60 protein-coding genes and 1 tRNA gene (2 of these 61 only partly in view) are annotated in these 52336 nt (G+C 68.7%); 35 read left to right on the top strand and 26 right to left on the bottom strand.

The annotated features are described in order from the left end of the window. From L3V85_RS30325 to L3V85_RS30365, 9 genes are all read right to left on the bottom strand, one after another. Nucleotides 1-483: the 5' portion of a hypothetical protein gene (locus L3V85_RS30325; RefSeq protein WP_237676320.1), read on the bottom strand. It extends 249 nt beyond the left edge of the window; the window shows 483 of its 732 coding nt (coding positions 1-483); the start codon lies at nt 481-483; its stop codon lies beyond the left edge, outside the window. Further along, on the bottom strand, nt 473-1474 hold the full coding sequence (locus tag L3V85_RS30330; protein WP_237676321.1) for a stage II sporulation protein M: 1002 nt from the start codon (nt 1472-1474) through the stop codon (nt 473-475). The genes L3V85_RS30325 and L3V85_RS30330 overlap by 11 nt, the downstream gene beginning before the upstream one ends. Further along, nucleotides 1471-2202: an RDD family protein gene (locus tag L3V85_RS30335; protein ID WP_237676322.1), complete on the bottom strand. Its 732-nt coding sequence runs from the start codon at nt 2200-2202 to the stop codon at nt 1471-1473. The genes L3V85_RS30330 and L3V85_RS30335 overlap by 4 nt, the downstream gene beginning before the upstream one ends. 6 nt (nt 2203-2208) lie before the next feature. After that, complete coding sequence (locus tag L3V85_RS30340; RefSeq protein WP_237676323.1) at nt 2209-2727, bottom strand: RDD family protein; 519 nt, start codon at nt 2725-2727, stop codon at nt 2209-2211. Nucleotides 2728-2783: 56 nt separating this feature from the next. Further along, nucleotides 2784-3818 carry an FUSC family protein gene (locus L3V85_RS30345; RefSeq protein WP_237676324.1) on the bottom strand — a complete coding sequence of 345 codons (1035 nt, stop codon included), beginning with the start codon at nt 3816-3818 and terminating at the stop codon, nt 2784-2786. Continuing rightward, nucleotides 3815-4291 carry a MarR family winged helix-turn-helix transcriptional regulator gene (locus tag L3V85_RS30350; protein WP_237676325.1) on the bottom strand — a complete coding sequence of 159 codons (477 nt, stop codon included), beginning with the start codon at nt 4289-4291 and terminating at the stop codon, nt 3815-3817. The genes L3V85_RS30345 and L3V85_RS30350 overlap by 4 nt, the downstream gene beginning before the upstream one ends. 57 nt (nt 4292-4348) lie before the next feature. Beyond that, on the bottom strand, nt 4349-5029 hold the full coding sequence (locus L3V85_RS30355; protein ID WP_237676326.1) for a DUF2242 domain-containing protein: 681 nt from the start codon (nt 5027-5029) through the stop codon (nt 4349-4351). A gap of 110 nt (nt 5030-5139) precedes the next feature. Beyond that, a complete protein-coding gene (locus tag L3V85_RS30360) occupies nt 5140-5793 on the bottom strand; it encodes a nucleoside/nucleotide kinase family protein (RefSeq protein ID WP_237676327.1) in 654 nt (217 codons plus the stop codon). A 34-nt stretch (nt 5794-5827) separates the two neighbouring features. Further along, a complete protein-coding gene (locus tag L3V85_RS30365) occupies nt 5828-7102 on the bottom strand; it encodes a Glu/Leu/Phe/Val family dehydrogenase (RefSeq protein ID WP_237676328.1) in 1275 nt (424 codons plus the stop codon). Between the two features lie 231 nt (nt 7103-7333). Between L3V85_RS30365 and L3V85_RS30370 the strand changes: the two genes are divergently transcribed. The 13 genes from L3V85_RS30370 to L3V85_RS30430 all read left to right on the top strand — a co-directional run bounded on the left by L3V85_RS30370 (nt 7334) and on the right by L3V85_RS30430 (nt 17151). Beyond that, on the top strand, nt 7334-7756 hold the full coding sequence (locus L3V85_RS30370; RefSeq protein WP_237676329.1) for a hypothetical protein: 423 nt from the start codon (nt 7334-7336) through the stop codon (nt 7754-7756). 120 nt (nt 7757-7876) lie between these two features. Further along, complete coding sequence (locus L3V85_RS30375) at nt 7877-8344, top strand: Lrp/AsnC ligand binding domain-containing protein (protein WP_237676330.1); 468 nt, start codon at nt 7877-7879, stop codon at nt 8342-8344. Between the two features lie 91 nt (nt 8345-8435). Then, on the top strand, nt 8436-9122 hold the full coding sequence (locus L3V85_RS30380; protein WP_237676331.1) for a GntR family transcriptional regulator: 687 nt from the start codon (nt 8436-8438) through the stop codon (nt 9120-9122). Between the two features lie 249 nt (nt 9123-9371). After that, nucleotides 9372-10310, top strand: a complete 939-nt coding sequence (locus L3V85_RS30385; RefSeq protein WP_237676332.1) for a fumarylacetoacetate hydrolase family protein — start codon at nt 9372-9374, stop codon at nt 10308-10310. Nucleotides 10311-10381: 71 nt separating this feature from the next. Further along, nucleotides 10382-11401, top strand: a complete 1020-nt coding sequence (locus L3V85_RS30390) for an ABC transporter substrate-binding protein (protein ID WP_237676333.1) — start codon at nt 10382-10384, stop codon at nt 11399-11401. A gap of 17 nt (nt 11402-11418) precedes the next feature. Further along, a complete protein-coding gene (locus L3V85_RS30395) occupies nt 11419-11949 on the top strand; it encodes a VOC family protein (protein ID WP_237676334.1) in 531 nt (176 codons plus the stop codon). Between the two features lie 65 nt (nt 11950-12014). After that, nucleotides 12015-12782: an ABC transporter permease gene (locus tag L3V85_RS30400; protein ID WP_237676335.1), complete on the top strand. Its 768-nt coding sequence runs from the start codon at nt 12015-12017 to the stop codon at nt 12780-12782. A gap of 46 nt (nt 12783-12828) precedes the next feature. Continuing rightward, nucleotides 12829-13230, top strand: coding sequence for a VOC family protein (locus tag L3V85_RS30405; RefSeq protein WP_237676336.1), 402 nt, complete (start codon nt 12829-12831; stop codon nt 13228-13230). Beyond that, nucleotides 13227-14033, top strand: a complete 807-nt coding sequence (locus L3V85_RS30410; protein WP_237676337.1) for an ABC transporter ATP-binding protein — start codon at nt 13227-13229, stop codon at nt 14031-14033. Before L3V85_RS30405 ends, L3V85_RS30410 begins: the two co-directional genes overlap by 4 nt. Nucleotides 14034-14069: 36 nt before the next feature. Continuing rightward, nucleotides 14070-14963 carry a 4-hydroxy-tetrahydrodipicolinate synthase gene (gene dapA / locus L3V85_RS30415; protein WP_237676338.1) on the top strand — a complete coding sequence of 298 codons (894 nt, stop codon included), beginning with the start codon at nt 14070-14072 and terminating at the stop codon, nt 14961-14963. Between the two features lie 7 nt (nt 14964-14970). Beyond that, nucleotides 14971-15813 carry an alpha/beta hydrolase gene (locus L3V85_RS30420; protein ID WP_237676339.1) on the top strand — a complete coding sequence of 281 codons (843 nt, stop codon included), beginning with the start codon at nt 14971-14973 and terminating at the stop codon, nt 15811-15813. Continuing rightward, entirely contained in the window at nt 15810-16400 is a 591-nt protein-coding gene (locus L3V85_RS30425; RefSeq protein WP_237676340.1) for a malonic semialdehyde reductase, read from the top strand. The genes L3V85_RS30420 and L3V85_RS30425 overlap by 4 nt, the downstream gene beginning before the upstream one ends. 10 nt (nt 16401-16410) lie before the next feature. Further along, entirely contained in the window at nt 16411-17151 is a 741-nt protein-coding gene (locus tag L3V85_RS30430; RefSeq protein WP_237676341.1) for a sulfite exporter TauE/SafE family protein, read from the top strand. Between the two features lie 25 nt (nt 17152-17176). On the opposite strand, the gene L3V85_RS30435 is transcribed toward L3V85_RS30430, so the two are convergent. Further along, nucleotides 17177-17878 (bottom strand): YggS family pyridoxal phosphate-dependent enzyme, encoded by a 702-nt coding sequence (locus tag L3V85_RS30435; RefSeq protein ID WP_237676342.1) that lies wholly within the window; start codon nt 17876-17878, stop codon nt 17177-17179. A 51-nt stretch (nt 17879-17929) separates the two neighbouring features. Between L3V85_RS30435 and L3V85_RS30440 the strand changes: the two genes are divergently transcribed. Then, nucleotides 17930-18973: a type IV pilus twitching motility protein PilT gene (locus L3V85_RS30440; protein ID WP_237676343.1), complete on the top strand. Its 1044-nt coding sequence runs from the start codon at nt 17930-17932 to the stop codon at nt 18971-18973. A 32-nt stretch (nt 18974-19005) separates the two neighbouring features. Next, on the top strand, nt 19006-20142 hold the full coding sequence (locus tag L3V85_RS30445) for a PilT/PilU family type 4a pilus ATPase (protein WP_237676344.1): 1137 nt from the start codon (nt 19006-19008) through the stop codon (nt 20140-20142). Here L3V85_RS30445 and L3V85_RS30450 read toward each other — a convergent pair. Next, nucleotides 20139-21689, bottom strand: a complete 1551-nt coding sequence (locus L3V85_RS30450; protein ID WP_237676345.1) for an MFS transporter — start codon at nt 21687-21689, stop codon at nt 20139-20141. The genes L3V85_RS30445 and L3V85_RS30450 overlap by 4 nt on opposite strands. Then, nucleotides 21686-22168 (bottom strand): MerR family transcriptional regulator, encoded by a 483-nt coding sequence (locus L3V85_RS30455; RefSeq protein WP_237676346.1) that lies wholly within the window; start codon nt 22166-22168, stop codon nt 21686-21688. Before L3V85_RS30455 ends, L3V85_RS30450 begins: the two co-directional genes overlap by 4 nt. An 87-nt stretch (nt 22169-22255) precedes the next feature. Here L3V85_RS30455 and L3V85_RS30460 point away from each other — a divergent pair, with 87 nt between their 5' ends. Further along, nucleotides 22256-23164, top strand: a complete 909-nt coding sequence (locus L3V85_RS30460) for an NAD(P)-dependent oxidoreductase (RefSeq protein ID WP_237676347.1) — start codon at nt 22256-22258, stop codon at nt 23162-23164. 29 nt (nt 23165-23193) lie between these two features. Here the strand turns inward: L3V85_RS30460 and L3V85_RS30465 are convergent, their stop codons facing one another. The 3 genes from L3V85_RS30465 to L3V85_RS30475 all read right to left on the bottom strand — a co-directional run bounded on the left by L3V85_RS30465 (nt 23194) and on the right by L3V85_RS30475 (nt 25101). Next, nucleotides 23194-24006 carry a BON domain-containing protein gene (locus L3V85_RS30465; RefSeq protein ID WP_237676348.1) on the bottom strand — a complete coding sequence of 271 codons (813 nt, stop codon included), beginning with the start codon at nt 24004-24006 and terminating at the stop codon, nt 23194-23196. Then, entirely contained in the window at nt 24003-24647 is a 645-nt protein-coding gene (locus L3V85_RS30470) for an SIS domain-containing protein (protein WP_237676349.1), read from the bottom strand. Before L3V85_RS30470 ends, L3V85_RS30465 begins: the two co-directional genes overlap by 4 nt. Nucleotides 24648-24732: 85 nt before the next feature. Continuing rightward, a complete protein-coding gene (locus L3V85_RS30475) occupies nt 24733-25101 on the bottom strand; it encodes a YraN family protein (protein WP_237676350.1) in 369 nt (122 codons plus the stop codon). Nucleotides 25102-25147: 46 nt separating this feature from the next. Between L3V85_RS30475 and rsmI the strand changes: the two genes are divergently transcribed. Beyond that, nucleotides 25148-26095, top strand: coding sequence for a 16S rRNA (cytidine(1402)-2'-O)-methyltransferase (gene rsmI / locus L3V85_RS30480; RefSeq protein WP_237676351.1), 948 nt, complete (start codon nt 25148-25150; stop codon nt 26093-26095). Here rsmI and L3V85_RS30485 read toward each other — a convergent pair. Together L3V85_RS30485 and L3V85_RS30490 are read right to left on the bottom strand one after the other, a co-directional pair. Further along, nucleotides 26092-26628: an RNA 2'-phosphotransferase gene (locus tag L3V85_RS30485; protein ID WP_237676352.1), complete on the bottom strand. Its 537-nt coding sequence runs from the start codon at nt 26626-26628 to the stop codon at nt 26092-26094. The genes rsmI and L3V85_RS30485 overlap by 4 nt on opposite strands. Beyond that, nucleotides 26625-27521 carry a LysR family transcriptional regulator gene (locus L3V85_RS30490; protein ID WP_237676353.1) on the bottom strand — a complete coding sequence of 299 codons (897 nt, stop codon included), beginning with the start codon at nt 27519-27521 and terminating at the stop codon, nt 26625-26627. Before L3V85_RS30490 ends, L3V85_RS30485 begins: the two co-directional genes overlap by 4 nt. Nucleotides 27522-27619: 98 nt before the next feature. Here L3V85_RS30490 and L3V85_RS30495 point away from each other — a divergent pair, with 98 nt between their 5' ends. Next, nucleotides 27620-28117 (top strand): hypothetical protein, encoded by a 498-nt coding sequence (locus tag L3V85_RS30495; RefSeq protein WP_237676354.1) that lies wholly within the window; start codon nt 27620-27622, stop codon nt 28115-28117. An 11-nt stretch (nt 28118-28128) separates the two neighbouring features. Here L3V85_RS30495 and L3V85_RS30500 read toward each other — a convergent pair whose 3' ends face one another. Together L3V85_RS30500 and L3V85_RS30505 are read right to left on the bottom strand one after the other, a co-directional pair. Next, entirely contained in the window at nt 28129-28857 is a 729-nt protein-coding gene (locus L3V85_RS30500; RefSeq protein ID WP_237676355.1) for a glutathione S-transferase, read from the bottom strand. Between the two features lie 76 nt (nt 28858-28933). Then, nucleotides 28934-29800, bottom strand: a complete 867-nt coding sequence (locus L3V85_RS30505) for a sulfite exporter TauE/SafE family protein (RefSeq protein ID WP_237676356.1) — start codon at nt 29798-29800, stop codon at nt 28934-28936. A gap of 71 nt (nt 29801-29871) precedes the next feature. Here L3V85_RS30505 and L3V85_RS30510 point away from each other — a divergent pair, with 71 nt between their 5' ends. After that, nucleotides 29872-30639 (top strand): AraC family transcriptional regulator, encoded by a 768-nt coding sequence (locus L3V85_RS30510; RefSeq protein WP_237676357.1) that lies wholly within the window; start codon nt 29872-29874, stop codon nt 30637-30639. 27 nt (nt 30640-30666) lie between these two features. Here the strand turns inward: L3V85_RS30510 and L3V85_RS30515 are convergent, their stop codons facing one another. The 3 genes from L3V85_RS30515 to L3V85_RS30525 form a co-directional block, all read right to left on the bottom strand. After that, nucleotides 30667-30894, bottom strand: a complete 228-nt coding sequence (locus L3V85_RS30515) for a hypothetical protein (protein ID WP_237676358.1) — start codon at nt 30892-30894, stop codon at nt 30667-30669. Nucleotides 30895-30946: 52 nt separating this feature from the next. Further along, nucleotides 30947-31021, bottom strand: a tRNA-Arg gene (locus L3V85_RS30520). A gap of 41 nt (nt 31022-31062) precedes the next feature. After that, nucleotides 31063-31704, bottom strand: coding sequence for a TetR family transcriptional regulator (locus L3V85_RS30525; RefSeq protein WP_237676359.1), 642 nt, complete (start codon nt 31702-31704; stop codon nt 31063-31065). A gap of 206 nt (nt 31705-31910) precedes the next feature. Between L3V85_RS30525 and L3V85_RS30530 the strand changes: the two genes are divergently transcribed. From L3V85_RS30530 to L3V85_RS30545, 4 genes are all read left to right on the top strand, one after another. Beyond that, a complete protein-coding gene (locus L3V85_RS30530) occupies nt 31911-33176 on the top strand; it encodes an efflux RND transporter periplasmic adaptor subunit (RefSeq protein ID WP_237676360.1) in 1266 nt (421 codons plus the stop codon). 18 nt (nt 33177-33194) lie between these two features. Beyond that, a complete protein-coding gene (locus L3V85_RS30535) occupies nt 33195-36359 on the top strand; it encodes an efflux RND transporter permease subunit (protein ID WP_237676361.1) in 3165 nt (1054 codons plus the stop codon). After that, nucleotides 36352-37779, top strand: coding sequence for an efflux transporter outer membrane subunit (locus L3V85_RS30540; protein ID WP_237676362.1), 1428 nt, complete (start codon nt 36352-36354; stop codon nt 37777-37779). Before L3V85_RS30535 ends, L3V85_RS30540 begins: the two co-directional genes overlap by 8 nt. Before the next feature lie 124 nt (nt 37780-37903). Continuing rightward, nucleotides 37904-38593, top strand: coding sequence for a c-type cytochrome (locus L3V85_RS30545; RefSeq protein WP_237676363.1), 690 nt, complete (start codon nt 37904-37906; stop codon nt 38591-38593). Between the two features lie 48 nt (nt 38594-38641). Here the strand turns inward: L3V85_RS30545 and L3V85_RS30550 are convergent, their stop codons facing one another. The 3 genes from L3V85_RS30550 to L3V85_RS30560 all read right to left on the bottom strand — a co-directional run bounded on the left by L3V85_RS30550 (nt 38642) and on the right by L3V85_RS30560 (nt 40718). Continuing rightward, nucleotides 38642-39202 carry a DUF2946 family protein gene (locus L3V85_RS30550; protein WP_237676364.1) on the bottom strand — a complete coding sequence of 187 codons (561 nt, stop codon included), beginning with the start codon at nt 39200-39202 and terminating at the stop codon, nt 38642-38644. Between the two features lie 19 nt (nt 39203-39221). Further along, complete coding sequence (locus L3V85_RS30555; protein WP_237676365.1) at nt 39222-40199, bottom strand: YheT family hydrolase; 978 nt, start codon at nt 40197-40199, stop codon at nt 39222-39224. A gap of 66 nt (nt 40200-40265) precedes the next feature. Beyond that, the gene (locus tag L3V85_RS30560) at nt 40266-40718 is read right to left on the bottom strand and encodes a YybH family protein (protein WP_081266065.1); all 453 of its coding nucleotides are present in this window, start codon (nt 40716-40718) and stop codon (nt 40266-40268) included. Between the two features lie 217 nt (nt 40719-40935). On the opposite strand from L3V85_RS30560, the gene rutA reads away from it, so the two are divergent. Genes rutA through rutF form a run of 6 tightly spaced genes read left to right on the top strand, consistent with a single transcriptional unit; the run spans nt 40936 to nt 45241 of the window. After that, on the top strand, nt 40936-42048 hold the full coding sequence (rutA, locus tag L3V85_RS30565) for a pyrimidine utilization protein A (RefSeq protein ID WP_237676366.1): 1113 nt from the start codon (nt 40936-40938) through the stop codon (nt 42046-42048). Nucleotides 42049-42062: 14 nt separating this feature from the next. Continuing rightward, complete coding sequence (rutB, locus tag L3V85_RS30570; RefSeq protein WP_272934304.1) at nt 42063-42854, top strand: pyrimidine utilization protein B; 792 nt, start codon at nt 42063-42065, stop codon at nt 42852-42854. A gap of 20 nt (nt 42855-42874) precedes the next feature. Then, nucleotides 42875-43267: a pyrimidine utilization protein C gene (gene rutC / locus L3V85_RS30575; RefSeq protein WP_237676367.1), complete on the top strand. Its 393-nt coding sequence runs from the start codon at nt 42875-42877 to the stop codon at nt 43265-43267. An 8-nt stretch (nt 43268-43275) separates the two neighbouring features. Beyond that, nucleotides 43276-44082 (top strand): pyrimidine utilization protein D, encoded by an 807-nt coding sequence (rutD, locus tag L3V85_RS30580; RefSeq protein WP_237676368.1) that lies wholly within the window; start codon nt 43276-43278, stop codon nt 44080-44082. Then, nucleotides 44079-44678 (top strand): malonic semialdehyde reductase, encoded by a 600-nt coding sequence (locus L3V85_RS30585; protein ID WP_237676369.1) that lies wholly within the window; start codon nt 44079-44081, stop codon nt 44676-44678. Before rutD ends, L3V85_RS30585 begins: the two co-directional genes overlap by 4 nt. 14 nt (nt 44679-44692) lie before the next feature. Then, nucleotides 44693-45241 carry an NADH-dependent FMN reductase RutF gene (gene rutF, locus L3V85_RS30590; protein ID WP_237676370.1) on the top strand — a complete coding sequence of 183 codons (549 nt, stop codon included), beginning with the start codon at nt 44693-44695 and terminating at the stop codon, nt 45239-45241. Between the two features lie 116 nt (nt 45242-45357). Here the strand turns inward: rutF and rutR are convergent, their stop codons facing one another. Then, nucleotides 45358-46065: an HTH-type transcriptional regulator RutR gene (gene rutR, locus L3V85_RS30595; protein ID WP_237676371.1), complete on the bottom strand. Its 708-nt coding sequence runs from the start codon at nt 46063-46065 to the stop codon at nt 45358-45360. A gap of 226 nt (nt 46066-46291) precedes the next feature. On the opposite strand from rutR, the gene L3V85_RS30600 reads away from it, so the two are divergent. From L3V85_RS30600 to L3V85_RS30625, 6 genes are all read left to right on the top strand, one after another. Next, nucleotides 46292-47293, top strand: a complete 1002-nt coding sequence (locus tag L3V85_RS30600) for an isopenicillin N synthase family dioxygenase (RefSeq protein ID WP_237676372.1) — start codon at nt 46292-46294, stop codon at nt 47291-47293. 14 nt (nt 47294-47307) lie between these two features. Next, on the top strand, nt 47308-47694 hold the full coding sequence (locus L3V85_RS30605) for a VOC family protein (RefSeq protein WP_237676373.1): 387 nt from the start codon (nt 47308-47310) through the stop codon (nt 47692-47694). A gap of 100 nt (nt 47695-47794) precedes the next feature. Continuing rightward, the gene (locus tag L3V85_RS30610; protein WP_237676374.1) at nt 47795-48862 is read left to right on the top strand and encodes a BMP family ABC transporter substrate-binding protein; all 1068 of its coding nucleotides are present in this window, start codon (nt 47795-47797) and stop codon (nt 48860-48862) included. An 8-nt stretch (nt 48863-48870) separates the two neighbouring features. Continuing rightward, the gene (locus tag L3V85_RS30615; RefSeq protein ID WP_237676375.1) at nt 48871-50397 is read left to right on the top strand and encodes an ABC transporter ATP-binding protein; all 1527 of its coding nucleotides are present in this window, start codon (nt 48871-48873) and stop codon (nt 50395-50397) included. Continuing rightward, nucleotides 50390-51538 (top strand): ABC transporter permease, encoded by a 1149-nt coding sequence (locus L3V85_RS30620; RefSeq protein ID WP_337250098.1) that lies wholly within the window; start codon nt 50390-50392, stop codon nt 51536-51538. Before L3V85_RS30615 ends, L3V85_RS30620 begins: the two co-directional genes overlap by 8 nt. Next, nucleotides 51535-52336: the 5' portion of an ABC transporter permease gene (locus tag L3V85_RS30625; RefSeq protein ID WP_237676377.1), read on the top strand. 131 nt of this gene lie beyond the right edge of the window; only the first 802 of its 933 coding nucleotides appear in the window; the start codon lies at nt 51535-51537; its stop codon lies beyond the right edge, outside the window. Before L3V85_RS30620 ends, L3V85_RS30625 begins: the two co-directional genes overlap by 4 nt.

The following is a 52336-nucleotide window of genomic DNA, read 5'->3' on the forward strand; positions in this document are numbered from 1 at the left end:
CATCTCCACGTTCGCGAACACCAGTTGCATGCCCGTGGCCGCGCCACGGCGCCCGCGCAGCAACTGCGCGCGCCGCTTGCCTCGCGCGCCGCCGCGCTGGCCTTCGAGCTGGTCGATGGCCTGGGTGAACGAGCGCCAGGGCGACAGCCGCCGCCACAGCAGCGTGCGCAGCAGTTGCCCGCCCCACACGGCGCGGCGGTTCTGCCACAGGTCGGCCCAGCGTGTTTCCTGCCCGAACACGGCGCGCGAATGCACGAAGAGCAGGCTGCGGTCGAGCCAGGGCTTGAGCCAGAAGATCAGCAGGCTGGGCAGCCAACCCGCGATCTCGACGGTGCAGAAGGCCAGCAGCACGGTGACCACGTACACCGGCAGGAAGGTGCGCCAGACCGAGCGCGCATGGCTGCGCACGAGCTGCGCGCCCAGGTCCGCGGCCTCGGCCATGGGGCGTGGCCGCAGCGCGATGGCCAGGCCGTCAACCTGCATGGCCGGACTCCTTTGGCGCAGCCGCTTCGGCACCGCCGCGCGGCCGCCCCTGCCAGCCCAGATACGCCAGCACCAGCACCCAGCAGGCACCGCCCACGCCGTACTTCACGGCCGGCGCGATCCAGCGCGCCGAAGACCAGAAGGCCTCTACCGCGGCGGCGATCAGCAGCAGCCCGATGACGCCGTAGACGATCACCACCGCATGGCGCGCGGCCAGCCGCAGGGCTTCGAGCCGGGTGTGGCGCCCGGGCGCGATCCACGCGTAGCCCAGCCGCAGCCCGGCCGCGCCGGCCAGCACGATGGCCGTGAGTTCGAAGGCCGAGTGCGTGACGACGAAGGAAAGAAAGTTCTGCGCATGCCCCGCGCTGATCAGGTAGCCGCCGACCGCGCCGATCTGGATGCCGTTGAACACCACCAGCGCAGCACTGCCCACGCCCGCGAAGATGCCGGCCGCGAAGCAGCGAAAGCCGATGCCGATGTTGTGCATCACGTAGAAGCCGAACATCTGCCAGTCGTCGCCGGCGCTGCGGGTGCGGCCGAAGGCATCGGCGTCGTCGCTGTACATCGCGTCGAACTGCTGCACGTTGTCGGCGTCGAGCAGGTGCAGGATGAAGCCCGGGTCGCGCCAGGCGGCCCAGCCGGCCACCAGCAGCGGCACCACGAACATCAGCGCCGACACCCACAGGTACACGCGGTGCGCCCGCACCGCTTCGGGAAAGTCGATCAGCGCCAGCCGGGCGAAGCGCCCCAGGCCGTAGTCGTGCTGGCGGTAGATCAGCCGGTGCGCGCTCTGGGTCAGGCTTTCGAGCCGCTGCGTGAGGTGGATCGGATAGGCCCTGGCCTGCGCCAGCGCAAGGTGCTCGCACACGCGGCGGTACAGCGTGGCGAGGCGGGCGCCGTCGAACTTGCGCTTGGTCTCGGCCGCGCCGATGACGGCTTCGAGTTCGGTCCACAGGGGCGCGTAGGCGGCTTCGAAATCCAGCGGCGTCATCGCGTCGTGCTCCCTCGTGCATCCGCTGCGCCGCGCCGGCCCAGCACCCATTGCGCCACGCCCAGCAGGCGCTGCGACGCGGAAGCGCCGCCGCCCGCGGAAGTGTCGGGGCCCAGCACCGGCTGCGCGATGCGGGCGAGTTCGTCGAAGCGCTCGGGCGTCAGGCGCGTCGCGCGGCCGGCCCATGAGACGACGGCCATCTGCTCGCGCGCGGACAGCGGCCGTGCGGGCGCCTGCGGCTCGGCGGCGGGCACGCCGCCGTGCAGGCTCACCTGGTCGCTGAACACCACCAGCGTGCCGGCGGCCAGATCGCCCAGCCGCTTGCTGTCGCGCCGCCACAGCATCGAGACGATGCCCGCGCCGTAGAAAGAAGGCACGAAATCGGCCGCGCGCAGCAGGTTGCGGGTGAGCGAGGCGGCGGGCGTCACCGGCAGGCCGGAGTCCATCACCACGCGCAGGCCCATCACGCGCTTGCCGGGCGTGGCCGCAGCGCGCGTGAGCTCGAAGACCACGGGGTAGAACCACTCCAGGCAGAAGTACGCGACCAGCAGGATGCCGAAGCCCATCTTGCCCAGCATGCCGACCGCGATGGAGATGCCGACGAAGATGCCGAGCCGGATCGCGAAGTCGATCAGGTACGCCAGCCCGCGCGCGACCAGCCCGGCCGGGCGCAGCGAGAGCGCGATGCCTTCCGGGGTCTCGGCGGTGTAGAGGGTGTCGAGGCGCACGAACGCTCAGGCCTGCAGCACGACCGTATCGGCGATCTGGTCGTGCAGGCAGCGGCGTGACGCACGGAAGATGAACAGGCTGTCGACCAGCACGAAGACCTGCCCGATCATCGGCACGATGTTCAGCAGGAACAGCAGGCTCTCGCGCAGGCCGAGGATGCGGCCGATGGACGGCTTGGAGCCGTCGGGCCGAGCGATGCGGATCTTGAGCAGCGCCTTGCCGATGGTCTGGCCGCGCGTGGCCAGCAGATAGCCGTGCAGCACGAGGTAGACCAGGATGCCGACGGCGGTGTCGGCGAGGCGCGGCGTCCAGAGGCTGCGGCCGTCGTCGCTCCAGACGTCGTAGGGCGTGAACATCGACAGCAGCCACAGCACGCCGATTGCGATGCCGCCGTCGAGCATGGCCGCCAGGAAGCGCCTGCCGCGCGTCGCGAGCTCGCCCGGCTGCGGCTGGCCGGTCTGCTGCACGTCTTCCACATGGGATTGCGGCGGCGCATAGCGCGCGTCCTGCGACTGGTCTTCCATGCCCGTCCCTCTCCGAAACGATTGATTTCCGGAAGATTCTAGGGTCAATCGAAGTCTCAGCCGGGGCCGGGCGGGCCCTGGCGGGCGGGTTCGAGCGTGCGCTGCAGATGCCGCAGGTCGTCGAGCAGCAGGTTCAGCGGCGCGGCGAGCATTGCATTCGGCAAGGTGCCGTGCGCGGCTTGCGCGCAGCGGTCGAGTTCGGCGAGGTCCGGCGAAACGACCGTGCCCGCGAGCGCGTCGGCCATGCCGGCGATGGCTTTGCCGGCCGCCCGCGCCGCATCTTGTCGGAACGGGTCGGCTGCCTCATCGCCCTTCGCCAGCCGCAGCACGCGGTCCAGCACGACCGCATCCTGGAAGATGCGCGCCGCCAGCCGCGCCCTGTTGCGGTAGGTGCGGCTCGTGCCCGCCGTCGCACCGCGCCGCCACCATCGCGCCTCCAGGTCGGCGCTGCCCGCCAGCAGGGCCAGCCGTCCCAGCGCCGCGCGCGTGCCGGCGTCGATGCGTTCCTTTTCTGCATCGGCGGGCCGGGGCGTGCCCGCCATGCGCTTGGCGATGCCGCGCAGCAAGGCGGCGCAGCCTTCGTCGAAGCGCGCGCCCGCGTGGTACTCGGACATGACCGTCGAGACCGCCAGCGCCACCCCCACGCCGATGCCGATCTGCACCATGCGCAGCACCGCCACCTGCAATGCCGAGTGGCCGGGAATGCCGCCGGCCGACAGGATGATCAGCGCCGCCACGGGCGCGCTGCGCAGGCCCGGTACCGCCGCGCCGGCAAAGGCCAGCAGCATGACGACGGCCAGCGTGACCGGCAGCACCGGCACGCCGTGGTGCTGCAGGTAGACGCCCGCCAGGCCGCACAGCGCGCCGGCCGCGGTGCCGCGCACGCGGTCCCAGCCGGCGTCGAGCGTGGAGCCGGCGCTCGGCCGCATGACGATCAGCACGCTCATCACGGCCCAGAAGCTCTCCGGCAGGTGCAGCGCGACGGAAACGATCCAGGCAAGCGCCACCGCGCCCGCCAGTTGCACGCCGGGACGCCAGCGGCCGTGGCGCCAGAGTCCCGTGAAGTGTTGCAGCGCGGGCGCGGCGTTCATGGCTTCGTCGCTCCGGAAGCATCGAGGAGCGCCAGCGTGGCGCTGAGGCCGTCGATCAGTTCGCAGGCCTGCAGCAGCACGGCACGCTGCTCCGCGTCCAGCGTGGCGCCGATCGCCTCGGTCAGCGCCGATTCACGCGACCGCATGATCGCCTTCAGCCGCTTCGTGCCTTCGGGCGTGAGCGACAGCACCGACTGGCGGCCGTCGCTGGGATGCGGCGCGCGCGCGATCCAGTCTTCGGCTTCGAGTTCGGCCAGCAGCCGCGTCAGCGACTGCGGCTTGACGCGCTCCAGCGCCGCCAGCGCGGTCGAGGTGTTGGGGCCGTGCCGGTGCAACTGGCCCAGCACGCTGAGCTTGGCCACGCTCGGCCCCTCGGGCGTGGCGCTGCCGCTGCGCAGTTGCCGCGACAGCAGCGCGACGGAGTTGCGAAGACGCGTGGCGCATTGCGCCGGATCCGGGGAGGTCGAAGCCATGCCCGGATTGTAAGACTCATCTTATTATTTGGCGACCGATGCCGGCCCGGCCCTGGCTCAGCCCCGGTTCGGCGACGAGTTCACGGGGTAGGTGGTGGCAGGCCCTTCGGCGGGCAACGGGGCCGCGGCCGGTTTCTCGGGCTTTTCTTCCTGGGGCGCATCGGCCTCGTCTTCCGGGCCTTCGAGGAAGCGATCGAGCAGCGCGAAGAAGCGGTCGTAGAAGCGCTCGTCGGTCAGCGTCTGGCTCGCGACCTTGACCATCGCGTCGTCGCTGCCGGCGAACGGCAGCGAGAGCGAGCCGATCGCGCCCACGCCAAGGCTCGCCGAGTTGTTGACCTTCTTGATGCCGTAGCGGTCCTGCAGCGCCGTCGCGAAGGCCACGGTGTTCTTGCTGGCCTTGCCGCCGCCGCGGGTGCTCTCGCGCGCGCAGACCACGCGGAACTCGACCTCCACATGCACCTCTGCCGCCGGCTGGAAGCTCTTGCGGCCGGTCACGAGGTCGGCGTTGGCCGCCGTGATCATGTAGCCCTGGCTCAGCAGTGCGCGGCGCGCGGCCTCGCAGGTCTCGGCCTCGGTCGCCTGGTAGTCGCGGGTGTGGGTGGTGGTCGAGCCGAAGGCCTCGGGCTCGTAGTTGACGCCGCGTGAACCGGTGCTGCCGCAGCCGGCCAACAGGAGAGCGGACGACAGGCCCAGCCAGAGGGCCGGCGCGCGAAGAAAACGGAAGTGATTGGGGTGCATGAACGGCATGGAGCGGCGAATGCTAACCGGCGCCCGTGCCGGCAAGGCTTCGAGCGCGGCGGCGCGCCGGCGTTCCCTGCCCGGCACGAAAGTTTTCACCGCGGGCCCGGTCAGGCCCAGGGCAGCACGTGGTGGGCGCGCACCCGCGTCGCCGCGATCAGCCGGGCATTGGGCGCATCGGTACTGGCGACCCAGGCCCGCGCTTCCTCAGCGCTGCGGCCGAACTGCTGGTGGCGCCGCACCAGCCGCTCTTCACGCAGCGCGTCGTCGATGTCCACGTACCAGACCTCGTCGAGCATCGCCGCCGCGCCGGCCCAGGGGCCGGCGTCGTGCAGCAGGTAGTTGCCTTCGGTGATGACCAGTTGCGTCGTCGGCAGCACCGCGATGGCGCCAGCCACCGGCTCCTCGATCTCGCGGCGGAATTCGGGCGCGTAGACGATGTCGCTGTCGGGCCGCTGCTCGCGCAGGCGCTGCAGCAGCGCGACATAGCCTGCGCTGTCGAAGGTGTCGGGCGCGCCCTTGCGGTCGGCGCGGCCGAGGCGCTGCAGCTCGACGTTGGCGAGGTGGAAGCCGTCCATGGGGACGACCTGGGCGCGGTCGGCGCCCGCCAGCGCGAGCAACGCCGCCGCGAGCGTGGACTTGCCCGCGCCGGGCGCGCCGACGAGGCCCAGCAGCTTGCGCTGGCCGCTGGACATGAGGGCCTGCAGGCGGGCGGCGCTGTCCGCAGGAAGTGGAGGGAGTTTCTGCGCGGGGGTGGTGCTCATCCCCCGAGCGTAGCGCCGCCGGGCGCAAAAAAGATCAGGGATACAGACCGCGTTCCTGACGAGCCATCAGGATGCGCTCGCAAGCCACCGCGTACGTCGCGGTGCGCAGCGGGATCTTGTGCTTGTCCGCCGTGTCCCAGATCTGGTTGAGCGCGTTCATCATGATGCGGTCGAGGCGCACGTTGATCTCGTCCTCGTCCCAGAAGAAGGACGAGAAGTCCTGCACCCATTCGAAGTAGCTCACGGTCACGCCGCCGGCATTGCAGATCACGTCGGGCACCACCAGCACGCCGCGCTCGGCGAGGATGTCGTCGGCCTGCGGCACGGTGGGGCCGTTGGCGCCTTCGAGCACCAGCTTGGCGGTGGTCTTCTGCGCGCGCTCGGCGGTGAGCTGGCCTTCGAGGGCGGCCGGGATCAGGATGTCGCAGGGCGTGTTCCAGAAGTCTTCGTTCGGCACGATGTCGCCGCCGGCCTTGAAGGCGACCACGCCTTCCTTGTTGGCCACGGGGATCAGCTTGGCCAGGTCGAGGCCGTTGCTGTTGACGATGGTGCCGGTGTGGTCCTGCACCGCCACGACCTTGGCGCCCGCCTCGACGAAGAGCTCGGCCGCGACCGAGCCCACGTTGCCGAAGCCCTGCACCGCGATGCGCGCGCCGCGCAGGTCCATGCCCAGGCGTCGCGCGGCTTCGCGGCCGGTGACGAACACGCCGCGGCCGGTGGCCTTCACGCGGCCGAGCGATCCGCCCAGGTGCAGCGGCTTGCCGGTGACGACGCCGGTGGCGGTGCCGCCGACGTTCATCGAGTAGGTGTCCATCATCCACGCCATGATCTGCGCGTTGGTGTTGACGTCAGGCGCGGGAATGTCGGTGTGCGGGCCGATGATGATGCCGATCTCACTGGTGTAGCGGCGAGTGACCTTCTCCAACTCCTGCAGCGACAGCTTCTTGGGGTCGACGCGGATGCCGCCCTTGGCACCGCCGTACGGCAGGTTGACGGCGGCGGTCTTGATGGTCATCCAGGCCGACAGGGCCATCACTTCTTCGAGCGTGACGTCGGGGTGGAAGCGCACGCCGCCCTTGCCCGGGCCGCGGCTCATGTTGTGCTGCACGCGATAGCCCTCGAAGTGGGCGATGGTGCCGTCGTCCATTTCGATCGGCACGTCGACGATGAGCGCGCGCTTGGGGCGCTTGAGGGTTTCGACCCAGCGGGCCAGCGGGCCGAGGTACGGCACGACGCGGTCGACCTGCGAAAGATAGGTGCCCCACGGGCTGTTGGCGGTCGGGCTGACGAAGGAGAGTTTTTCGCTCATGAGAGATCCCTTGGTTGAACGGGTGCCCGCAACGATAGACCTGTGCCGCGCGTTGCGCCATGGCTTATGCGCGCCGCGCTGGCGGTTATGCAAGAGACGTTAGGCCGCCTCGCGCGAGGGCGCGGGCGTACATGACAAAACCGTCATCGACGGGTTATCGATCCGGCGGATGCGCTTCGTAGAGTTGACCTCGCTGATCAACACGCAAGCAACCACTTCAAGGAGTTACGAATGAAGAAGCCATCGTCCACCGCCCGCCTGCTGGCCACCACCGCCGTTGCCGCCCTGCTGGGCGCCGCCGCCGCACCCAGCTTTGCCGGCAACTACGCCGAGGGCGATCCGCGTCCGGTGCCGCTGGCCTCTTCCACCACCCGCGCCGCGGTGACCGCCGACGCGCAGCAATGGCTGAAGGCCGCGCCGACGCAGGGCTACACCGACGCCATCGCGCAGGCACCCGCCGCGGTCTCGACGAACACGCGCGCCGCCGTGGCGGCCGACACGCGCCTGTGGCTGCAGTCGGGCCTGGCGGCCAAGCAGAACGGCGAGGCCGGGGCCGATGCCGCGCAGCCGGGCTACCGCCAGGCCGCCGCCGACTACAGCAGCCGCAAGGCGGCGGCGCAGGCCCAGGCGCAGCCGGGCACCACGCTGCGCTGATCCGGACAAGGGTAGGCATTGGGTAGGCCAAGGACATTTCCTTGGATCTATCTCCTATAGCCGGCTCTCACAGGCCGCATCTTTCGCGAGAAATCGATGCGGGAGCCGGATAATCCTCCGATGCTCGACCTTGACCGCATCGATCTGCGCCTGCTGAAGATCCTCCAGGAAGACGGCCGCATCACCAACCTCAAGCTGGCGGAGGCGGTGGCGCTGTCGCCCACCGCGGTGCTGGCGCGCGTGCAGCGGCTCACGCGCGACGGCTTCATCCTCGGCTACGAGGCGCGGCTCGATCCGCACAAGCTGGGCCGGGGCTTCACGGTGTTCGTCGAAGTGCTGCTCGACCGCACCACGGCCAACGTGTTCGAGCAGTTCAAGGCGGCGGTTCAGGTGCGCGACGAGATCATGGAATGCCACATGGTCGCGGGCGGCTTCGACTACCTGCTCAAGACCCGCATGGCCGACATGGCCGCCTACCGCGACTTCGCCGGCACCGTCCTCTGGCAGCTGCCCGGCGTGCGGGAGACGCGAACCTACGCCGTGATGGAAGAAGTGAAGAGCAGCGCGCGGCTGCCGCTGGGGCTGTAACAACGGGCGAAAGTTGTATGCGACAATAAAATATTGTCGACAATTCGGCAGGAATCCCGACGATGCCTGTCGCGCCAGAGAAGCAGCCCCCATGGAAAACGAGCCCGGAAAAACGCTGTCCCAGACGATTTCGGACCGCCTTGCAGAAGAAATCGTGCTTCACCGCTTCCAGCCCGGCGAGCGGCTGGACGAACAATCGATCGCCACGCGCTTCGGCGTCTCGCGCAGCCCCGTACGCGATGCGCTGCGCCAGTTGGCGTCGACCCGGCTGGTCGAGCACCTGCCGCGGCGCGGCTTCTCGGTCGCGGCCATGGCACCGGCCGACCTGGACGGCCTGTTCGAGGCTTCCGGCGAGATCGAGGCGCTGTGCGCCAAGCTGTGCGCGTTGCGCGCCGCGCCCTCGGAGCGCAAGCGCATCGAGTTCGTCCACCAGCAGGCCGCCAAGGCCGCCGCCGGCGGCGACGCCAAGGCCTACGCCGAGCTGAACGAGGAATTCCACGCGCTCATCTACGCCGGCGCCCGCAACAAGACGCTGCAGGACCTCGCGCTCGGCCTGCGCCAGCGCCTGGCACCGTTCCGCTCGCGCGGCTTCTTCGTGGCGGAAAACCGCCTGCAACATTCGCACGTGGAACACGAGGCGCTGGTCGCCGCCCTGCTCGCCCATGACGGCGACGCCGCCGCCGCGGCCATGCACAGCCACGCGGCAAACTCGGCCATGAACGTGCTGCAGCACTTCGGCAACGGCGGCCGAAGCACGCCCTCCGGCGCAGCCGCCTGACATCTGCCGGCGCATGCCCGGCTCCCTCGCACACGCGCACGCGCCCCTCGGGCGCCCTGTCCTCCCTTTCTTCATCGCCGGCTTGCCCGGCGATGCGTCCTTGCGCCCTCGCCGCACCCGCTTTGCCCCTTCCACCACAAATTCTTGACCTCTTTGAACACGAGAACATAAAATTGCACACAATTTGCAGATACTGAATGCAAAATACAGTTCACGGATTTCGTTCAATCAAAAAATAGGAGTCATCGAATGTCCTGGATCGCACTTGCCACCTACCGCCGCGCCGACCGGCTCGCCCCCTCCCTGGTGATCGACAGCCAGCTCTACGACCTGGAGGCCGCGTTGGCCGCGGGCTTGCCGCCTGCATCGCCGGACTGGCTTTCGGGCGGCGTGGAAGCCATGCTCCGGGACTGGAGCACCGCCCAGGGCTGGCTGCGCGACGCCACGCCGGTGGCCGCGTCGCTCGCGGCGTCCGGCGCGATTCGGCCGGTGCAAGGCGGCGCCTCGGCCGTGGCCGCGCCCTACGTGCCCAACCGCATCTTCTGCGCGGCCTCCAACTACGCCTCGCACGCCAACGAAATGGGCACGGTGCTGGCGGCCAAGTCGCAGAGCAAGCCCTACATGTTCCTGAAGCTGTCAAACACCGTCATCGGCGACGGCGAGACCATCCAGATGCCGCCCGAGACCAGCAAGCTCGACTGGGAAGTCGAACTGGCCGCGGTCATCGGCAAGCGCTGCCGCCGCGTGTCCGTGGAAGACGCGCTCGACGCGGTGGCCTGCTACACCATCGTCAACGACATCTCGGCGCGCGACCTCAACATCCGCGGCGACTACCCGTTCAAGCACGACTGGTTCCAGGGCAAGTGCCACGACACCTTCGCGCCCATCGGCCCCTGGCTGGTGCCGGCATGGCAGATCCCCGATCCGCAGGCGGTGAACATGCGCCTGGACGTCAACGGCGAGCCGATGCAGCAGGACAGCACCGCCAACATGATCTGGACCGTGCGCGAGCAGATCGCCTACCTGTCGACCATCGTCACGCTCGAACCTGGCGACGTGATCGCCACCGGCACGCCCACGGGCGTGGGCATGGGCCGCGGCGTCTACCTGAATGCGGGCGACAAGCTGGTCGCGAGCATCGAAGGCATCGGCCGGCTGTCCAACCAGGTGCAGGCAGAGCGCGTCTGAGCGCAGGCACCGGAGCCGGGACCACCCGGCCCGTGCCTTGAGAGACAACGACAACAACGTATGGAGACAACATGCATTCACCTCGCAGAGGATTCGCCGCCGCTTTCGCGCGCGCCCTGACGGGCATTGCCGCGGCGGCGCTGTTCGGCGCCGCGGGCCCCGCCGCCGCGCAGGAAAAGATCACCTACAACATGGCCTGGCTGCCGCAGGGCAGCTCGGTGGGCGTGATCGTCGCGAAGGAGCAGGGCTTCTTCCGCGAACTGGGCCTGGACGCCACCATCGTGCGCGGCTACGGCGGCAACCGCACGGCCAACGAGCTCGACCAAGGGCAGTTCGAGTTCGGCTACGTCGACCCGATCAGCCTCGTGCTCAACCGCGCCAACGGCGGAAAGATCCGCATGGTCGGCGCGCTCAACACGCGCTGGCCGGCCGGCATCTGCTTCGACACCAAACGCCACCAGCCGAAGACGCCGGCCGACATGAAAGGGCTGGTGCTCGGCGGCGGCTCGGCATCGCCGGTGCACAACGTGGTGCCGGCCTGGCTCGAGCAGAACGGCCAGCCCAAGGACAGCATCCGGCTGCTGCGCATGGACCCGGCGGTGGTCGACGCCTCGCTCATCGAAGGCCGCATCGACCTGGCCGAATGCTGGCGCGCGAGCAACCGCGCCGTCACGCAGAAGCAGGCCAACGCCGCCGGCGTGAAGCTCGGCTGGATCGAATACAGCGACTTCGGCCTCGACGCCTACGGCAGCGGCTTCGCCACCAGCGAGGACGTGATCGGCAAGCGGCCCGACGTGGTGAAGAAGTTCCTGCGCGCGTCGTACCGCGGTTATGCCTACGCGCTCGCCAACCCTGAAAAAGCGGCCGACCTCATGGTCAAGGCCTTCCCCACCACCGACCGCGCCGTGGCACTGGCCCAGATCAGGGACATGGCCGACCTGCTGGTCGATCCGCAGGCCAAGGCCAACGGCATGGGCTACCTGCGCGAAGACCGCATGCGCAACACCGTGCAGTTCGTCGACAAGGCCTTCGGCCTGAACGGCAAGGTGAAGCCGCAGGACACCTACACCAACGAAATGCTGACGCCATGAACATGAAGGAATCCGCGATGGCCCGACGCCCCCGCCCCCAACGCCTCGGCCACGTCGTGCTCAACGTGCGCGACCTGCAGGCCTCGGTGCGCTTCTACACGGAGATCGTCGGCCTCGAGGTGTCCGACCACATCGAGGACCAGATGGCGTTCCTGCGCTGCGGCCACGACCATCACGACCTCGCGCTCGCGCAGATCCCGCCGGGCGATCCGCAGCACGGCGCCACCTACACGCCGGGCCGCCCCGGGCTGGAGCACTTCTCCTACCAGCTCGGCTCGCTCGCCGAGATCGAGGAGGCCGCGCGCTACCTGCAGGAAAAAGGCGTGGACATCGTGCGCGGCATCGGCAAGCACGGCCCCGGCGAAAACCTGTTCCTGGTGTTCAAGGACCCCGACGGCAACTACTGCGAGTTCTACGCCGAGATGGTGCAGGTCACGCCCGAAGAGCCCTACACGCCGCGCGTGTGGAAGAACGACCTGGCGGCCTTCGACCAGTGGCACTTCGACAAGTTCGTGGTGCCGCCGCCCGACTGGGGCCCCAGGCGCTGAGCGCCGCGCGGCAACACAAGAAAAGAAGACGACGACAAGAAAACAGAGATCCGGAGACAAGACAAATGAACCAACCCGTGCCGCGTTCCGAAGCTTGGCGGCGCTTCATCGACCCCGCGCTGCTCTTCATCGTGCTGGCCGTACTTTGGGAGAAGTCGGTCGACGTGTTCGGCATCAAGCGCTACCTGCTGCCGCCGCTGTCGCAGGTGCTCGACAGCCTGTGGAGCAACCGCATGGCGCTGCTCGCGCAGTCGTGGGTCACGACGCAGGAAGTGCTGGCCGGCTTCGCGCTGGCCGCGATCGGCGGCGTGCTGCTGGGGCTGGCCATCCACGCGGTGCCGGTGGTGCGGCGCATGCTGTATCCGCTGATCGTCGTGTTCCAGGGCCTGCCCAAGATCGCGCTGGCGCCATTGATGGTGATCTGGTTCGGCTACGGCGACACCTCCAAGATCCTGATGGCCTTCCTGTTCGCCTTCTTCCCGGTGGTGATCGCCACCATGGGCGGGCTGGCCGGCACGCCGGCGCATCTGGTCGAGCACTTCCGCGCCATCCGCGCGCCGGCGTGGACCACGTTCCGCCGCCTGTACGTGCCCTCGGCGCTGCCGTCGATCATGGACGGCTGCAAGTCGGCGATGCCGCTGGCCGTCATCGGCGCCATCGTGGGCGAGTTCGTGGGCTCGGAGCGCGGGCTCGGCCATCTCATCCTCGAGGCCAACGCCAATGCGCGCACCGACTACCTGTTCGCGGCGCTGGTGGTGATCTCCGCCGTTGCCGGGCTGCTCTACGTGCTGGTCGAGCTGGCCGCCAAGCGCGTCTGGTGGCGCGGGCTCTGAACCTTCTCTTTTTCTCTTTCTTATTTCAACTCCAGGAGACATTCCCATGGCCAAACTACGCCACATCGCCGTCGCGGTTCCCGATCCGCACAAGGCCGCCAAGTTCTACAGCGAGGTCTTCGGGCTCACCATCGTCGAGCCCACGCACTCGCCCATCGCCGACGGCGTGTACCTCTCGGACGGCACCATCTGCCTGGCGCTGCTGAACTACAAGACCGACGAAGCGGCAGGCCTGGAGCGCGGCAAGGACTGGATCGGCACGCACCACTTCGGCTTCTGGTGCGACGACCTCGACGCGCAGCGCAAGACCATCGAGGACAACGGAGGCACCTTCTTCATGGACCTGCCGCACGACAAGAAAAGCCTCTACTACGAGATGAAGTTCCGCGACCTCGACGGCGTGGTCTTCGACATCTCCGAAGGCGGATGGGTCGGAGCGAAGAAGTGAAGCCTGGCGCCGTCGCAACCGGCGAGGCCGCGGCCGGCGCCATGGCCGCGGCCATCAGCGTGCGCGGGGTTGCCAAGACCTTCGACGCGCGCCAGGGCGTGCGGGCGCTGGAGCAGGTGGACTTCAGCGTGCCGCGCGGCGAGTTCGTCTCGATCCTCGGGCCGAGCGGCTGCGGCAAGAGCACGCTGCTGCGCATGGTGGCCGGGCTGATCCAGCCCGACGCGGGCGGCGACGTGCGCGTGCTGGGCCACTCGCAGACGCAGATGTCCGACGACGTGGGCGTGGTCTTCCAGACGCACAACATGCTGCCCTGGGAAACCGTGGAGGCCAACATCCGCCTCGCGGCCGAGGTGCGCAAGCTGCCGAAGAAGGACATCGACGAGCGCGTCGAGGCGCTGCTGCCGATCCTGAAGCTCGAGAAGTTCCGCCGCAACTATCCGCACGAGCTTTCCGGCGGCATGCGCCAGCGCGCGGCGCTCGGGCAGATCCTGGTGATGCGCCCCAAGGTGCTGCTGCTGGACGAGCCCTTCGGCGCGCTGGACGCGCTCACGCGAGACCAGCTCAACGTCGAGCTGCTGCGCCTGTGGCAGGAGATGCGGCAGACGGTGATCCTCATCACGCACAGCATCTCGGAGGCGGTGTTCCTGTCGGACCGCGTGCTGGTGATGTCCGAGCGGCCGGGCCGCGTGATCGAGGACATCCGCATCGACCTGCCGCGCCCGCGCGATCCGCGCACCACCAAGGAGGCGGCCGCCTTCGGCCACTACGTGGTGCAGCTGGGCCACCTGATGGGCGTGGACTGACGCGCCCGACGACTTCAATTTTCCGGAGCCATTTTCTTGAACACATCGAAATTCCACGGGGTCGTGCCGGCCATGGCCACCCCCTTCACCGCGGACCACCGGCTCGACGAGGGCCGCGTGGGCGAGCTGATCGAGAGCTACATCAAGGCCGGCGTGCACGGCATCTCGGTGGCCGGCAGCCAGGGCGAGTTCTTCGCGCTCGAGCGCGACGAGCACATCCGCCTGCTGGAGCTGTCGATGCGCGCCATCGACGGCCGTGTGCCGCTGTACGCGGGCACCGGCGGCGCCACCACGCGCGACGCCATCGCGCTCACACAGGCGGCCGAAGCCATGGGCGCCGACCTGGCGCTGGTGATCACGCCCTACTTCGTGCAGCCCACGCAGGACGAGCTGGTCGCGCACTACACCGCCGTGGCGCGCGCGACAAAGCTGCCGGTGATGCTCTACAACAACCCGCCGCGCACCAGCGTCAACGTGCTGCCGGCCACGCTCGCTCGCTGCATGCGGGCAGCCGACAACATCGTGGGCATGAAGGACTCGGGCGGCGACCTCACGCAGTCGATCGAATACCTGCTGACTGCGCCGCGCCCCGCGCTGCTGTTCTCGGGCCGCGACACCATCGCGCTGTCGATGATGTTCCACGGCGCGCAGGGCACCATCTCGCCGGCCGCCAACGTCTTTCCGGAGCTCATGGTGCGCATGTACGACGCGCTGCGCGCCGGCAACCACGAAGAGGCGCTGCGTTTGTCGAACGTGTTCGCGCCGCTGCGCGCGGCCTGGGCCTGGGGTTCGTTCCCGGTGGTCATCAAGGAGGCCATGACCCTCGCGGGCCGCGGCGCCGGACCGACGCGCCCGCCGGTCGCAGCGCTGCCCGAGAAGCTGCGCGCCGACCTCGAGGCCGTGGTCAAGCGCATCGCAGCCACCGCCTGACGCCGGCATGACCACCGACGGCATGCCGCTGCCGGAAGGCGAGCGGCTGTACAACGCGCGCCTTGCCATACCGCACTACCAGCGCATCTTCGACGGCTGGGCGCACGCGTCGGCCGCGGTGCGTGCATCGGCGGCCTGCCGGCTCGACATCGCGTACGGCCCGCATGCGATGGAGAAACTCGACCTGTTCCTGCCGCAGGGGCGCCCGCGCGGCACCTTGATGTACATCCACGGCGGCTATTGGCGCTCGCTCGACAAGTCCGACGCATCCATCGTCGCGCCGCCGTTCACGTCGGCCGGCTATGCGGTGGCGGTCGTCAACTATGCGCTGTGCCCGGCCGTGGACGTGGAGACCATCGTCGCGCAAGTGCGCCGCGCGGCCCGCTGGCTCGCAAGGCACCACGCCGAATGGAACGCGCCCGCCGGCCGGCTGTTCGCCTGCGGGCATTCCGCCGGCGGACACCTTGCCGCGATGCTGCTCGCGACCGAACCGGAGGTTGCCGCCGCGGTGTGCGTGAGCGCGCTCTACGACCTGCGCCCGCTGCTGCATGTGACGTCGGTGGTGGAGGCCACGGGCTTCACGCCGCGCAGCGTGCCGGCATTGAGCCCCGCGTTGTTGAAGCCGCTCACCGGCGCGCCGCTGCTCACCGCGCTCGGCGACGACGAGAACCCGGGCTTCCATGCGCAGTACGAGGCCATTCGCGAAAGCTGGCGGCACGTGCACGCGGGCCATGTCTCATGCCCTGGCCTCCACCACTTCACGATCCTGGACGCACTGACGCAGCCCGGCGGCGCCATCGCCACGGCCGCGCTGCGCCTGATGCAGACCTTCGACACGACGACCCCATGATTTCCGACAGCGCCCTCGACACCCTCTTCCGGCAGGCCCGGTCCCACAACGGCTGGCTGCCGCGCCCGGTCAGCGAAGCGCAGCTGCGCCAGGTCTACGAGCTGGTGAAGTGGGGCCCGACCTCCGCCAACTGCTCGCCGATGCGCGTGCTTTTCGTGCGCACCGACGAAGGCCGCGAACGGCTGCGGCCATTGCTGTCGCCCGGCAATGTCGAGAAGACGATGACCGCGCCCGTCACCGCCATCATCGGTTTCGACACGGAGTTCCACCGCGAGCTGCCGCGCCTCTTTCCGCACAACCCCACGATGCGCGAGCACTTCACCGCGCCCGGCAAGGAGGCGCACGCGGCGCTCACCGCGTTCCGCAACGCGAGCCTGCAGGCCGGCTACTTCATCCTCGCGGCGCGCGCGGTCGGGCTCGATTGCGGGCCGATGTCGGGCTTCGACACGGAAGCGGTCGACCGGGTCTTCTGGGGCGGCACCACGGTGAAGACCAACTTCCTGTGCAACCTCGGCCACGGCGACGCAGCCCTGCTGTTCGGGCGGCATCCGCGGCTCGCGTTCGACGAAGCCTGCGGCTTCGCCTGAGGTCCGCGCCATGCTCTTCGACACGACGCTGCTGGTCGTCGCGGCCTTCGTCGCCGGTGCGCTGAACGCGGTGGCCGGCGGCGGCAGCTTCCTGACCCTGCCGGCGCTGGTGCTGACCGGCATCCCGGCGGTCAGTGCCAACGCCACGGGCACGCTGGCGCTTCTGCCGGGCTACATCGCGGGTGCCTGGGGCTTCCGCTCCGACACGCAACCGCCGCCCGGACTCTCTGCCCTGACGCTCGCGCTGCTGTGCCTGCTCGGCGGCAGCACCGGCGCCGTGCTGCTGTTGCTGACACCGGACGCCACCTTCCGCCGCGTGGTGCCGTGGCTGTTGCTTCTGGCGACCTTCCTGTTCATGGCTGGGCCGCGCCTTGCGCTGTCGAAGAAGCCGGAAGCCGCGCGGCCCGCGCCGGCCATGCTCGGCGTGTTCGCGGTCACGGCGTACGGCGGCTATTTCAACGGCGGGCTCGGCATCCTGCTGCTGGCGTTGTTCGGCCTGCTGGGACAGAAGAACCTGCATGCGATGAACGGGCTGAAGAACCAGGTGTCGGCGCTGCTCACGCTGATCGCGGTGTCGCTTTATGCCTGGGGCGGGCTCATCGCATGGCGCGAGGCCTCGGTCATGATGGGCGCCGCGCTGCTCGGCGGCTATGCGGGCGCGCGCGTGGCGCGGCGGGTGCCGGTCGTGTGGCTGCGGCGCGGCATCGCCGCCACCGGGCTGACGATGAGCGTGCTGTTCTTCCTGCGCTGATCGGCGTGGTGCGGTGCGGCGCGGCTCAGCCGGCCTTGCGCGCCCGCCCGCCGAAGATCGCGGTGCCCACGCGCACCATCGTGCTGCCGGCGCTGATGGCGGCCTCGAGGTCGGCGCTCATGCCGAGCGAGAGCGTGTCGAACGCGATGCCCGCGCGGCGGATCGACTCGTAGAGCGCATGCGCGCGAAGGAACAACTCGCGCTGCGCGGCGAAGTCGGGCGCCGGTTCGGGGATCGCCATGAGCCCGCGCAGCCGAAGCTGTGGCAGCGCCGCCACAGCCTGCGCGAGCGGCAATGCCTCGTCAGGCGTCACGCCGGACTTGTTCGCGCCGCCGTCCACATTAACCTGAAGGCATACATTCAGCGGCGCCAGATGCGCAGGCCGCTGGGCCGACAGACGCTCGGCAATCTTGAGCCGGTCGATGCTGTGGACCCAGTCGAAATGCTCGGCCACGGGCCGCGTCTTGTTGCTTTGCAGAGGGCCGATGCAGTGCCACTCGAGGCTGGCGCGCAGGTCGGCCAATGCCTCGATCTTGTCCAGCCCTTCCTGCACGTAGTTCTCGCCGAAGGCCGACTGGCCCGCCGCATGCGCCTCGCGCACCGCCTCCGGCCCGAAGGTCTTGGACACCGCCAGCAACCGCACCCCGGCGGGGTCGCGGCCGGCCGTTACACACGCCTTCGCGATCCGGTTGTTTACTTGCTGGAGGTCGTCGCCAATCATCGTCATAATCGTCCAAAATCGTATCAAAACGTCACCGAACTCGATTCGAGGAGCCCCGTGGACATCACCCAACTGCTGGCATTCAGCGTCAAGAACAAAGCCTCCGACCTGCATCTTTCCGCGGGCCTGCCGCCCATGATCCGCGTAAACGGCGACGTGCGCCGCATCAACGTCGACGCGCTCGACCACAAGGGCGTGCATGCGATGGTGTACGACATCATGAGCGACACGCACCGCAAGCACTACGAAGAGTTCCTGGAGGTCGACTTCTCGTTCGAGATCGACGGCCTCGCGCGCTTCCGCGTGAACGCCTTCAACCAGGCGCGCGGCGCCGCCGCGGTGTTCCGGACCATTCCCTCGAAGATCCTCACGCTGGAGCAGCTGAACGCGCCCAAGATTTTCGGCGAACTGGCGCTCAAGCCGCGCGGGCTGGTTCTGGTGACGGGCCCCACGGGCTCTGGCAAGTCGACCACGCTGGCCGCGATGGTCAACTATCTCAACGAAAACGAATACGGCCACATCCTCACGGTGGAAGACCCGATCGAATTCGTGCACGAGTCGAAGAAGTGCCTGATCAACCAGCGCGAAGTGGGCCCGATGACGCTGTCGTTCTCGAACGCGCTGCGCTCCGCCCTGCGCGAAGACCCGGACGCCATCCTGGTGGGCGAGTTGCGCGACCTAGAAACCATCCGCCTGGCCATGACCGCGGCCGAAACGGGCCACCTGGTGTTCGGCACGCTGCATACCTCGTCGGCCGCCAAGACCATCGACCGGATCATCGACGTGTTCCCGGGCGAAGAAAAGGAAATGATCCGCGCGATGCTGTCGGAGTCGCTGCAGGCGGTGATCTCGCAGACGCTGTGCAAGACCAAGGACGGCCAGAGCCGCGTGGCGGCGCACGAGATCATGCTGGGCACGCCGGCCATCCGCAACCTGATCCGCGAGGCCAAGGTGGCGCAGATGTACTCCACCATCCAGACCGGCCAGGGCCAGGGCATGCAGACGCTCGACCAGAACCTGACGGAACTGGTGCGGCGCAATACCATCTCGGCTGCGGAGGCCAGAGGCAAGGCCAAGATCCCCGAAAACTTCCCCGGCTGATCGAACAGCAGCCCTCCCGGAGCAAAGACATCATGGAACGCGATCAAGCCAGCCAGTTCATCAACGACCTCCTGAAGCTCATGGTGAGCCGCGCCGGCAGCGACCTGTTCATCACCGCCGACTTCCCGCCGGCCATCAAGGTCGACGGCAAGGTGACCAAGGTGTCGCAGCAGGCGCTGGGCGCGCAGCACACGCTGGCGCTCACGCGCTCGATCATGAACGACCGCCAGACGGCGGAATTCGAGCGCACCAAGGAGTGCAACTTCGCGATCTCGCCGACCGGCATCGGCCGCTTCCGCGTGAACGCGTTCGTGCAGCAGGGCAAGGTCGGCATGGTGCTGCGGACCATTCCCGCCAAGCTGCCGACCATCGACGACCTGGGCATGCCGCAGGTGCTCAAGGAAGTGACGATGAGCAAGCGCGGCCTGTGCATCCTGGTGGGTGCCACCGGCTCGGGCAAGTCGACCACGCTGGCCGCGATGATCGACTGGCGCAACGAAAATTCGTTCGGCCACATCGTGACGGTGGAAGACCCGGTGGAGTTCGTGCACCCGCACAAGAACTGCGTGGTGACGCAGCGCGAAGTGGGCATCGACACCGACAGCTGGGAAGCCGCGCTGAAGAACACGCTGCGCCAGGCACCCGACGTGATCCTGATGGGCGAAATCCGCGACCGCGAGACCATGGAGCACGCCGTGGCCTTCGCCGAGACCGGCCACCTGTGCATGGCCACGCTGCACGCCAACAGCGCCAACCAGGCACTGGACCGCATCATCAACTTCTTCCCCGAAGAGCGCCGCGCGCAGCTGCTGATGGACCTGTCGCTGAACCTGCGCTCGCTGGTGTCGCAGCGGCTGGTGCCAACCGAAGACGGCCTGGGCCGCGTGGCGGCTTTCGAAGTGCTGCTGAACACGCCGCTGATTTCCGACCTGATCTTCAAGGGCGAGGTGGGCGAGATCAAGGAAATCATGAAGAAGAGCCGCAACCTGGGCATGCAGACCTTCGACCAGGCGCTGTTCGACCTGTTCGAGAGCCACTCGATCACTTTCGAGGACGCGATCCGCAACGCCGATTCGGCCAACGACCTGCGGCTGCAGATCAAGCTCAACAGCCAGCGCGCGCGCAGCAGCGACCTCGCTGCCGGCACCGAGCACTTCGCGATCGTCTAGTCGATCGTCTTCTGCCACGCCGCGAACACGCCCGCGGCCAGCGCAATCACCGCCATCGCGGTGAAACCGTCGAGCGAGGCCATGAACGTGGCCTGCTGCTCGAGCGTTCGGTAGAGCGTGCCCAACGCCATCGCATGCGCCTCGCCCGCCGCATGGCCGGCTGCCGCGAAACCGTGGGTCAGCGACTCCAGCGCCTGCATGAAGCTGGCGTTCGCGGGGTTGGCCGATTCGCCGAGGCGCACTTCGTGCAGCGCCAGCCGGTGCTGCTGCAGCGCGATCACGCTCGACGTGGCGAATGAAATCGCCAGCTGGCGCACCAGGTTCTTGAGCCGGTAGCCGTGCGCGAACTCTTCCGCCGCGAAGGGCCTGAAGGTGAGGTTGGCGACGGGCAGCACCACGAACAGCATCAGCAGGCCGCGCAACAGCAGCGGCCCCAGCAGGGCCTCGCGCCCCGCCTGCGGCGTGACGCGCGACAACCACCAGGCCGCCAGCGCCGCGATGCCGAAGCCCGCGACGATGAGCCACTTCTTGCGCGTCAGCCGCGCCGAGTACTTCAGGTAGACGAACACCAGCAGCCCCGTCGCGAGCGAGGCGGCGCCGGTGAAGTAGCCCGTGTTGCCCACCGTGAAGCCGAGCCCGCCTTCCATCATGCGCGGCAGCAGGTAGCTGAAGCCCGTGGAGAGGTAGTAATAGACGACGTAGAGCGCGAGCCCCACGCGAAACGACGCGTTGCGCAGCGCATGCAGCCGCACCAGCGGCGCCGGGTGCCGCCACTGCTGCCAGCCGAACCATGCGAGCCCCGCCACGCCGGCGAGCGTGAGCCCGATCAGCGCGGGCGAGCCGGTGAACAGCTCGAAGTGCGAGCGCGTCAGCACCACCTGCAGCGCGGCCTGCGCGAGCGCGAACACCACGTAGGCGATGTAGTGCGGCTCGGTGCGCTCGTGCGGCGCGACATCGCCGATATCGGGCAGCGTCCAGAGCACCAGCAGGCCGATCAGCGCGGCGGCCGGTGCGGTGCAGGCGAACAGCCAGCGCCAGTCGAAGTTGGTGACCAGGAAGGCGCCGGCAATGGGCGCCAGCGCGCCGCCGAACACGATCAGCACCATGAAGGCCTTCAGCGCCTGGGCACGGCGCGCGGGCGCGATGCCGATCTGGATCAGGATGCGGCAGGCGCCGAGCATCGGCCCGACGAAATAGCCTTGCACCGCGCGCGCGGCCGTCAGCTGCATGGAGCTGTCGCAGAGCGCGGCGCCCACGCCGCCCAGCGCGAAGGCGAACATGCAGACCGCGAGGTAGCGCCGATAGCCCAGCCGCTCGACCCACGCATGCTGGTGCAGGATGCCGAGCACCGCGCCCAGCGCATAGGCGCTGGAGGCCCACACGAGTTCGTCGGGCGAGGCGTTGACGCCGCCGGCGATGTAGCTCGCGAAGAAGGCGAACAGCGCGTTGTCGAAGTAGTCGATGGCCGTGACGAGGCCGATGGCCCAGGGCAGCAGCGCGACCGCGGCATTGCCGCGCGAAGGCCACGCCAGGGCCGGGGAGCTCATGACACCGGCCGCTCCTTGCGGCGTTGCTCCAGCGCCTCTTCCACAGGCTCGCCGGCGAGGCGGCGCTCCACGTAGTCGAGGTCGCGCCGCAACTGCGCCTGCAGCGAGGCGGCCTCCTTGAGCTCGCGGCGCACCTGGGCCACGCGCGCGTCGAGCGTGGAGAGCTGCCCGGTGAGGGTTTCGCGCAGGGTCTTGAGCGACGCGTTCGACAGGCGCGGACGGCCGCCTTCGGCCGGCGCCTCCATGGGCTGCTGCAGCATGGTGGTGATGGCCGTGAGCGAGAAGCCCAGCGAGCGCATGCGCAGCACGCGCGCCAGCTTGTCGAGGTCGGCCTGCTCGTAGAGGCGGTAGCCGCCTTCGCTGCGCACCGGCACCACGATGCCCCGTTCTTCGTAGTACTTGAGCGTGCGCGGCGTGACCTCGAGCCGGGCCGCGGCATCGCGCACGGTGATGGTCCTGGCGGAGTTCGGCGTGGTCATGATGAGACCATTCTACCCAAACCTGTACGTTCACGTACAGGTTTGAGCCATCGCATCGGTCGCGGAATGGCTTTAAGCTGTCGCCCCATGAGCAGCATCAACACCCGCACCTACGAATCCGTCCCTGCGCAGACCGTCGCCTTCCTGGGCCTCGGCGTCATGGGCGGCCCCATGGCCGGCCACCTGGCCAAGGCCGGCCACGCCGTCACGGTCTACAACCGCACGCCCGCCAAGTCGCAGGCCTGGGCCGCCGAATTCGGCGCGCCCGGCCGCCATGCCCCCACGCCGCGCGAAGCGGCCGCCGGCGCCGACATCGTGTTCTGCTGCGTCGGCAACGACGACGACCTGCGCTCGGTGGTGCTGGGCGACGACGGCGCCTTCGCGGGCATGAAGAAGGGCGCGGCCTTCGTCGACCACACCACGGCCTCGGCCGACGTGGCGCGCGAACTGTCGAAAGCGGCGCAGGCGCTGGGCCTGCACTTCATCGACGCGCCCGTCTCGGGCGGCCAGGCCGGCGCGCAGAACGGCGCGCTCACCGTCATGTGCGGCGGCGACGCGGCCGTGTTCGAGCGCATCAAGCCGGTGGCCATGGCGTTCTCGCGCGCGGTCACGCTGCTGGGCGAAAGCGGCGCCGGCCAGCTCGCGAAGATGGTCAACCAGATCGCCATCGCGGGGCTGGTGCAGGGCCTGTCCGAAGCCATTGCCTTCGGCCAGCGCGCCGGGCTCGACATGGAAGCCGTGCTGGGCGTCATCAGCAAGGGCGCGGCCCAGAGCTGGCAGATGGAAAACCGCGGCAAGACCATGATCGACGGCAAGTTCGACTACGGCTTCGCGGTCGACTGGATGCGCAAGGACCTGGGCCTGGTGCTGGACGAAGCCAAGCGCAACGGTGCGCGCGTGCCGGTGACGGCGCTGGTCGACCAGTTCTACGCCGACGTGCAGCAGGCCGGCGGGCGGCGCTGGGACACCTCGAGCCTCATCACTCGCCTCAAATAAGAAAAGCCCGCTGAGCGGGCTTTTTTCATTCAGCGGATCGGCGCGGTCGTCGCGCCGCTGGCGGGCAGCGGGTCCATCGGCGGCAGCGGCACGCGCGACGAGGACGACGAAGAAGAAGCCGGCACCACGGTCGACGAAGGCGTCGACGGCGTGGCCGACGTCACCGGCGCGGGGCCCTGGCCGCCGCGCTGGGCCGCGGCCTGGTTCGCAGCCTGGCTGGCGGCCAAGTCGGCTTCGGACACGACTTCGACCACGCGCACCACCTTCACCACACCCGTCACGCCACGCGTGATTTCGGTGGCGCGGTCGGTCTCGCGGCGGGTGGCGATGCCCATCAGGTAGACCACGCCGCGCTCCGTCACCACCTTGAACGAATTGGCGAAGATGTCCTTGGCGTCGAGCAGCGAGGCCTTCACCTTGCCGGTGATGTACAGGTCGTTCGAGCGGTCCTGGAAGGTGCTCGAGCTGCCCACGGTCAGCTCGTTGACCACCGAGCGCACGTTGACGACGCGGCTCACCTCGTCCTCGACGCGGCGGCGGTCGGCGTCGCTGCCCACGGCGCCGGTCAGCAGCACCTGGCGGTTGTAGCTGGTGACGCTCACGTACATCTGGTCGTTGGCGATGTCGCGCACGCGGGCCGCGGCGCGAAGCTCGATGCCCTGGTCGTCCAGTTGCGCGCCGGAGCTGCGGCGGTCGGTCGCCACCATGCCCACGCCCACCACGGCAGCGCCGCCCACCACCAGCGGCACACAGGCGGAAAGCCCCGCGACCAGCGCGGCCCCCAGAGTGAGTGCGATGGCGAAACGTCGGGTCGGTGTCGTTTTCATGGTTGCGAGGGTCATGGGGAAACTTCCTGTTCTCCGAGTAACTGGGCATCCACACCGTCGCACAGGCAATGCAGCGCGAGCAGGTGGACTTCGTGGATGCGCGCCGCACGCTCGTGCGGCACGCTGATCTGGACGTCGGTTTCGCGCAGCGCTCGGCCGATGACACCGCCGGTGCCGCTGCCGCCCGCGCCCGGCGCCGAAGGCGCACCCGACACGGCATTGCCCAGCAGCGCGACCACGGTCATGTCGCGCTCGTGCGCCGCCGTCACGGCCGCGAGCACCGCCGCCGACTGGCCGCTGGCGCTCAGCGCGAGCAGCACGTCGCCGGCCTGGCCGAGCGCGCGCACCTGGCGCGCGAAGCGGTCGGCGTCGATGGCACTGGCGCTGTCGGCATTCGGGTCGGTGGTGTCGCCGGGCAGCGCGATGGCACCGAGCTCGGGCCGCTCGCGTTCGAAGCGGCCCACGAACTGCGCGGCGAACTGGGCCGCCAGCAGCCCCGACACACCGGCGCCGCAGGCAAGCACCTTGCCGCCGCTGGTCACGCAGGCCAGGATGGCCTGCATCGCCTGCGAGATGGGTTTGCTGAGGACCGGTCCGGTCTGATATTTGAGGTCGGCACTGTCAATGAAGTGCTGCTGAATCCGTTGCTCGAGCATGAGGCGGGATGATAACTGGGGGCTGTGAAACAAGACGTGTGAGTTGTGGAGCCTTCAGGAGGGCTTCAGTTCCCGCGGAGGTGCTTCAGGCGGCATCGAAGGCGGCCTGAAGCCAGGTGATTTTCTCCTCGACCAGCACCACGTCGAAACGGCACGGCGGCAGCGTGCGCAATTGGTTCAGGTAGTGCCGCGCGGCGAACACGATGCGCCGCTGCTTCAGGCCCGTGATGCTGCCGCCCGCGCCGCCGTGCGCGCCGGTGCTGCGCTGTCGGACTTCGACGAACACCAGCGTCTGGTCGCGCGGATCGCGCATGATCAGGTCGATCTCGCCGCCGCCGCGCCCGGGCGTCCGATAATTGCGCGCGACCAGCACCAGGCCGGCGTCCTGCAGATGGTCGAGCGCGGCGTCTTCCGCCGCATCGCCGCGATGCTTCGTTGTGGTGTCGGTCTTCATGGCTCCCTGCCTGCAATCTTCTTGTTCGATCTGACGGAGAAACTCTTTGGCTTCACTCGCCCCTGCTTCTTTCGGCGCCGCCCTCGCGGCCGCGCACGACGCCGCGGGTGCGCAGCATTATCCGCAAGGCACCCTTTACGTGGTCGCCACGCCGATCGGCAACCTGGCCGACATCACCTTGCGCGCTCTGCATGTGCTGCAGCTGGTCGACGCGATCGCCTGCGAAGACACGCGCCACACCCAGAGCCTGCTGCGCGCCTACGGCATCGACCGCCCCGGCGCACGGCTGCTCGCGGTGCACCAGCACAACGAGGCCGAGGCCGCGCAGACAGTGGTCGCGCGGCTTGCGCAAGGTGAGCGCATCGCCTACGTCAGCGACGCCGGCACGCCCGGCGTGAGCGACCCCGGCGCCCGGCTCGCCGCCGCCGTGCGCGCGGCAGGCCAACGCGTGCTGCCGCTGCCCGGTGCCAGCAGCGTGACCACGCTGGTCGGCGCGGCGGGCCTGGTGGCCGACGGCGGCGACGGCAATGCCAGCAGCGCCTTCGTGTTCGCCGGCTTCCTGCCGAGCAAGGCCGGCGAACGCGACACGGCCGTGCAGGCGCTGTCGCAGGAGCCGCGCGCCGTGGTGCTGCTGGAGGCGCCGCACCGCATCGAGAGCCTGGCGCGCGCGCTCGCGACGCTGGGCGAGCGCCGTATCACCGTGGGCCGCGAACTGACCAAGCAGTTCGAGGAAATCGCAACCGTGGCCGCCAGCGCCCTGCCCGACTGGTTCGGCGCCGACCGCGACCGCACGCGCGGCGAGTTCGCGCTGGTGCTGCATCCTGTGGCGGTGAGCGGCGACGGCGGAGCCGAGGGCGAGCGGGTCCTGAGGCTGCTGCTGGAAGAACTGCCTGTGAAGACGGCGGTGAAGCTGGCCGCCGAGATAAGCGGTTCGCCGCGCAACACCTTGTATGAATTGGCGCTGCGGATTCGCAACGGGGCGGAAGAAACCTAGCCCGACAGGAACTCCGGCGGCACGCTGGCCGTCAGCCAGACACCATTCTCTGCGCAGTGAAAGGCATGCCCCAGCGCATGCATTCCACCGGCGTCGACCACGAGCACATGCACCTTGCCATGCCGTCGTCCGACCTGCACCGCCGTGGCCTCGTCGGCCGACAGATGCACGTGCTGCCGGGTGCCCGGCAAGAGCCCTTGCGCGCGGATCGCGTCCAGAAAGCGCGTGGCCGTGCCGTGAAAGAGCAATGCCGGCGGCACCACTGCCTCGAAGCTGCGGCTGACTTGCGGTGTCGAGTGGCCCTGCAGGGCACGGATGCGCCGCCCGTCGGCAGACAGCTCGTAGCGCTTCTTGGCGCCCGAATCGATGGCATTCAAGACCTCGGCGCGCGAGAGGTCGCGCCCGCCGGCCACCGCGCCCGCCACCAGTGCATCGATATCGGCCCAGCCTTCCGCATCGAGCCGCAGGCCAACCGATTCGGGCGCGTGGCGCAGCACGTAGGCGATGAACTTGCTCGCGCCCTCGGGCGTCATGGCGCGGACTTCCAGTGGTCGCGGTGGGCCAGCAGAGCATCCATGAGCCGCCGCACGTGCGGTGCCGGCGGCCGGTCGGCGGTGTGGAACACATGGTATTCGAGCGCCGGATAGCCCTGCAGCGGGATCGCCACCAGCCCTTTGGGAATCCGGCAGCAGGCATTGACCACGGCGAGGCCGAAGCCCAATTGGGCGAACCGGAGCATCAGTTCCCAGCCGTTGGCCTCGAGCGAGGGCTGCCACGGCACCGATTCGGCCTGCAGCAGCCGGCCGAGCAGCTCTCGGTGCGGCCGCCCCGCCGGCGGCACGATGAGCTGGGCGTCCTTCAAGTCCCTCAGCCGTACCGATTTGCGCGAAGCCAGGGCGTGCGTACGCGGCACGACCAGCACCTGTCCCACGACCGTAAGACGCACCGCCGTGAGGTCCGCCGGCACGGTGCCCAGCGGCGCAATGCCGAGTTGCGCCTGTCCGGCCCGTACCGCCTGGATGGCTTCGTCCCGGTTGCGCGTGAGCAGCTGCAGATGCGGTGAGGCGCCGGGCCCCGAGAACTGCGACAGCGCCTTGCCCAGCAGATAGAGGTAAGCGCCCTCTCCCGCGGCCAGCGTGGCGACCGGCTGGTCACGCCCTTCGGCCAGGCCCTTCACGAAGCGCTGGTTGAGCGTGAGCAGCTCCCGCGCATGCCGCGCCACTTGCTCGCCCACGCTGGTGAGTTCGAGCGCGCCGCCGACCCGCATGTAGAGCTTCGTGTCGAGTTGCTCGGCCAGCTTGCGCACTTTCGCATGCAGGGCCGGCTGGCTGATGTGCAGCAGGCGCGCCGCCTCGCTGAAGTTCAGCGTGTCGGCGAACACCGCGAACGACTGCAGCGCGTCGAGATTGGTGCGGGGAATTTCCATCTATCCATTTTATGGATAGCACATCCAACATCAGTAGTTCCTGGTGATTGGCTTCGTTTCTACGATCCGCCTGCTTCAAACACGAAAAAGGAAAAGAAATGAAAGACACCAATCATCTTCCCCGGCTCGGCATCGACATCGGCCGCGTGCTCATCGCGGCCGAAGGCGCCGGCGGCGCGGACACGTCGTTCATCGGCGGCTCGCTGCAGGACGCCCTGGCGACGCCGCCGTACGAAGGCATGTTCGATGCCGTCGCGCCGCTGGTGGAAAAATTCGAAGGCCGCGTCTGGCTGGTCTCGAAGTGCGGGCCCAGCGTGCAGGCAAAGAGCCGCGCATGGCTGCAGCACCACCGCTTCTTCGAACGCACGGGCATCGCGCGCGCCAACCTGCGCTTCTGCCTCCAGAGGCCGCAGAAAGCCGATCACTGCCGGGAACTGCGCATCACGCACTTCATCGACGACCGTACCGACGTGCTCCGGCATCTGGAGGGCATCGTGCCAAAGCGGTATCTCTTCGGCCCGCAAGACAAGCCTGTGACGGTCGCCGGGCTGGTGCTGCTGCCGTCGTGGAAAGATGCGGCGTCGGTCGTGGAATGAAAGGCCCGGTGCTAGCCATCCAACTCCGCATAGCGCCTGAAGATCCCGTTCTCATTGAACGCAATGCGGCGCGGGCTCTGCAGGTAGTCGTGCACGCGTTGGCGGCGCCTGACGTTGCCATGCAGCTTCTCGACCGCCGGCGTTGCGGCCAGCGCGCGCGCCGTGGCCTTGGGGAACGCGTAGCGCAGGCCATCCACCAGTTGGAACAGCGACAGGTCCGCATAGGTCAGCATGTCGCCGACCAGATGCAGGCTGCCCGCGGGGTTGCGCTGCAGCACCTCTTCGAACCAGTTCAGGAACTTCGGGATGCGCTCTTCGCGAAAGGCCTTCGCGCGCTGCATGGCGGCGTCGCGCTGGTCTTCGTAGTAGGCGCCGGTCGAGATCGGGTGGTGCGTGTCGTGGGCCTCCGCCACCGCGTCGGCGATGGTGAGTTGCAATTGGTGCGTCCACAGCCCGTCGGATTCGCCCACGCCCGAAAGCCCCAGCCGCGGCCCCAGGTACAGCAGGATCGCGGCGGTCTGGCCGACCACGATGTCGCCGTCGACCAGGAAGGGCGGCGCGAACGCGGGACGCGCGTTGCCGGCATCGCCGAGGCGGCGGCCCAGCGCGGACTCTCCCCCGCCCTTCGATTCGGGCAGCCGCGCCACGTCGACGTACTCGGCGCCGGCCGCCTCGAGCGCAAGCCGCACGAATTCACCGCGGCCCTGGATGGTGGGCCAGTAATGCAGTTGGTATGGCATGTGGCCATGGTGTCATGCCTCGGCGGGCCGCCGCAAGGCTTTGGCGCGAAGCATCGGCTTCGGCTGACATGCACGCTCAGCGCAGCACCATGCCCGCCAGCACGGCCACCAGCAGGCCCAGGTAGACCCAGGTGTGGATGCGGTCCGGAATGCGGCCGATCAGCGGCGCGGCCGCGCGCACGCCGATCAGCGAACCCGCCACCAGCGCGGCGAACGCGGGCACGTCCACGTAGCCGATGTGCCAGCCTTCCAGCGACGCGGCGGAGTTCCATGCCAGCCCCATGTAGGTCGCGGTGCCGGCCAACGCGATGGGCAGCGACAGAGGGTTGGCCATGGCCGTCGCATGCGTCATGGCCGCGCCCCGGCGGCGCATCAGCGGCACGGTCATGACGCTGCCGCCCACGCCGAGGAACGCGGCGATCAGCCCGATGACGAAGCTGCCGAAGGTCGCGACCTGCCCCGACAGCGGGCGCGCGACGGCAGGCGCGGTGTGCGCCAGAAAGCCGGGCCGAAACACGCAATCGAGGATGGTCGCGCCGAGGTACACGATGAAGGCCCAGCGCACGAACTCGCCGTCGGCCGCGACGGCCGCTGCCGCCCCCACCACCGCGCCGGCGCCGATGGGCCGCAGCAGCGGACGCACCTGCGCCCAGTCGAGCGTGCCGGCGCGCTGGTGCCGCCGCGTCGCGAGCATGGCGCTGACGATCATCACGCAGGTCGAGGTGGCCACGGCGATGTGCATGGCGGACTGGCCGGTGGCGCTGTCCGCGCCGTGTTCCGCGATCAGCGCCCGATAGAGCAAGGGAACGACGACGAAGCCGCCGCCAAAACCGAACAGCACGGTGGTGACGCCCGCCAGGCAACCGAAGCCGGCAAGCATGAGATAGATCGACACGAAACGCTCCTGGGCATTGAGGACAAGACCGTCACGATAGGTTGGCATGGCTTGGCGCGCTTGCGCATGTGGGCCAATAATGTTTGCATTTCAGCCAAACCGCTTCTTGCCACGACGCCATGCGCAATGTCCCGCTCGACTCCGTGGATGCCATCGCCCGCGCGGTGCTGGCCATAGGCTCCGACTACCCGCCGGGCACGATGCTGCACACGCACAGCCACCGGCGCGCGCAGTTCCTGTACGGCGCCACCGGCGTGATGGAGGTCGGCACCGACGACGGCGCCTGGGTCGTGCCGCCGCAGCGCGGCGTGTGGATCCCGGCCGGCAAGCCGCACCGGGTGCGCATGCTCGGCGTGAGCACGCGCAGCCTCTACATCGAGCCGCGCGACGTGCCGCGCAAGGGCGACCAGTGCGAGGTGCTGAACGTGTCGCCGCTGCTGCGCCAGTTGCTGATGGAAGCGATCGAGGCGCCGGCCGAGTACGACAGGCAGGGCCGCGACGGTGTGCTGATGCGCCTCGTGCTGCACGAGGTGGCGCGCGCCGACGCACTGCCGCTGCTGCATGTGCCGCTGCCGCGCGATCCGGCGTTGGCGGGGCTCTGCGTGGAATTTCTCCGGCGGCCCGACATCCACGCAGCGCCGTCGACATGGGCCGGACAATTGAACGTCAGCGAACGCACCTTCAACCGCCGCTTCAGCCTGGAGACGGGCATGGCCTTCGGCAAATGGCGTCAGCGCGCCTGCGTGCTGGTGGCGCTGTCACGGCTCGCGGCGGGCGAGCCGGTGACGGTGGTGGCGCTGGACATGGGCTACGACAGCCCGGGAGCGTTCTCGACGATGTTCCGCAAGACGCTGGGGCGCCCGCCCTCGCATTTCACGATGGCGTAGCGGCGCTGCGGGAACAGCCGCTCAGGCTCACCAGAACTTCCACCACGGCCGCGGCGCGTTTCGCAGCGCCAGCGGCCGGGTGTCGAGGTCTTCGGTGTTCTGCGACACGATGGAATCGCCGGAGCGGCGGCGCAATTCGGTCTCGAGGGCATGGGCGATGCCGCGCGCCTTTTTCTCGCCGCGCAATGCGCGCCGCCGCCATTCGGCGGCGTGCGCGGCCAGGCTGGCCTCGTCCAGATCAGTCAACTCCGTCATGGGTGGGAAAAAAGAAAAACCGGAAGCTTTTGGGAGCTTCCGGTTTGGTATGTGGTCCCGCCGCCAGGAATCGAACCTGGATCTCAGCCTTCGGAGGGCCGAATTCTATCCGTTGAAATACAGCGAGAGAGGGCTCCGGCAAGCACCGGAGCCAGACATTATCGCCTATCAGGCGTCCGCTGTTTCGGCTTCGTGCGCAACGCTCGTTCCGGACAGCAGCGGACCGAAGCCCAGGCCCGCCAGATAGACCCTGAAAGTGCGCCTGCCGGTGGGCACGAGATCGAAAGCCTCGGGGTCGAGCAGCCAGTTCTGGATGAGCCCGCCGATGAGGGCGTGAAGCCCCTGCGCAGCCATGGCTCCGGGCACCGGCAGCTTGATGCGGGCCCGGCGGGCGGCCAGCCGCAGGGCTTTTTCGAAGTCGCTGACGCAGGCGTTGCGGGCGTCGAGGTGGCGCTGCTGCACCGAGGCCATGTCGTGCGTGTACTCGACCTTGTGGGTCGCCACGTCGAACACGCGGCGCACCTGCGGGTCGGTGGTCATGAGGGTCAGCGCATGGACCATGCCCTCTTCTATTTCAGCCAGCGGGTCGTCGATGCCGCTGGCAATGGCGGCCTTCGGCCCCGCTTCGAGCGGCAGGATGACGCGCTCCATCATGGCGTTGAACAGGTCGGCCTTGTCCTTGAAATGCCAATAGATGGCGCCGCGCGTCGCACCCGCCTGCTGCGCGATCTGCTGCAGCGTGGTCTGCGAGACGCCTTGCGCCTGAAACAGCAGCTCCGCGGCATCGAGCAACCGATGACGCGTGGCCATTGCTTCTTCCTTCGTACGACGTGCCACCAAGTCTCCTGATTTGTAAAGCAACGCCCTTTCCGGATCGTGGGGCCATTGCACGGCCGTCACTATACATCCATGAATGTATGTAAACTACCGGGCTTCCCCGATGGCCCACCTGCCCGTACAGGTTTCCGGCTCGCCCGAGAACGCGCCATCTCCCGTCTTCGCTTCAAAGGAATCGCATGCCTCTCCTGCATGTTTCGCGTCAATCGTCCTTTTCGCCGCGTCTCGCGACCGTGGCCGCCGTCGCCCTGCTGGTCCTCGCGGGCTGTGGCAAGAGCGACGCGCCCGCCGGCGCAGGCGCACCCGGTGGCGCTCACCCGGCACCCGAAGTCGGCGTGGTGGTGGCTGCTCCCGGCGACGTCGGCCTCGTCACCGAACTCCCCGGCCGCCTCGAGGCTTCGCGCGTCGCCCAGGTCCGCGCCCGCGCCTCGGGCATCCTGCTCAAGCGCGAGTTCCGCGAAGGCAGCGACGTGAAGGCCGGCCAGCTGCTGTTCCGCATCGACCCCGCACCGCTGGCCGCCGCCCTGCAGAACGCGCAGGCCACGCTGGCCCGCGCCGAAGCCAATGCCGTGCAGGCCAAGGCCCTGGCCGACCGCTACAAGCCGCTGGTCGAGGCCAACGCCGTGAGCAAGCAGGAATACGCGACGGCCGTGGCCTCGCAGAAGACCGCAGAGGCCGACGTGGCTTCCGGCCGCGCCGCCGTGCAGACCGCCAAGATCAACCTCGGCTATGCCGACGTGACCTCGCCCATCTCGGGCCGCATCGGCCGCGCCCTCGTGACCGAAGGCGCGCTGGTGGGCCAGGGCGAAGCCACCGAGCTGGCCGTGGTGCAGCAGATCAACCCCGTGTACGTCAACTTCACTCAGTCGGCCACCGACGTGCTGAAGCTGCGCCGCGCGCTGGCCGACGGCCAGTACAAGCGCGCCGGCAGCGAGGAAGCCGCCAGCGTCCGCGTGGTGCTGGAAGACGGCAGCGAATACGCACTGGAAGGCAAGCTGCTGTTCTCCGACCTCACGGTCGACTCGACCACCGGCCAGATCATGCTGCGCGCCGAAGTGCCCAACCCCAAGGGCGAGCTGCTGCCCGGCCTGTACGTTCGCGTGAGGCTGGAGCAGGCCCAGGCCACCAACGCGATCACGCTGCCGCAGCAAGCGGTCACGCGCACCCAGCAGGGCGACACCGTCACGGTGGTCGACAAGGACGGCAAGCTGTCCAAGCGCAACGTGAAGATCAGCGCCGCCAAGGACAACCAGTGGGTGGTGCTCGACGGCCTGAAGGCCGGCGAACAGGTGATGGTCGACGGCTTCCAGAAGCTGCAGATGATGCCGCCGGGCACGCCCGTGAAGGCGGTGCCGTGGACCAAGCCGAACCCCGCCGCAGCGGCCAAGCCGGCTGCGGCGGCGCCTGCCGCCGCCGAACCGGCGGCCACGGCCGAGAAGAAGTAATCAGGAGCGCGCCCGCAAATGGCCAAATTTTTTATCGACCGCCCGATCTTCGCGTGGGTGATCGCACTGTTCATCCTCGTGGTGGGCGGCGTGGCAATCACCCAGCTGCCGATCTCGCAGTACCCGCCGGTGGCGCCTCCCGCCATCGTGATCAACGTCGCCTACCCCGGCGCCTCGGCCCAGACGCTCGAGGACAGCGTGCTGTCCGTCATCGAACGTGAAATGAACGGCTCGCCGGGCCTGATCTACATGGAATCGGTGGCCCAGGCCGACGGCACCGGCTCCATCACGATCAGCTTCGAGGCCGGCACCAACGACGACCTCGCGCAGGTGGACGTGCAGAACCGGCTGTCGCGCGCGACGCCGCGCCTGCCCGCCGCCGTGACGCAGCAGGGCGTGCGCGTGGACAAGTCTCGCAACAACTTCCTGATGTTCGTGATGCTGTCCTCCGACAACCCGAACTTCGACCCGGTGGCGCTCGGCGACTATGCCGCGCGCAACGTGGTGCCCGAACTGCAGCGCGTGGTCGGCGTGGGCCAGGCCCAGCTGTTCGGCTCCGAGAACGCGATGCGCATCTGGATCGACCCGGCCAAGCTGCAGGGCTACAACCTGTCGGCCACCGACGTCAACAACGCGATCCGCGCACAGAACGCGCAGGTGTCCTCCGGCACCATCGGCGACCTGCCCAACATCCCCGGCCAGGCCATCGCGGCCACCGTGGTGGTGAACGGCCAGCTCGCCAACGTCGACCAGTTCAAGGACATCGTGCTGCGCGCCAACACCGACGGCTCGACCGTGCGGCTGAAGGACGTGGCCCGTGTCGAGCTCGGCGGCCAGTCGTACGCCACCTCGGCTCGCCTGAACGGCGTGCCGGCGGTCGGCGTGGGCGTGCAGCCCACGCCCAACGGCAACGCGCTGCAGTCGGCCAAGGCGATCCGCGCCAAGATGGCCGAACTCGAGCGCTACTTCCCGCAGGGCGTGAAGTGGGCCATTCCGTACGACAGCTCGCGCTTCGTGCAGATCTCGATCACCGAAGTGGTCAAGACGCTGCTGGAAGCCGTGGCGCTGGTGTTCGTGGTGATGTTCCTGTTCCTGCAGAACTGGCGCTACACGATCATCCCGACCATCGTGGTGCCGATCGCGCTGCTGGGCACCTTCGCGTCGCTGCTGGCGCTGGGCTTCTCGATCAACGTGCTGACCATGTTCGGCATGGTGCTGGTGATCGGTATCGTGGTGGACGACGCCATCGTGGTGGTGGAGAACGTCGAGCGCATCATGAGCGAAGAGGGGCTGTCGCCGCTCGAAGCCACGCGCAAGGCCATGCGCCAGATCTCCGGCGCCATCATCGGCGTGACCGTGGTGCTGGTGTCGGTGTTCGTGCCGCTCGCTTTCTTCGCGGGCTCGACCGGCAACATCTACCGCCAGTTCTCGGCGGTGATGGTGGCGTCGATCGGCTTCTCGGCGTTCATGGCGCTGTCGCTTACGCCGGCGCTGTGCGCCACGCTGCTCAAGCCCGTGGAAGCAGGCCACCACCACGAGAAGCGCGGCTTCTTCGGCTGGTTCAACCGCGGCTTCTCCCGCACGGCCAAGGGCTACGAAAGCCTCGTCGCGCGCGTTCTGCGCCGCGCCGCGCGCTACCTCGTGATCTACGTCGCGATCATCGGCGCGGTGGTGTTCACCTACACCCGCCTGCCCAGCTCGTTCCTGCCGCAGGAAGACCAGGGCAACATCATCGTGAACGTGCAGCTGCCCCCGGGCGCCACGCAGGAACGCGCGCTGTCGGTCATGCAGCAGGTCGAGGGCTTCATCCTGAAGCAGCCCGAAGTGCAGAGCATGGTGGGCGTGATGGGCTTCAGCTTCTCGGGCCAGGGCCAGAACGCGGGCCTCGCCTTCGTGACGCTGAAGGACTGGGACGAGCGCAAGGACCCGGCCCACTCGGCCAGCGCGCTGGCCGGCCGTGCCTTCGGCGCGCTGTCGGGCATCCGCGACGCCTTCATCTACCCGCTGAGCCCGCCGCCCATTCCCGAACTGGGCAACGCCAGCGGCTTCAGCTTCCGCCTGCAGGACCGCTCGGGCGCAGGCCACGAGGCGCTGATCAACGCACGCAACCAGCTGCTGGGCATGGCCTCGCAGAGCAAGATCCTGTCGCAGGTTCGCCCTGACGGCCTGGAAGACGCGCCGCAACTGCAGATCGACATCGACCGCGACAAGGCGAACGCACTGGGCGTGAGCTTCGACGCGATCAACGCGACGCTGTCGACCGCGCTGGGTTCGAGCTACATCAACGACTTCCCGAACCGCGGCCGCCTGCAGCGCGTGGTGGTACAGGCCGATGCGCCGGCGCGCATGCAGCCCGACGACCTGCTCAAGCTGAACGCCAGCAACACGCAGGGCCTGCCGGTGCCGCTGTCGGCCTTCGCGACCACCAAGTGGGTCACGGGCGCCACGCAGACGGTGCGCTACAACGGCTACCCCGCGATCCGCATCAGCGGCGACGCGGCGGCCGGCTACAGCACCGGCGCCGCGATGGCCGAGATGGAAAAGCTCGCCTCGCAGCTGCCGCAAGGCTTCGGCTTCGAATGGACCGGCCAGTCGCGTGAAGAAAAGCTCGCGGGTTCGCAGGCCATCGTGCTCTACGGCTTCGCGATCCTGGCGGTGTTCCTGTGCCTGGCCGCGCTGTACGAAAGCTGGTCGATCCCGCTGTCGGTGATCCTGGTGGTGCCGCTGGGCGTGCTGGGCGTGCTGCTGGCAACGATGCTGCGCGCCTATTCGAACGACGTGTACTTCCAAGTGGGGCTGATCACCATCATCGGCCTCTCCGCGAAGAACGCGATCCTGATCATCGAGTTCGCCAAGGACCTGCAGGCGCAGGGCAAGGGCGTCATCGAATCGGCACTGGCCGCCGCCCACCTGCGGTTCCGCCCGATCGTGATGACCTCGCTGGCCTTCGGCCTGGGCGTGCTGCCGCTGGTGCTCGCATCGGGCGCCGGCTCGGCCAGCCAGCGTGCCATCGGCACCGGCGTGCTGGGCGGCATGGTGACGGGCACGGCGCTGGCGGTGATCTTCGTGCCGGTGTTCTTCGTGGTGGTGCGCAGCCTGTTCAAGGGCAGCGCGCGCCAGCGCGAAGCCGACAAGCGGCATGCGGAAGCAGCCGGCATTACGGAGGAACCAAAGCATGACTAAGAAACTGATTCCCACAGCCCTGGCAGCGGCAATGCTGCTGGCCGGCTGCTCGCTGATCCCGACCTACGAGCGCCCCGCCGCGCCGGTGCCGACCACCTTCCCGGGCGACCCGGCGCAGCCGGCCGGACAGGCCGCGGCCAACCTGGCCTGGCAGGACTTCTTCACCGACCCGCGCCTGGCGGGCCTGATCCAGACGGCGCTGGCGAACAACCGCGACCTGCGGGTGTCGGTGCTCAACATCGAACAGGCGCGCGCGCAGTTCCAGATCCAGCGCTCGGCGCTGTTCCCGGCGCTGGGCGTCACGGGCACCGGCTCACGCTCGGGCCCCAACCCGTACCAGGGCATCGAGCCCGGCATGGGCAGCGTGGCCTCGCAGTACAGCGTCAACTTCGGCTTCACCGCCTGGGAGCTGGACTTCTTCGGCCGCATCCGCGCGCTGAAGGACCAGGCCCTGGCGCAGTACCTGGCCACCGACGAAACGCGCAAGGCGGTGCAGATCAGCCTGATCGCGTCGGTCGCGAACGGCTGGCTCACGCTGCTGGCCGACGACGAGCTGCTCGAGATCACGCGCCAGACCATGGTCACGCGCGAAGAGTCGGTGCGCCTCACGAAGCTGCGCTTCGACAACGGCGTGTCTTCCGAGCTCGACTACCAGGCCGCTAACGGGCAGTTCGAAAGCGCGCGCGCCGCCTATGCGCAGCAGCTGCGCGCCCGTGCCGAAGACGAGAACGCGCTCGCCCTGCTGCTGGGCGCGCCGGTGCCGGCCGAAGCCACGGCGGGCGGCGCCAAGGGCCTCAACGGCATCAAGCCGATGCCCGATGTGCCGGCCGGCCTGCCCTCGGACCTGCTGGCCGAACGGCCGGACATCCGCTCGGCGGAGCAGCAGCTGATCGCGGCCAACGCCAACATCGGCGCGGCGCGCGCGAACTTCTTCCCGCGCGTGTCGCTGACCAGCTCCATCGGCACCGCGAGCACCGAGTTCTCGGGCCTGTTCGACCGCGGCTCCAAGGCCTGGTCGTTCGCACCGACGGTGACGCTGCCGATCTTCAACGCGGGCAGCAACCGCGCGACCCTCGAGTCGGCCAAGGCCGGACGCGAGATCGCGGTGGCGCAGTACGAGAAGTCGATCCAGACGGCGTTCCGCGAAGTGGCGGACGCCCTCGCGGGCCGCGCCACGCTGGGCGAGCAGGTGCGCGCGCTGCGTGCGCAGGCCGACTCGGAAGCGGTGCGCTTCAAGCTGTCCGACCTGCGCTATCGCAACGGCATCGCCAGCGCGCTCGACCTGCTCGACGCCCAGCGTTCGCTGTTCGCGGCGCAGCAGTCGGCGGTGACCACGCAGCTGCTGCAGCTGCAGAACCAGGTCACTCTGTACAAGACGCTGGGTGGCGGCTGGGCCACGCGCGACGGCAACAAGGGCTGATGCGTTGAGAAACTTCGGCGTCCGCTAAGGGTAGGTCCCTTGCCCGCTTGGGCAAGGGGTCTCTCTATAATCGCCGGTTGGTTAGGAAAAGCCCCCCGACGAGCCCCCGATATTGAGGACGCCAATGAGCGCAGACCCGCATTACCAGGCCACAGAAGAAGCCCACACCGGGCCGATCAAGAACCCGAAGCAGCTGCTTCTCGCGGTATTTTTTTCCTTCATCGCCCCGATCCTGATCATCGTGGGTCTTGTCTCCTACGTGGTCTCGGGCGACAAGCCCTCGGGCACCGCGCAGGGCGACAACATGGCCCTCTACGGCGTGACCAAGGAAGCGCGCGACCGTGAAGTGGCGGAACGCCTCAAGAAGGTCGGCGCCATCGAGATCCGCGACGCCAACCGTCCGCTGGCCACCGGCGAGACCGTCTTCAAGGCCCAGTGCGCCACCTGCCATGGCTCGCCCGGCATCCCCGGCGCGCCGCACTTCCAGGACGCGGCAGCCTGGGGCCCCCGCATCGGCCAGGGCTACGCCACGCTTCTCGAACACGCCCTGAAGGGCAAGGGCGCCATGCCCGCCCAGGGCGGCGGCGACTTCGAAGACCTCGAAGTGGGCCGTGCCGTGGTCTACATGGCCAATGCAGGCGGCGCCAAGTTCCCGGTGCCCGATCGCCCGGCCCCGGCCGCCTCCGCCGATGCACCCGCCGCCGAAGGCGCTGCTGGAGCGGCTCCCGCAGCTGCGGCCGGCGCCGCGGCTGCCGCACCCGCGGCCCCCGCGGCGGCAGCAGCCCCCGCGGCAAGCGCTCCCGCTGCCAACTAGGCGTTTACCCTAGTCTCAAGAACGAAGCCGGCCCAGTGCCGGCTTTTTTCATGGGCGTGCAGCTGCAGCGGCTTCGGCGTGGTGTTGCGCCGGGCTCAGCACGTGCCCGAAGCGGCCGGGCAGCAGTTCTGCACGCACGTCCTCCGGCGTCCAGAGACCGCGTTCGATGGCCTCCGCGGCGATGCCCACGTCCTGCGTGTGCACCAACCCCAGCCCGACGGGCGAAGACAGGTACAGCCGGCCATCCTCGTCGAGCAGGCAGCCCGTCACCTCGACCGGCTGCCCGGTGTGCGCGGTGACGGTGAAACCGCCGTTGCCCTGCTCGGCCACGCGCCACACCAGCGGCGCCGCCTCCAGCTCCACGTACACGCGCTGCGGCCCGTTCTGGAAGAACCACTGGCCTTCGTCGTCGTGCTCGTAGTTGCGGTGAATGAAGTCGATCAGCTTGTCGTGCCTGAGCATCGATCCCTTGGCCGTGCGGAACGGTCCCTGGGACTGCGTGCGGTCGTCGCGCATGTACCAGTTGCCGCGCGCGTCCAACCCGAGCCAGCCGTAGCAGTGCGGCACGTTGGGCCACTTGGCGAGTGCCTGTTTGACGATGTCATCCATGAAGCTATTTTGCTCGCCCTCAGGCGTGGCGGGCCAACCAGCCGCCCACTCGCTCGGGCATGCCGCGCACGTGCCCCGGCGGCAGTCCCATGGGAAAGCCCACGTGGCCGCCGTGCGCGGGCTGCCACAGCGTGACATGCGCCCCGACCTCGCCGGGCTGCGGCAGGCTGGCGGCGGGAATGAACGGGTCGTTGCGCGCATTCACCACCAGCGCGGGCACGCGGATCGAGGCCAGGTGCGGCTTGGCCGAGCCCCGGGCCCAGTAGTCGTCGGCATCGCGAAAGCCGTGCAGGGGCGCTGTGAAGATGTTGTCGAAGGCATAGAGGTCGCGCGCGGCCAGCAGGCGGTCGCGGTCGAACAGGCCCGGGAACTGCGCCAGCTTGGCCATCGCCTTGGGCTTCATGGTCGCGAGGAACATGCGCGTGTAGACCAGCTTGTTGAAGCCCCGGCCGATGGCTTGGCCGCCCGCGGCCAGGTCGAGCGGCGCGCATACGGAGGCCACCGCGTTCACCACGCCGGCAGCCGTTTCACCGGCCTCGCAGGCCCATCGCATCAGCGCATTGCCGCCCAGCGACACGCCCGCGGCCAGCACCGGGCCGCCGCCGTTGCGTGCATGCTGCTCGCGCATGCGCGCGAGGATCCAGCCGATCTCCTCGAAGTCGCCCGAGTGATAGGCGCGCGGCGCCAGGTTCAGCTCGCCGCTGCAGCCGCGGAAATGCGGCACCGCGAAAGCCATGCCCTGCGAGGCGGCGAACGCGGCGAAGGCTTCGGCGTAATGGCTGCGCGAAGAGCCCTCCAGCCCGTGGAACAGCACGAGCAGCGGCGCCTGCTGCTGCGGCGCGTCGACGAAGTCGACGTCGATGAAGTCGCCATCGGGCGTCTGCCAGCGCTCGCGCCGGTAGACCGGCGCCGGTCCGTCGAAGCGCCGTGCATAGAGCGCGGGCCAGATCGTCTGCAGGTTGCCGCCGGGCAGCCAGCGCGGCGCCGTGTAGCCCATGGCCGTCAGGGGAGAGGGGCCTGAAGAAGAGGAAGAAGGCGTTGAAGGAACGAAAGACGGCATCGATCAATGCAGGGTCTGGGGCGGATCGTTCGCGTCGTCGGGTTCTCGCGCGCTGCCCGGGCTTGCGTGGTGCGCCACCAGCCGCCAGCCCTGCGCGGTCTTGTGATAGACGTTGGTGGCCAGCACGAAGGCGTGGCGCGGGCCCTCGGCCGTGAGCACCTCGATGCGCTCCAGCACGTTGTGCACCGCGCTCGCGAGCGACTCGATCTTGCGCACCCGCGCGGGCGTGGCGTGGATGGCGCCGTTGCCGAACATCTGCTCGAAGGCGGCGCGGATCGCGACCGCGCCCACCAGCCGCGGGCCGCCGGGGTGTACGCAGAACACCTCGTCCTCGTCGGCCCAGCAGGCCATCAGCGCATCGATGTCGCCGCGTTGCAGCGCTTCGTAGAAGGCCGCTTCGACGTCATCGGCGGTGCCGCCGATGGCCGCTGCGGCGCGGAGTGGAGTCTTGGGCATGGCGTGATTCTGCCGCGCCGTCCGTGACGAGGGGACTGCACCGCTTTGGCACGGCCCGCACCGGCTTGCCGCAATCCTTGCGAATCGCCTGCTCCGTTTGGGACCAAATGGTCAAACAAGAGTCGATGAATCCTATTAAGTCATTGATTTAAAACGACTTATCCAGCTGGCACGCCGCATGCAAGGAGCTGCGCAATCACGCAACAGGAGTCCTTCCATGAACGTCGGCATCTTCATTCCCATCGGCAACAACGGCTGGCTGCTTTCCGAGAACGCCCCGCAGTACAAGCCCAGTTTCGAGCTCAACAAGCAGATCACGCTGAAGGCCGAGCGCTACGGCGTGGACTTCGCGCTGTCCATGATCAAGCTGCGCGGCTTCGGCGGCAAGACGGAGTTCTGGGACCACAACCTGGAGTCGTTCACGCTCATGGCCGGCCTCGCGGCAGTCACCAGCAAGATCAAGCTGTTCGCCACCGCCGCCTCGCTGGTCATGCCGCCGGCCATCGTCGCGCGCATGTCCTCGACCATCGATTCCATCTCCAACGGCCGCTTCGGGCTGAACCTGGTCACCGGCTGGCAGCGCCCCGAGTACTCGCAGATGGGCATGTGGCCCGGCGACCAGTTCTTCGGCACGCGCTACCAATACCTCAGCGAATACATCCAGGTGCTGCGCGACCTCTGGGGCACCGGCCAGTCGGACTTCAAGGGCGAGCACTTCAAGATGGACGACTGCCGCATGAGCCCGCAACCGCAGGCCGACATGAAGGTGATCTGCGCCGGCCAGAGCGACGCGGGCATGGAGTTCTCCGCCAGGTACGCCGACTACAACTTCTGCTTCGGCAAGGGCGTGAACACGCCCAAGGCCTTTGCGCCCGCGGCCCAGAAGCTCATCGAAGCCACCGCGAAGACCGGCCGCCATGTCACCACCTACGTGCTGATGATGGTGATCACGGACGAAACCGACGAGGCCGCGCGCGCCAAGTGGGAGCACTACAAGGCCGGCGCCGACCACGAGGCCATTGCATGGCTGGGCCAGCAGGGCGCGGCCGACACCAAATCGGGCGCCGACACCAACGTGCGCCAGATGGCCGACCCGACCTCCGCCGTGAACATCAACATGGGCACGCTGGTGGGTTCGTACGAAAGCGTCGCGCGCATGCTCGACGAAGTGGCCGAGGTGCCTGGCACCGAAGGCGTGCTCTTGACCTTCGACGACTTCGTGCTGGGCGTGGAGGCCTTCGGCGAGCGCATCCAGCCGCTCATGAAGAGCCGCGCGCACGTGCAGAGCCCCGTGCCGTCGCAGGTCGAGCCCGAGCGCCTGGCCGCCTGAACGAGGAGCGCCACATGAACGCACCCGCACGCAACACCACGCTCACCTCGAGCACGCCCGTCGGCGCGCCGCGCCTGCCCGGCATGCCCGCGCCGCTGGTGCTGCCGGCACGGCCCGAGCCGCTCGCAATGCACGCCAGCGACTCGGCGCTGATCGTCGTCGACATGCAGAACGCCTATGCCTCGATCGGCGGGTATGTCGACTCGGCCGGCTTCGACATCTCCGGCGCACAAGGCACCATCGCCAACATCCTGCGCGCCATCGCGGCAGCGCGCGCGGCCGGCATGCTGGTCGTGTTCCTGCAGAACGGCTGGGACGCCGCCTACGTGGAAGCCGGCGGCCCCGGCTCGCCCAACTGGCACAAGTCGAACGCGCTCAAGACCATGCGCGCCAGGCCCGAACTGCAGGGCAAGTTCCTCGCCAAGGGCGGCTGGGACTACGAACTCATCGACCAGATGAAGCCCCTGCCCGGCGACATCGTCGTGCCCAAGACGCGCTACAGCGGCTTCTTCAACAGCACGCTGGACAGCACGCTGCGCGCGCGCGGCATACGACACCTCGCGTTCACCGGCATCGCCACCAACGTGTGCGTGGAGTCGACGCTGCGCGACGCCTTCCATCTCGAGTACTTCGCCGTGATGCTGGAAGACGCCACGCACGAACTCGGCGGCCCGGCGATCCAGAAGGCGTCCGTCTACAACGTCGAGACCTTCTTCGGATGGGTCTCCACGGTGGACCAGTTCTGCACCACCTTCGCGCCACAAGCCGTTTCCCAACCTGCATCGGCCGAAACGGCCATCGCCTGATTCACTTCGAGGAGTTCCCCATGCCCAAGCAAGCCATCATCCCTCCCGGCACCGGCGTGCCGCTCGCGCCCTACGTTCCCGGCACGCTCGCCGACGGCGTGCTCTACGTGTCGGGCACGCTGCCCTTCGACAAGGACAACAACGTGGTGCACGTCGGCGACGCGAGCGCGCAGGCCAGGCACGTGCTCACCATCATCCAGGGCGTGGTCGAGGCCGCCGGCGGCACCATGGACGACGTGACCTTCAACCAGATCATGCTCAAGGACTGGGCCGACTACGCGAAGATCAACGCGGTGTACGCCGAGTTCTTTCCCGGCACCAAGCCCGCGCGCTACTGCATCCAGTGCGGCCTGGTGAAGCCCGACGCGCTGATCGAGATCGCCTCGATCGCGCACATCGGCAAGAAGGGCTGAGGCGCCGCATGCCTTCGCTGCACTACGAGGTGCACGGGCCGTCCGATGCACCGTCCACCGTGCTGCTGTCGTCGGGCCTGGGCGGCTCGGCGGGCTTCTGGCAGCCGCAGCTCGGCGCGCTGATCGCCGCCGGGCACCGCGTGGTCGCCTACGACCAGCGCGGCACCGGCCGCAGCCCCGCCGCGCTGCCCGAGGCATACGCAATCGAGGACATGGCGCGGGACGTGCTGGAGATCCTCGACGCCACCCGGACCGCGCAATGCCACTTCGCGGGCCATGCGCTCGGCGGCCTCGTCGGGCTGCGGCTGGCGCTCGATGCGCCCGCGCGCGTGGCCAGCCTGGTGCTCGTCAACGCATGGTCGAAGCCCAACCCGCATTCGGCGCGCTGCTTCGATGCGCGGCTCGCGCTGCTGGGCGCCGTGGGCCCGCGCGCCTACGTGGAAGCGCAGCCGATCTTCCTGTACCCCGCCGCATGGTGCGCGGCCCATGCGAAGCGCGTGGCCGACGAGGTCGATCACGCCTTCGCGCACTTTCCGGGCGAAGCCAACATGCGCGCGCGCATCGCCGCGCTGCGCGCCTTCGACATCGACGCGCGCCTGGGCGACATCACCGCGCCCACGCTGGTGGCCGCCGCCAAGGACGACGTGCTCGTGCCCTGGACCTGCTCGCAGCGCCTGGCCGACGAACTGCCGAATGCCACGCTCAACCTCATGGCGCACGGCGGCCACGCGCACAGCGTGACCGAGGCCGACGCCTTCAACAGCACCCTGCTGGCCTTTCTCTCGCGGGTCGATGCGCCCGCCGTTACTGCATGACCACCCTCGCCAACACACTCGACGACGCCGCGCTGTCGCTGCTCTTCACCGCCGCGCGCAGCCACAACGGCTGGACCGACGAACCCGTCACCGACGCGCAACTGCAGCGGATCTATTCGCTCGCGAGCCTCGGACCCACGTCCGCCAACTGCTCGCCCGCGCGCTTCGTTTTCGTGCGCACGCCCGAGGGCAAGCAGCGCCTGGCGCCCGCGCTGTCCAAGGGAAACCTCGACAAGACCATGAGCGCGCCGGTCACCGTCATCGCCGCATGGGACCGCAAGTTCTACGACAAGCTGCCCACGCTGTTCCCGCATGCCGACGCGCGCAGCTGGTTCACCGGCAGCCCCGAGGCCGCGCACGAGACCGCCTTCCGCAACGCGAGCCTGCAGGCCGGCTACCTGCTGCTGGCCGCGCGCGCGGTGGGCCTGGGCGCCGGCCCGATGTCGGGCTTCGACAAGGCGAAGGTCGATGCCGCCTTCTTCGAGGGCACCGACTGGACCGTCAACTTCCTCATCAACCTCGGCCACGGCGATGCGTCCAAGGTGTTCGGCCGCCTGCCGCGGCTGCCCTTCGACGAAGCCTGCGTGCTGGCCTGAAGGAGTCGCACCACATGCTCAACGCCATGGCCTCCCATGCTTCTTCGCCCAGCCCCGCCGGCCTGCCGCCCGGCCTGCAGAAGGCCGACTACCGCAACGCGATGGCGCGGCTGGGCGCGGCGGTGAACATCATCACCACCGACGGCCCGGCAGGCCGCGCCGGCTTCACCGCATCGGCGGTGTGCAGCGTGACCGACGAGCCGCCGACGCTGCTGGTGTGCCTGAACCGGTCCGCTTCGGTGTACCCGGCGTTCAAGGCGAACGGCGTGCTGTGCGTGAACGTGCTGGCGGCCGGCCACCAGTCGCTCTCCGCATTGTTCGGCGGCAAGACGCCGATGGACGAGCGCTTCGCCGCCGGCCGCTGGAGCAGCAAGACCACCGGCTCGCCGATGCTCGACGACGCGGCCGTGTCCTTCGACTGCCGCGTGGTGCATGCGACGAGCGCGGGCACGCACGATGTGCTGTTCTGCGAGGCGGTGGCGATCGCGATCGGTGGCGCGGCGCAGGGGTTGATCTACTTCGACCGGCGATATCACGAAATCGCGGCACCGGCGCAGCACTGAATTGCTCCTTCCCCCTCTGGGGGAAGGCTGGGATGGGGGCAGGCAGAGCGCTCGATGGATACGCTGCCTGCCCCCACCCCGACCCTCCCCCGGAAGGGGAGGGAGCAAGGCAATGCTCAACGCGGCGCAATGCCCTGCAGCACGATGCGCTGAACGTTCTCCACCGTCTGCTCGAAGAACGCCGCATCTTCCAGCGTGTGCCCCGTCAGCGCCTGCACCTGCACGCCGAAGTCAGCGTAGTGCTGCGTCACCGCCCACAGCGCGAAGATCAGGTGGTGCGGATCGACCGGCGCCAGCTTGCCGGCCTCGACCCAGGCGCGGATCACTTCCGATTTCTTCTCCACCAGCGCGCGCAGCTCTCGGTCGAGTTCGTCGCGCAGCAGCGGCGCGCCCTGGATCATCTCCAGGCAGAACAGCCGCGACGCATCGGGCCGGTCGCGCGACACCACCAGCTTGCGGCGGATGTAGCCGCCGATGGCCTCGGCCGGATCCTGCTCGGCGCTGAAGCCGCGCAGCGGCTCGAGCCACAGCGCGAGCAGGTCGCGCAGCACGTTGACGTACAGCTCTTCCTTGTTCGCGAAGTAATAGAGCAGGTTGCTCTTCGACACGTCGGCACGCGCCGCCACCTGGTCGATCGACGTGCCGTGCAGGCCGAAGCGCGAGAACAGCCCCAGCGCCGCGCCGAGGATCGCGCTGCGCTTGTCCTCGATCTGGCGCAGCCGCCGGTTCACGGCCGACGCGCTGCGCACGGCGGGCTTGGCGCGCTTGCGCGCCGGTTTGTCGGTGCTGCTGCTGGCTGCGGCCAGCGCCTTGGTCTTCGGCATCTTCCCTCGCTCTTCTCTTCACGTTCATCGGTTTTCAGACGGCGCACCACTGTAAGGCCACGGTGCATCGCCTTGCGTCGCGACCACCTGCGCAGAGCCTCGCCGCGCACCATGCTGACGCGGCCCATGCGATTTGTCCATTTGGTCCAACTGGCACAGACGTTGCATGGCGAAAGGCATGCCAACGCATGCACGAACGCATGACTGACTGAATGAGGAAGCCGCCATGACCCTGCTGTCCGTTCCCATCATCGATCTCGCGCCCTACTTCGACGGCACCGCCGAAGGCAAGTCGGCGGTCGCGAGAAAAGTCGACGAAGCCTGCCGAAGCATCGGCTTTCTCGTCATCACCAACCACGGCATCGCGCCCGGGTTGATAGAGCGCGTGTCCTCGCTCTCGCGCAAGTTCTTCGACATGCCGCTGGCCGAGAAGCGCAAGGTCGACCGGCCGCGCGAAGACGCGGTGCGCGGCTACAGCGCGGTGGGCGAGGAGGGCCTGTCGTACAGCCTGGAAGAAGCCGCGCCCGGCGACCTGAAGGAGTCGTTCTCCATCGGCCCGTCGAACGTGCCCGACGACGACTACCACCGTGGCCCCGCCGCCGGCCCGCACTTCGAGCCCAACAGCTGGCCGCCCATCGACGGTTTCCGCGAAGCCTACGAAGGCTACTTCGAGGCCATGAGCGACCTTTCGCGCTCGCTGATGCGCATCTTCGCGCTCGGCCTTTCGCTGCCCGAGACTTTCTTCGACGACAAGATCGACGAGCACATCAGCATGTTCCGCGTGCTGAGCTATCCGCCGCAGCGCGAGCAACCGCTGCCGGGCCAGCTGCGCGCGGGCGCGCACAGCGACTACGGCAGCCTCACCATCGTGCTGCCCGACGACAAGGGCCTGCAGGTGTTCAACAAGGCCGGCCAGTGGGTCGACGTGCCGCAGGTCGAAGGCGGGCTGGTGGTCAACATCGCCGACCTGATGATGCAGTGGACCAACGACCAGTGGGTGTCCACGCTGCACCGCGTGATCAATCCGCCCTTCGAGGTGGCGAGCACCAACCGCCGCCAGTCGCTGGTGTTCTTCCACCAGCCGAACTACGACGCCATGGTCGAGTGCCTGCCGAGCTGCCTCGCGCCCGGCGAGGTCGCCAAGTACGCGCCCATTTCCTCCGGCGATCACCTGACATCGAAGTTCGTCAAGCAGACGACCTTCGGCGGCACCAAGGTCACGGCCTGAGCCGGCTCGAACCCATGGCACACCTGTCCTACGTCAACGTCTTCGCGAAGGACGTGGTCGCGCTCAGCGGCTTCTACCAGCGCGTGTTCGGCTTCCCCGAGATCGAAGCCATCCGCTCTCCCATCTTCCGCGGCCTGGACACCGGCAAGTCGAGCCTCGGCTTCAACGCGCTCGACGCCTACGAGCTGCTGCACCTGAGCGAGTTCTCCGACACGCGCGGCGTGAAGTTCCTGCTGAACATCGACGTCGACAGCCAGGCCGACGTCGACCGCATGGTGCCGGTGGCGCTGGAGGCCGGCGCCACGCTGGTGAAGGCGCCCTACGTCACTTACTACAACTGGTACCAGTCGGTGCTGCTCGACCCCGAGGGCAACGTGTTCCGCATCAATTTCATGATGTAGCCGCACGGCCTTCTCCCCTTCCCTCTTCTATCCCCCGCTCCTCACGAAAGGTTGCTTCATGCCGCGCACTCCCTCCCACGGCCCCGTCCTCGGGCTTGCCATGACCCTCGCTGCCGGCAGCGCGCTCTTCATCACGCTGCCCGCCGCGGCCGCCGACGGCTTCACGCTCAAGGACAAGCCGAAGATCGCGATGCTCTACTTCGGTCCGAAGAACGACGGCGGCTGGACGCAGGCCTTCGACGAAGCCCGCGTGAAGATCGAAAAGGAAATCGGCCAGAAGATCCAGTTCGTCGAGAACGTGCCCGAGGACGCCTCGGCCATCAAGCCCGCCGCGGAGAAGTTCATCCAGCGCGGCGCCAACATCGTCATCGGCACCGCCTTCGGCTACTCCGACAGCTTCAAGGACCTGGCCGCCAAGTACCCCGACGTGGCCTTCCTCAACGGCTCGGGCACCACCAACGGCAGCAACCTCGAATCGTTCTACGGCCGCACCTACGAGAGCCAGTACCTCTGCGGCATGGCGGCCGGCGCGGCTTCCAAGACCGGCAAGCTCGGCTTCGTCGCGGCCAACCCCTTCGGCGTGGTGAACTGGACCGTCAACGCCTTCGCGCTCGGCGCGCAGAAGATGAACCCCAACGCCACCGTGAACGTGATCTACACCGGCGCATGGAACGACCCGGTGAAGGAACGCGCAGCCGCCGCCGCACTGATCGACCAGGGCGCCGACGTGATCGGCCAGCACGTCGACAGCCCCACGCCGCAGATCGTGGCGCAGGAGCGCGGCGTGTACGGCACCGGCCACCACCGCGACCTGCGCCAGTTCGCGCCCAAGGCCACGCTGTGCTCGTCCGTGTGGGTGTGGGACCGCTTCCTGGCGCCGGAGCTCAAGAAGATCATGGCCGGCAACTGGAAGCCTGCCCCGTACGGCGCCTTCATCGAGATGAAGGACGGCGGCACCGACATCGCCGGCTTCGGCCCGGCCGTGCCCAAGGACAAGGCCGCGCTCATCACCGCCGAGCGCGACGCGATCATGAAGGGCAAGCAGATCTACGCCGGCCCGCTCGCCGACCGCGACGGCAAGGAGCGCGTCGCCAAGGGCGCGGTGCTGTCGGACGCAGACCTCTGGAAGATGGACTGGTTCGTCAAGGGCGTGGTCACGCAGAAGTAAGCAGGCCCATGCCCAACGCACTGGAACTCACCGGCATCCGCAAGTCCTTCGACGGCTTCGCCGCGCTGACCGACGCCCACTTCACCGCGCGCTGGGGCGAGGTGCATGCGCTGCTGGGGGAGAACGGCGCGGGCAAGTCGTCGCTCATGAACATCGCGGCCGGGCTCTATGCGCCCGAAGCCGGGCAGCTGCTGGTGGACGACAACGCGGTGCGCTTCGCCGGGCCGCGCGATGCGGCCCGGCAGCGCATCGGCATGGTTCACCAGCATTTCAAGCTGGTGCGGCCGTTCACCGTGGCGCAGAACATCCTGCTCACCGCGCCGCCGCCTGTCGGCTTCCAGAGCCACGGCGAAAGGCTGCGCGAGATAGAGCGCGACATCCGCAACAAGGCCTCGGAGCTGGGCTTCGACATCGATCCGTCCAAGCGCGTCGATGCACTTTCGATTGCCGAACAGCAGCGCGTGGAAATCCTCAAGGTGCTGCTCGCGGGCGCGCGCATCCTGATCCTCGACGAGCCCACCGCCGTGCTCACCGACCAGGAGGCCGCGCGCCTGCTGCAGACGGTGCAGGGCCTCGCGCGCAAGGGCGCCGCGGTGGTGCTGGTCACGCACAAGATGGCCGACGTGAAAACATACGCCGACCGCGTGACGGTAATGCGCGGCGGCCGCACGGTGGCCACGCTGAACCCGGCCGACACCACGGCCGCCGAACTGGTGAAGCTCACGGTGGGCGAGTCGATCGCCAGCCAGGGCTTCCAGGCCCCGGCCGCTTCGCGCGGACCGGTGCGCCTCACGGTGCGCGGGCTGCGCACGCCCGCTTCGCCGGAAGGCCGCCGGGTGCTCGACGGTGTCGACCTGGAGTTGCATGCCGGCGAAATCTACGGCCTTGCCGGCGTCGGCGGTAACGGGCAAGGCGAGCTGGCGGGCGCCATCATGGGCCTGCCGGGCGAGGCGACCGAAGGCGAGATCCGGCTCGAAGGCCACGGCGACCTGAAGACCATGGCCGCGTCCACGCGGCGCGGCATCGGCATTGCCGCGATTCCGGCCGACCGCTACGGGCTCGCGCTCGCGGGCGGCCTGTCGGTGGCGGAGAACTACGCCATCGGCCGCGTGCACACCGGCCGCTACGGCCCGGTGTGGCGCCTGCGCCGGGGCCGCATACAGGCGGACACGCAGGAAGCCGTGCGCGCCTTCGACGTGCAGGGCGTGCGCTCGGTCGCACAGAAGGCGGCGCTGCTGTCGGGCGGCAATGCGCAGAAGCTGGTGCTGGCGCGCGAGTTCGGCAAGTCGCCGACTCTGGTGCTCGCGCACAGCCCGAGCCGCGGGCTCGACGTGCGTGCCAGCGCCGAGGTGCATGCGCGCCTTCGCGCCGCCCGCGACGGCGGCGCGGCGGTGCTGCTGATCAGCGAAGACCTCGACGAAGTGCTGCAGCTGGCCGACCGCGTGGGCGTGATGACGCGCGGGCGCATCGCCGGCGAGTTCGCGCAGCCGGCCGACCGGCAGGCGATAGGGCAGGCGATGGTGGACCATGGTTGAAGCATCCCTCTCCGCAAACATGGCAAGCGCACCGAAGACCATCGCGGCAAAGTCGCCGCAACCCCAGCCGCTCGCGCGCCGCCGCTATGCGCTGGAGATACGCCAGCACATGGCGTGGCGCTGGCAGGCGCTGATCCTCGCGGCGGCGCTGCTGGTGGGCTTTGCCATTTCCGCCGCGATCCTGGTGATGGCCGGCGTGCCCGCCGACGAACTGGCCAACGAGTTCGTCACGCAGACCTTCCTCGACGGACAGAACTTCCGCGCGGTGCTGTTCCAGGCCGCGCCGATGATCCTCGTCGGACTGGCTGGCGCCATCGCGTTCCGCGCGCGCTTCTGGAACCTCGGGCTCGAGGGCCAGATGATCTGGGGCGCCATCGGCGCCACGGCGGTGTCGATGTGGCAGATCGGCCCCGAGAACCTGCGCCTGCCGCTGATGTTCGTCGCGGCCGTCGGCTGCGGCCTGCTGTGGGTGCTGGGACCGGCATGGCTCAAGCTGAAGCTCGGCGTGAACGAGATCATCTCGACGCTGATGCTCAACTACATGGCGGCCAACTTCCTGCTGCACCTGGTGTACGGAAGCTGGAAGGACCCGAAGGACAACTTTCCCTATTCGCCGCAGTTCCGCGCATTCGAGCGGCTGCCCGAGATCGGCGCCGGCGTGGGCAGCTCGATCCTGCTCGCGGGCGTGGTCGCGCTGCTCGCATGGTGGCTGGTGAGCGTGAGCCGCGCGGGCCTGTACCTGCGCTTCGTCGATGCCAACCCGCGCGTGGCGCATGCCAACGGCGTGCCGGTGCGGCGCACCATCTACGGCGCGGTGCTGCTGTCGGGTGCGATGGCCGGGCTCGCGGGCTTCGCTGTCGCGGCGGGGCAGGAAGGCCGGCTCACGCAGGCGTTCTATCAGGGCTACGGCTTCTCCGGCATCCTCATTGCCTTCCTTGCGCGCAACAACCCGCTGGCGGCCACGGTGGTGGCGCTCCTGGTTGCGGCGCTGTTCGTCACCGGGCGCAGCCTGCAGGTGTTCTACCAGGTGCCGTTCTCGATGGTGCAGCTCATACAGGCCATCATCGTGGTGTGCGTGGCGTCCAGCGATTTCTTCATTCGCCACCGGCTGCGGCGCGTGGGCGCGGAGGCTTCGGCATGAGCGGAGGCATCGTTCTCAACTGGCTGGCTAGCACGCCGGACTTCGCGGTGCCCTACGCGCTCGCGGCGCTCGGCCTGATCATCTGCGAGCGCGCGGGCGTGCTCGCGCTCGGCGCTGAAGGCCTGATGCTGGTGGGCGCATTGGCCGGCATCGGCGCGCAGATCGTGATCGGCCAGCCGGCGGTTTCGCTGGTGCTGGCCATGCTCGCGGCCAGCGTGGTGTCGGTGCTGTTCGCGGTGATGGTGATCTGGCTGCGGGTGAACCAGGTGATCGCAGGGCTGGCGCTGGTGTTCTTTTGCCAGGGGCTCACGGCGCTGGTCGGTTCGATGGCCGAGTGGACCAACCACGCGACGGAAGGCATCGGAGCGATGGGCCTGTGGCCGCTGTCGATGCTCCCTGGCGTGGGCAGGCTGTTCGAGCAGAACGCGATGGTGTGGCTCACGCTGCCGATCTTCGGCGCGGTGGCGTGGTTCTTCGCGCGCACCTCCACCGGCCTGCGACTGCGCGCCGTGGGCGAGAACCCGCAGGCGGCCGACGCCGCCGGCATCCGCGTGACGGCATGGCGCTTCGCGGCGGTGCTCGCGGGCTCGGCGCTGGTGGGGCTGGCGGGCGCGTACATCTCGGTGGTCAGCACCAAGCTGTGGATCGCGGGCATGACCGGCGGGCGCGGCTGGATCGCGGTGGGCCTCGTGATCTTCTCGCGCTGGTCGCCGTGGAAGGCACTGGTGGGCGCGCTGCTGTTCGGCTGCATCGAGGCGCTGATTCCGCAGCTGGCCGCCGCCGGCGTGCAGCTGCCGC

Source organism: Variovorax paradoxus, from assembly GCF_022009635.1.
GTDB lineage: Bacteria > Pseudomonadota > Gammaproteobacteria > Burkholderiales > Burkholderiaceae_C > Variovorax.

Excerpts from the sequence above, each read along its gene's own strand:
- L3V85_RS30330 (WP_237676321.1), bottom strand. The coding sequence starts at position 1,474 with ATGACGCCGCTGGATTTCGAAGCCGCCTACGCGCCCCTGTGGACCGAA.
- L3V85_RS30340 (WP_237676323.1), bottom strand. The coding sequence starts at position 2,727 with ATGGAAGACCAGTCGCAGGACGCGCGCTATGCGCCGCCGCAATCCCAT.
- L3V85_RS30345 (WP_237676324.1), bottom strand. The coding sequence starts at position 3,818 with ATGAACGCCGCGCCCGCGCTGCAACACTTCACGGGACTCTGGCGCCAC.
- L3V85_RS30350 (WP_237676325.1), bottom strand. The coding sequence starts at position 4,291 with ATGGCTTCGACCTCCCCGGATCCGGCGCAATGCGCCACGCGTCTTCGC.
- L3V85_RS30355 (WP_237676326.1), bottom strand. The coding sequence starts at position 5,029 with ATGCACCCCAATCACTTCCGTTTTCTTCGCGCGCCGGCCCTCTGGCTG.
- L3V85_RS30360 (WP_237676327.1), bottom strand. The coding sequence starts at position 5,793 with ATGAGCACCACCCCCGCGCAGAAACTCCCTCCACTTCCTGCGGACAGC.
- L3V85_RS30365 (WP_237676328.1), bottom strand. The coding sequence starts at position 7,102 with ATGAGCGAAAAACTCTCCTTCGTCAGCCCGACCGCCAACAGCCCGTGG.
- L3V85_RS30370 (WP_237676329.1), top strand. The coding sequence starts at position 7,334 with ATGAAGAAGCCATCGTCCACCGCCCGCCTGCTGGCCACCACCGCCGTT.
- L3V85_RS30375 (WP_237676330.1), top strand. The coding sequence starts at position 7,877 with ATGCTCGACCTTGACCGCATCGATCTGCGCCTGCTGAAGATCCTCCAG.
- L3V85_RS30380 (WP_237676331.1), top strand. The coding sequence starts at position 8,436 with ATGGAAAACGAGCCCGGAAAAACGCTGTCCCAGACGATTTCGGACCGC.
- L3V85_RS30385 (WP_237676332.1), top strand. The coding sequence starts at position 9,372 with ATGTCCTGGATCGCACTTGCCACCTACCGCCGCGCCGACCGGCTCGCC.
- L3V85_RS30390 (WP_237676333.1), top strand. The coding sequence starts at position 10,382 with ATGCATTCACCTCGCAGAGGATTCGCCGCCGCTTTCGCGCGCGCCCTG.
- L3V85_RS30395 (WP_237676334.1), top strand. The coding sequence starts at position 11,419 with ATGGCCCGACGCCCCCGCCCCCAACGCCTCGGCCACGTCGTGCTCAAC.
- L3V85_RS30400 (WP_237676335.1), top strand. The coding sequence starts at position 12,015 with ATGAACCAACCCGTGCCGCGTTCCGAAGCTTGGCGGCGCTTCATCGAC.
- L3V85_RS30405 (WP_237676336.1), top strand. The coding sequence starts at position 12,829 with ATGGCCAAACTACGCCACATCGCCGTCGCGGTTCCCGATCCGCACAAG.
- L3V85_RS30420 (WP_237676339.1), top strand. The coding sequence starts at position 14,971 with ATGACCACCGACGGCATGCCGCTGCCGGAAGGCGAGCGGCTGTACAAC.
- L3V85_RS30425 (WP_237676340.1), top strand. The coding sequence starts at position 15,810 with ATGATTTCCGACAGCGCCCTCGACACCCTCTTCCGGCAGGCCCGGTCC.
- L3V85_RS30430 (WP_237676341.1), top strand. The coding sequence starts at position 16,411 with ATGCTCTTCGACACGACGCTGCTGGTCGTCGCGGCCTTCGTCGCCGGT.
- L3V85_RS30435 (WP_237676342.1), bottom strand. The coding sequence starts at position 17,878 with ATGACGATGATTGGCGACGACCTCCAGCAAGTAAACAACCGGATCGCG.
- L3V85_RS30445 (WP_237676344.1), top strand. The coding sequence starts at position 19,006 with ATGGAACGCGATCAAGCCAGCCAGTTCATCAACGACCTCCTGAAGCTC.
- L3V85_RS30450 (WP_237676345.1), bottom strand. The coding sequence starts at position 21,689 with ATGAGCTCCCCGGCCCTGGCGTGGCCTTCGCGCGGCAATGCCGCGGTC.
- L3V85_RS30455 (WP_237676346.1), bottom strand. The coding sequence starts at position 22,168 with ATGACCACGCCGAACTCCGCCAGGACCATCACCGTGCGCGATGCCGCG.
- L3V85_RS30460 (WP_237676347.1), top strand. The coding sequence starts at position 22,256 with ATGAGCAGCATCAACACCCGCACCTACGAATCCGTCCCTGCGCAGACC.
- L3V85_RS30465 (WP_237676348.1), bottom strand. The coding sequence starts at position 24,006 with ATGACCCTCGCAACCATGAAAACGACACCGACCCGACGTTTCGCCATC.
- L3V85_RS30470 (WP_237676349.1), bottom strand. The coding sequence starts at position 24,647 with ATGCTCGAGCAACGGATTCAGCAGCACTTCATTGACAGTGCCGACCTC.
- L3V85_RS30475 (WP_237676350.1), bottom strand. The coding sequence starts at position 25,101 with ATGAAGACCGACACCACAACGAAGCATCGCGGCGATGCGGCGGAAGAC.
- L3V85_RS30485 (WP_237676352.1), bottom strand. The coding sequence starts at position 26,628 with ATGACGCCCGAGGGCGCGAGCAAGTTCATCGCCTACGTGCTGCGCCAC.
- L3V85_RS30490 (WP_237676353.1), bottom strand. The coding sequence starts at position 27,521 with ATGGAAATTCCCCGCACCAATCTCGACGCGCTGCAGTCGTTCGCGGTG.
- L3V85_RS30495 (WP_237676354.1), top strand. The coding sequence starts at position 27,620 with ATGAAAGACACCAATCATCTTCCCCGGCTCGGCATCGACATCGGCCGC.
- L3V85_RS30500 (WP_237676355.1), bottom strand. The coding sequence starts at position 28,857 with ATGCCATACCAACTGCATTACTGGCCCACCATCCAGGGCCGCGGTGAA.
- L3V85_RS30505 (WP_237676356.1), bottom strand. The coding sequence starts at position 29,800 with ATGCCAACCTATCGTGACGGTCTTGTCCTCAATGCCCAGGAGCGTTTC.
- L3V85_RS30510 (WP_237676357.1), top strand. The coding sequence starts at position 29,872 with ATGCGCAATGTCCCGCTCGACTCCGTGGATGCCATCGCCCGCGCGGTG.
- L3V85_RS30515 (WP_237676358.1), bottom strand. The coding sequence starts at position 30,894 with ATGACGGAGTTGACTGATCTGGACGAGGCCAGCCTGGCCGCGCACGCC.
- L3V85_RS30525 (WP_237676359.1), bottom strand. The coding sequence starts at position 31,704 with ATGGCCACGCGTCATCGGTTGCTCGATGCCGCGGAGCTGCTGTTTCAG.
- L3V85_RS30530 (WP_237676360.1), top strand. The coding sequence starts at position 31,911 with ATGCCTCTCCTGCATGTTTCGCGTCAATCGTCCTTTTCGCCGCGTCTC.
- L3V85_RS30535 (WP_237676361.1), top strand. The coding sequence starts at position 33,195 with ATGGCCAAATTTTTTATCGACCGCCCGATCTTCGCGTGGGTGATCGCA.
- L3V85_RS30540 (WP_237676362.1), top strand. The coding sequence starts at position 36,352 with ATGACTAAGAAACTGATTCCCACAGCCCTGGCAGCGGCAATGCTGCTG.
- L3V85_RS30545 (WP_237676363.1), top strand. The coding sequence starts at position 37,904 with ATGAGCGCAGACCCGCATTACCAGGCCACAGAAGAAGCCCACACCGGG.
- L3V85_RS30550 (WP_237676364.1), bottom strand. The coding sequence starts at position 39,202 with ATGGATGACATCGTCAAACAGGCACTCGCCAAGTGGCCCAACGTGCCG.
- L3V85_RS30555 (WP_237676365.1), bottom strand. The coding sequence starts at position 40,199 with ATGGGCTACACGGCGCCGCGCTGGCTGCCCGGCGGCAACCTGCAGACG.
- L3V85_RS30560 (WP_081266065.1), bottom strand. The coding sequence starts at position 40,718 with ATGCCCAAGACTCCACTCCGCGCCGCAGCGGCCATCGGCGGCACCGCC.
- rutA (WP_237676366.1), top strand. The coding sequence starts at position 40,936 with ATGAACGTCGGCATCTTCATTCCCATCGGCAACAACGGCTGGCTGCTT.
- rutB (WP_272934304.1), top strand. The coding sequence starts at position 42,063 with ATGAACGCACCCGCACGCAACACCACGCTCACCTCGAGCACGCCCGTC.
- rutC (WP_237676367.1), top strand. The coding sequence starts at position 42,875 with ATGCCCAAGCAAGCCATCATCCCTCCCGGCACCGGCGTGCCGCTCGCG.
- rutD (WP_237676368.1), top strand. The coding sequence starts at position 43,276 with ATGCCTTCGCTGCACTACGAGGTGCACGGGCCGTCCGATGCACCGTCC.
- L3V85_RS30585 (WP_237676369.1), top strand. The coding sequence starts at position 44,079 with ATGACCACCCTCGCCAACACACTCGACGACGCCGCGCTGTCGCTGCTC.
- rutF (WP_237676370.1), top strand. The coding sequence starts at position 44,693 with ATGCTCAACGCCATGGCCTCCCATGCTTCTTCGCCCAGCCCCGCCGGC.
- rutR (WP_237676371.1), bottom strand. The coding sequence starts at position 46,065 with ATGCCGAAGACCAAGGCGCTGGCCGCAGCCAGCAGCAGCACCGACAAA.
- L3V85_RS30600 (WP_237676372.1), top strand. The coding sequence starts at position 46,292 with ATGACCCTGCTGTCCGTTCCCATCATCGATCTCGCGCCCTACTTCGAC.
- L3V85_RS30605 (WP_237676373.1), top strand. The coding sequence starts at position 47,308 with ATGGCACACCTGTCCTACGTCAACGTCTTCGCGAAGGACGTGGTCGCG.
- L3V85_RS30610 (WP_237676374.1), top strand. The coding sequence starts at position 47,795 with ATGACCCTCGCTGCCGGCAGCGCGCTCTTCATCACGCTGCCCGCCGCG.
- L3V85_RS30615 (WP_237676375.1), top strand. The coding sequence starts at position 48,871 with ATGCCCAACGCACTGGAACTCACCGGCATCCGCAAGTCCTTCGACGGC.
- L3V85_RS30620 (WP_337250098.1), top strand. The coding sequence starts at position 50,390 with ATGGTTGAAGCATCCCTCTCCGCAAACATGGCAAGCGCACCGAAGACC.